Genomic DNA, 54,915 nt, shown 5'->3' with positions numbered 1-54,915 from the left:
CGACGAGCGCCGCCTTCGCACGCCCGTGCAGGCGCGGGATCGCCCACGAGTGCGGGTCGGCCTCGCGCAGCGTGTAGATCGAGCGCTGCATGAAGAACTCGTGCATCTGCTCTTCCGTCGCCTTCTTCGCGACGTAGCGCGACAGGCTGGGACCCGTGTCGGCCTCGGCGAGGGCGAAGAGGGCCCGCCCGACGGCATCGACGGTCGGCTCGGGGAGTTCGGGCATCGGTACAGTCGCCCGCAGTGCCCGCTCGAACGCGTGCTCGAGGATTCCCCGTGTCGCGATCAGCGCAGGATCCCACTCGAGGGCGGGGTCGAGCTCGGGAAGCGACCCGTACGACGAGGCGTAGAGCACGAAGAGCGCGAGCTGGATGTCGTCGTCGCGCACGACGTCATCGGTCGAAGCGAGCGCAGCCTCGGCCCTGGCACCGAGATCGTCGGCGTCTTCGCCGGTCAGTCGGCGGATGACGGCGTCGCTGAGGGGACCTCTCGCGGTGATGCCGTGAACGGCGGACGAAGTGAGTGCTGGCGCAGACATGGAGATGCTCCCAAGAGTCGGATGCTTGCAGTCTCACCCCGGTGATCAGCGCACGGGAAGGGGATTGACGGCGACGCATCGGATGCGGAAGGGCGGATGCCGCAGCATCCGGATCTGTGACGTCGCCGCGCCGCCTAGGCTGGAACCATGAACAAGAACTCGCTCTGGACCATCGTCGGCGTCGTCCTCGCCGTGGTGATCGCCTGGTGGATCGTCAGCGCGCTGTTCTCGATCCTGTGGTTCATCGCCAAGCTCGCGATCGTGCTCGTCGTCGCGGTCGTGGTGTTCCTCGTGCTGCGCGGGCTCTTCACCTCGAAGGCCGACTGACCGCGCCCGACCGAAGGTCGCTGAGGGTCAGGCGACCGGGACGTTCGCCCCGATCCGATACCTCGCGGCGCGGTGCGTGTCCTGCACGCGGTCGCCCTTGCCCTGCAGCTTGTTGCGGAGGGTGCCCGGCGTGTACTCCTCGGGGTAGACGCCGCGTTCGCGCAGCACCGGGATGACGTGCTCGATGACGTCTTGCCAGGTGCCGGGAGTGACCGCGTAGGCGAGGTTGAAGCCATCGATGTCGGTCTCCTCCACCCACGACTGCAGCTCGTCGGCGATCTCGACGCCCGAGCCGACGATGGTCGGGCCGAGGCCGCCGATCGCGTTGTGGCGTCCGAAGTCGCCGACGGTCCACTCGCGTCCGAGGTCGGCCTCCTCCTTCAGGTGCTGCAGCACCGACTGGATGGCGTTCGACTCGACGTTGCCGACGGGCTCGTCCTCGGCGTACTGCGAGAGGTCGACGCCCATCCAGCCCGACATGAACGTCAGCGCGCCCTCGGGGCTCGCATACGAGAGGTACTCGGCGTGCTTCGCCGCGGCATCCTCGCTCGTCGCCCCGGTGATGACCGTGAGCAGCGTGTAGATCTTCGCGTCGTAGCGGTCGCGGCCCGCCTCTTCGAGTGCGTCGCGGATGCGCTTCACGGTGCCGGCGAGCACCTCCTTCGACGGGGCGGCGACGAAGATCGCCTCGGCGTTCTCCGACGCGAAGCGCACGCCGCGGGGGCTCGCTCCGGCCTGGTAGATGACCGGCGTGCGCTGCGGTGACGGCTCGGAGATGTGGATGCCGGGAACGCTGAAGTGCTTGCCCTCGTGGCCGATGGGGTGCACCTTCGACGGGTCGGTGAAGATGCCGCGCTCACGGTCCTCGACGACCGCGTCGTCTTCCCACGACCCCTCCCAGAGCTTGTAGAGCACCTCGACGTATTCATCGGCATGGTCGTAGCGGTCGTCGTGCGCGAGCTGGTCCTCCTGGCCCATGTTGCGCGCGGCGCTGGGCAGGTAACCGGTGACGACGTTCCAGCCGACGCGTCCGTTGGTCAGGTGGTCGAGGGTGCTCAGACGGCGCGCGAACGGGTACGGGTGCTCGAAGGCGGTGCCGGCGGTGATGCCGAATCCGAGGTGCTCGGTGACGGCGGCCATCGCGCTGACGAGCAGGATCGGATCGTTGACCGGAACCTGGGCGCCGTTGCGGATCGCCGCCTCGTTCGTCCCGCCGTAGACGTCGTAGGTGCCGAGGACGTCGGCGATGAAGATGCCGTCGAAGGTCGCGCTCTCGAGCAGCTTCGCGAGGTCGGTCCAGTACGAGATGGTGTTGTACTGGCGCGATCGATCGTCAGGATGCCGCCACAGGCCGGACGACTGGTGGGCGACGCAGTTCATGTCGAAGGCGTTGAAACGGATCTGACGGGTCATGGGGACCAGCAAACCCGTCGATCGACCTCCCGGCCACCCCGGTGACATGCGCCGACACATTCGCCGAGTGGTCGGGGCGGGTCAGTCGCGGTCGCGGTCGACGGTCTTCATGGTGGAGGTGAGGGGGCGGGGATCCGGCATGATCGTGTCGACCTGCGGTTTGGCATTCGCCTGTGCGCGGCACCACACGACGAATCCGACCGCGGTGAAGACGCCGTAGAACACGTACATCAGGCCCGTGGCGTAGAAGCCGGAGCTGAACAGCAGCGGCACGCCCACGATGTCGACGGCTATCCAGATGAGCCAGAACTCGGTCCACCCCTTGGCCATGCCGTAGGTGGCGAGCAGCGAGCCGACGAAGGTCCAGGCATCCGCCCACACGGGCTCCCACGAGCCGAGCGCGCGGAACAGGGGAGTGAGGGCGATCGTGCCGATCACCATCACGAGCACCAGGCCGATGCGGGCGCTGTTGGGCGCCCATCGCGGGGTCACGCGCCCACCGTTCGAGGCGGCCTGGCGCCAGCGCACCCAGCCGTAGATCGCGACGATGATGAACATGATCTGACGCCCGGCCTGGCCGAGCAGATGCGGCAGCTCGTGGTCGGGATTCAGGATCGACCCGAGGAAGACCGTGAGCAGCAGCAGATTGCCGACGATGCCGACCGGCCACGCCCAGATCTTGCGCTGCATGCCGCCGAGGGCGCTCGCCAGGCCGAACCCGTTGCCGACCACTTCGCGGATCAGCAGCACCTGACCGCCGGGGAGCACCCACTGCGAGTTGAAGGCGTCAGCGAGCCAGAGCAGCGGGTTCACGGGCGCTCGTCCGGGAACGGCCGCTCATCGAGCACCAGCTGCAGGAAGGTGAGATCGAGCCAGCGATCGAACTTGGCGCCGACCTGCGGCATCCGTCCGACCTGCATGAAGTCGAGGCGCTTGTGCATGATGATCGACCCCGTGTTGCTGCTCTCGATCGCCGCGACCATGACGTGCTTGCCGAGGCGTCGCGCGCGGTCGATGAGCTCGATCATGAGCGCCTTGCCGATGCCGCGCCCGCGCTGCCCCTCGCGCACATAGACGGAGTGCTCGACCGTATGGCGGTAGCCGCTGTGCGGGCGCCAGTCGCCGAATGTCGCGTAGCCGAGGACGCCGGTGTCGTCGACGGCGACGAGCACGGGGTAGCCGCGCTCGGTGCGCTCGGCGAGCCAGGCGGTGCGGTCGTCGACCGTGACGGCCTCTTCGTTCCAGATGGCGGTCGTGGTCAGCACCGCGTCGTTGTAGATGGCGGTGATCGCCTCGACGTCGGCGGTCTCGGCCTCCCGGATCTGGTGGTCGCTCATCGGGTCTCCTGCATCTGCGCTCGGGTGCGCACGGGACGACGGTAGCAGGATGCCGGGGTGGGGTCGGTCTCCGAGGGCTCGCCGCGGCTTCCCTCCTGTGCCGCGTGCAGGACCGGGGCACGTCTGCAGGGCGAGATCCCTCAGATCCTCCTGCATCCATGCGGCGGCCCTGCAGACGGTCCGGGTCCACGGAGTCTCGGAGGGCTCGCCGCGTCGGTTCAGGTGTGAAGTCGCCAGTGCGTGAGCTTGGCGGGATTGAGGACGATCCACAGCTGATCGATCACGCCGTCTTCGACGTGCAGGTTCATGACCGAGTGCACCCTCCCTCCGTCGCGGAACACCAGGCCGAGACCCTCGCCGAACTGCCTCTCCTCGACGGTGAAGTGCGGGTTCTTGGCTGCGATTCCGAGCAGGAAGCGCGCGACATTGTCGGCGCCGGCGCGTACGGGAAGGGGCTGGCATCGGGGTCGCTGCGCGGCGACGCCGATGCTCTGCAGGGAGCGATCACGTTCGACGAATGGCTGCGCACCGAGGATCACGTGCGCGGCGAGTGAGTCGGATCGCATGTCGGCATACCGACCGAGATTCGAACAGCGGCGTCGGTGTCAGACGTGCACGTCGGCGGGCGATTCCTCACCCTCGTGGAAGCTCGGCTTCTTGCCGATCAGGCGACCGATCCCGAGGATGATCCCCACGATGATCAGACCCGCGATCAGGCCCGCGATGGCCGAGAACAGCGTGTCGCCGATCCAGACGATGACACCGCCAGCCGGCTCGAGGAAGTGCTCGATGCCGTGCAGGATGTCGGCGCCGAAGTGCACGCCGACCTCGCCGAGGTTCACGAGCAGCAGGTGCCCTCCGACCCACAGCATCGCGACGGTGCCGAGGATGCTGATGAAGCGGAAGACCGCCGGCATCGAGCGCACGATGCGCGTGCCCGTGTGGCGAACTCGCTGGGACGGGTTCTTCGCCATCTTCAGACCGATGTCGTCGATCTTCACGAGCAGGGCGACTGCACCGTAGACGACGCCGGTCATGAGCAGCGCAATCACGGCGAGGATCGCGAGGGTCGTCCAGATGTCGAGGCCGGCCTCGAGGTTGGCGAGCGAGATCAGCATGATCTCCGTCGACAGGATCAGGTCGGTGCGCACCGCGCCCCACACCAGCTTGTTCTCGTTGCGGGCGCTCTCATCGGCATGGCCGTGCTGCACGCCGAACCATTCGAGCACCTTCTCGGCCCCCTCGAAGCAGAGGTAGGCGCCACCGAGGATCAGCAGATACGGCAGCACCCACGGCGCGAAGGCGGTGAGCAGCAGCGCGATGGGGATGATGATGACGAACTTGTTCGCGAGAGATCCGAGGGCGATCTTCGCCACGACCGGCAGCTCGCGCGCGGGCGTGATGCCCTGCACGTACTGCGGGGTCACGGCGGCGTCATCGATCACGACGCCGGCGGCCTTGGCCGAAGCCTTCATCGCCGCGCTGAGAATGTCATCGACGACGGCGAGCAGTCCAACCGACATGTGTGTCTCCCTGGTGTGTATGTAGCGGAGCAACTCTATCGACTGCGCACAAACTCACAGCGCGCTCACAGTCCCGCGGGACCAAAACCGGCATCCTCCTGGTTCTCTTCTATGACGCTGCAGCCAGCCGCGTCGGACAAGGAGACAGACCATGTCGAACGAGTACAGCAAGACCCCCGAGGCCGTCAGCGACCTCACGCATCTGCAGTACGAGGTCACGCAGGAGGATGCGACCGAGCCGCCCTTCCGCAACGCGTACTGGAACACTCACGACGACGGCATCTACGTCGACGTCGTCTCGGGCCAGCCGCTCTTCGCGTCGACCGACAAGTTCGACAGCGGCACCGGATGGCCGAGCTTCACCAAGCCCATCGAGGCCGACGCCGTGACCACGCGCACCGACCGCACGCTGTGGATGAAGCGCACCGAGGCGCGTTCCAGCGGCGCGGACAGCCATCTCGGGCACGTCTTCGACGATGGACCCCGAGACGCAGGAGGACTCCGGTACTGCATGAACTCCGCCGCCCTGCGCTTCATCCCGGCTGACAGCCTGGAAGATGAGGGGTACGGTCGCTACCGTCACCTCTTCCCCACCCCGAACTCCGAGGAGAACTCATGACCGACACCGGAACAATCACCCGCACCCCCGGGACCGAGACCGCTGTGCTCGCCGGCGGCTGCTTCTGGGGCATGGAAGACCTCATCCGCCGCCAGCCCGGCGTGCTCGACACCCGTGTCGGCTACACCGGCGGCAGCAACGACCACGCGACCTACCGCAACCACCCGGGTCATGCCGAGGCTGTGGAGATCGTCTTCGATCCCACGAAGACGACGTACCGCGACATCCTCGCCTTCTTCTTCCAGATCCACGACCCGTCGACCAAGGATCGCCAGGGCAACGACATCGGCTCGAGCTACCGCTCGGCGATCTTCCCGCTCAGCCCCGAGCAGGAGGCCGTCGCGCGCGACACCATCGCCGACGTCGACGCCTCGGGTCTGTGGCCGGGCAAGGCCGTGACCACGATCGAGCCCGTCGGCCCGTTCTGGCAGGCCGAAGAGGAGCACCAGGACTACCTGATCAAGTACCCCAACGGCTACACCTGCCACTTCCCGCGTGCGGGATGGGTGCTGCCGAAGCGCGAAGAGAACGCGACGGTCTGACCGTCACCCCGAGAGCCCTTCGTCTCCCCGAGACGGAGGGCTCTTCTCGTGCCCGCGGTCAGTGCTCGGGCAGACGGCTGCCGCTCCGGCAATGAAGGAGATCTCGCGGATCGAAGGAGCGGATGCTGAGAAGCATCCTTCGTTGCCTGAGATGTCCTCCGCTACGAGTGGGCAGGCGTGGCGCCCCGCGGTCAGATCTCCGACAGGAAAGCGAGCGCGGCTTCCTTGAAGGCGCGCGATCCCGGTGCGTTGAAGTGGTTGCGATCGGGGATCTCGAAGAACTGTCCCTGCGGGGCAGCTGACGCCAGGGCGCGAGAGCCCTCAATGATGGCATCCTTCGACCCCGTCGCGAACAGGATCGGGCTCGCCGGCGCGTTCGACGGGTCGGGATCGATCGTCCGAGACGACCGCATCCCCTCGGCCAGCGCCACGAGTGCGCCGAGGTCGTTGCCGGGCACGCGCTCGGTCAGCGCGATGTAGTTCTGCGTCGTCGGATCCGCGACGGGCGTCCCGTCGGCGAGATACGCGCGCACCTGGTCGAGATCGAGCCGCGCGAGAGGGATGCCGTCCGGCACCCCTCCGAGCACGGCGCGGCCGATCCGGTGGGGCAGATCGCGCACGACCTCCCAGCCGACCCGGGCCCCGAGCGAGTATCCGGCGTAGACGGCCTCGTCGACGAGATACATGTCCATGACCGTCTCGACGTCGGTCGCGAGAGTGCGGATGCCGTAGGCGTCGGCCTGGTGCGGCTTCTCGCTGAGCCCATGGCCCCGCTGATCGAGCGCGAGCACCCGATACCCCGCCTTCGTGAGCTCGCGCACCCACCCCGTGAGCACCCAGGTGTCGCGGGCGCTCGACGCGAAGCCGTGCACGATCACCGCCACGGGAGCATCCACATCACCCCAGGTGTAGGTCGCGAGGCGAGTGCCATCGGCGGCGTGCACCTGCTGGGGTTCGGGCATCTGGGTCAGGTCGGAGAGAGGAACAGCCACGGCATCCATTGTGCTCCCCCTGCGATGCCCGAAGACGCCGAGACCCACCGGCCCGAAGGGACGGTGGGTCTCGGTCCTCAGCGGAGGCGGCTCAGAAGCGAGCGCGCAGAGCGTCGCCCAGCGAGGCGTCGACGTTCGTCCAGTACTGGAAGAACCGCTCGCGGATCGCGTCGATCGTGATGCCCTGTCCCTGGCCGGTCAGCGTGTCGAGGAAGCGCGCGCGCTGCTCGTCGTCGAAGACCGTGCGGTAGAGCGTGCCCGCCTGACCGAAGTCGTCGTCGTCGAGGTGCAGGGTCGCGGCGGCGCGGATCAGCTCGCCGTCCGACTCCCAGCTCGCCTCGACACCGGCAGCGGGGTCAGCCGTGGGTCCGCCGGCGGGGCCGTAGGAGTTCGGCGTGTAGACGCGGTGCTCGGCCGGGTTGAACTTGTACTGCATCTGGCCTTCGTGCATGTAGTTGCGCACCTCGGCCGCGTGCGGCTGGTTGACCGGCAGCTGGTTGTAGTTCGCACCGATGCGGTAGCGCTGAGCATCCGAGTATGCGAACACGCGAGCCATGAGCATCTTGTCGGGCGAGATGCCCGTGCCGGGAACCTGGTTGCCGGGCGAGAAGGCGGCCTGCTCGATCTCGGCGAAGAAGTTCTGCGGGTTGCGGTCGAGCGTGAACGTGCCGACCTTGATGCGCGGGTAGTCCTTCTTCGACCAGGTCTTCGTCAGGTCGAACGGGTTGAAGCGGTAGGTCTTGCCCTCTTCGTAGGGCATGACCTGCACGTAGACGTCCCACGAGGGGGCGTCGCCGCGAGCGATCGCGTCGAACAGGTCGCGACGGTAGTAGTCGGCATCCGATCCGGCGAGCTTCTCGGCCTCTTCGGCGCTCATCGCCTCGACGCCCTGCTTCGACAGGAAGTGGTACTGCACCCAGAAGCGCTCGCCGGCGGCGTTGACCCACTGGTAGGTGTGCGATCCGTAGCCGTTCATGTGGCGCCAGCTGCGCGGCAGGCCGCGGTCGCCCATGAGGTAGGTGACCTGGTGGGCGGACTCGGGGGAGAGGGTCCAGAAGTCCCACTGCATGTCGGCGTCGCGCAGACCCGAGTCGCCGAGACGCTTCTGCGAGTGGATGAAGTCGGGGAACTTCATGGCGTCGCGCAGGAAGAAGGTCGGAGTGTTGTTGCCGACGATGTCGAGGTTGCCCTCGGGCGTGTAGAAACGCAGCGCGAAACCGCGCACGTCGCGCCAGGTGTCGGGCGAACCCTGCTCGCCGGCGACCGACGAGAAACGCAGCAGCGTCTCGCTCTGAGCGCCCGGCTGGAAGGCCGCGGCACGGGTGTAGGCCGACACGTCCTCGGTGACGGTGAACGTTCCGAAGGCTCCGCCGCCCTTGGCGTGGGGGTTGCGCTCCGGCACGCGCTCGCGGTTGAACGACGCGAGCTTCTCGACGAGGTAGCGATCGTGCAGAACGGTGGGGCCGTCAGCTCCGACGGTGAGCGAGTGTGCGTCGCTCGCGACGGGTGTGCCCGTCTGGGTGGTGGTCGATGGGTCGGTCATGTTCTTCTCCTTCTGCACGCAGACACGACGATCATCCCGGGTGCCCGGGGTCGGCGTCGGATGCTACTGCGCGGCGTTCTGGCAACTGGGGCACAGGCCCCAGAAGGTCACTTCGGCTGTCTGGACGGTGAATCCCCCCGCCGAAGACGGGGTGAGGCACGGCGCTTCGCCGACGACGCAGTCCACATCGCCGATCGCACCGCACTGGGTGCACACGATGTGGTGATGGTTGTCGTCGATGCGCCGCTCGTAGAGCGCCGCGGAGCCTGCCGGTTCGATCCGGCGGATGAGGCCCGCCGTCGTCAGGTCCGCGAGGATGTTGTGCACCGACTGGATCGACGTCGTCGGAAGCACGTCGGACACGGTGCGGAAGATCCGCTCCGCATCCGTGTGGGCCATGGATTCCAGTGCCTCGAGCACGGCGACGCGGCCCGCGGTCGCACGCAGCCCGGCACCGCGAAGTGCCGAGTCGAGTTCTGTCTCCATGGCCCCGACTCTACCGTTTATTTTGAGTAACTCAAAAGAATGGCGTGTCGGGCGCGGCGGTTGCATCATCCTGGCTCATCCGTAGCGTGGAGGGATGTTCAGGAAACGAGCGGCGACGATCGGACTGGTCCTGATGGCGGGCATCGCGCTCGCCGGATGCACGGGAGAGCCGTCGGGGTCGGCGACCGGATCGACGTCTCCCTCGCCATCTCCGAGCGGCTCCGCGTCGACCGCGACTCCGGATGCCGACTCCGACGAGGCGCAGCTTCCGCTGCCCGTGGACGAGATCCCCGAGTGGGCGCAGACGGCGGTACCCGGGTCGGACTCGCCCGGATACGTCTTCGGCTTCTCCGGATGGATGAGCGAGAACAGCTCGGCCAACGACGTCACCAGCTTCACATCGCTCGAACCGGGGACCTATCAGGCGCAGTTCGCATGCCGAGGCGAGGGGACGATCGTGCTCACCGTCAGTGAACTCGATGAGGGATCGCCGTCGGAGCCGATCGCGTGCACGAACGAGACGATCGCGTTCGACGTCACGAATGCCCGGACCGGGGTGCGGTTCGAGCTCGCTCTCGACGGCGCTCCCACGATCAATGCGATCTCGCTCGTCACCGTGCCGTGAGTTTCCAGCGCTCTCGTTCCGCTGCCGGGGTCAGGACTCCGACGGCGCGAGGGGCAGCTCGAGGCCGTAGTTCCACGTCAGGATCGCCGGCTGCTCGCGATAGAAGCTCAGCACCGACACCGATCCGGCATCCAGCGTGATCTGCGCGCCGAAGCGCGGAGCGAGGCGCAGGTAGACGGCGGTGAGGATGCGGAGGAAGTGGCCGTGCGCGACGAGTGCCACATCGCCCTCGGTCAGCGCCGGCAGCACCCGTGTGAGCACGCGGGACGCGCGGGCGGCGACCTCCTCCACGGTCTCGCCCGGCGTCGCGCCCCGGATCACACCGTGGGTGAAGGCGCTCCAGTCGTAGCCGAGCTCCTCGCGGATGTCCTTCGTCGTGCGACCCTCGTATCCGCCGTAGTCCCACTCGACGAGCAGCGGATCGACCTCGGCGTGAAGCCCCGCGAGCTCGGCCGTGCGCCGAGAGCGCTCGAGGGGTGACGACAGGACGAGCGAGAAGTCGTAGTCGGCGACCAGCCTCCCGGCAGCGCGAGCGAGGTCTTCACCCCGCGCCGTGAGCGGGATGTCGGTGAGGCCGGTGTGGCGGCCGGCCCTCGACCACTCAGTCTCGCCGTGGCGCAGGAGGACGAGCTTTCCCGAGGGATTGTCGGGGGCGGGGCGATCGGGCAGCGGGTCGTACTCGGGAAGCGCAGGCACACCGCAACCGTAGTCCGCACGCGTGCCGACGGCACAGCCCCGCACCCTCACCGCGTGATGGTGAAACCTCCGCCGCGCACGCGAACCCTGCCGCCCTGCACAGCCTGGCCACGCTGCGACCCGTCGGCCTCGTAGGCTCGGCCCGATCCCGCAGCGAGGGGCGAGACCCGCTGATCGCGCCGAGCGCCGTTCGCGTACAGCACCGCGGAACCGGATGCCATGGCATACACGGCCGTGGACACCGCCGGCTGGATGACGAGAGCGTCGAGCCGCAGATCGCCGGTGCTCGTGCACCGGGCGGTCACCGCATCGGCGGGAAGATCGCCACCGAGCAGCTGGGGAACGAGCATCCCGTCGGCCTCCGTGAGGCCGCGATCGCCCGTTCCTCCGGCAGGGGTTCGCGTGCTCCAGAGCCGCCTGCCACCGCGGAACACCTCCCACACCGCCTCTCCGGCATCCGCCTTCTGTCTCCAGACGAGACCGTGCAGGATGCCGCCGGCCTCCGTCACATCGAACTCGACCGACTCGCCCGCGGGAACCCGCACATACGCGGCTCCCGAGAGGTTGCCCTCGCCGATCCACGCGCCGCCCTCTGGCCGCACGACCTCGCAGCCCGCCGAGAGCCGAGCGCCCTCGGCATCGATCACCCGAAGTCCCGAGAACGAGGACAGGCCGGTGATCGATGTCGCGATGCGTGCGATGTCGCGGTTCGCGTCGAGCAGCAGCATCGTGAGCAGCCCGTGGATCGTGGACTCAGCCCCCGAGTTGCGATTCACGCGCCCGTCGGTCTCCACGCCGTCGAACGTCACGCCGGTGGCCGGGTCGTACACCGGGACGCCTGCGGTGTTCGCCGCGAAGAACCAGCTGGCAGTCAGCCCGGCGAGCACGCGCAGACCTTCTCCGCCGACGGACGCCGCCTGCACGGCGCCCGCGACGCGGCCGTGTGCGCCGTACGCGATCTGCGCCTCCGCGGGCAGTGGCGCCCAGGCGTTGTGCGGTCCGCCCGAGGCGAGCACCTGCGGGGTGAACGTCCCCGCGTCCGCCACAGCCGTGGCGGTCCACTCTCGGCGGCGCAGCAGCGCACCCGCGCGAGCCAGTGCCTCCGGTGCGGCAGCGCCCCAGGCATGCCAGAAACCGAGAGATCCGGTCCACGGCAGAACGGCGCCGAACGGCCATCCCTTCGCCGGGTCGGTGGCCATCGCGGCCACCCCTTCTCCGTAGGTCTGCAGAGCCTGACGGCTGCGCGCATCTCCGGCCTCGGTCGCCGCAGCGAGCCCGAGCATGGCCTCGGCCGTCGCATCCGCGCCGCCGGCGATCAGCCAGGCGGGCAGATCCCGTCCGTCGCTGCGCACCCAGTGACCGGCACGCGACAGAGACTCGCGACCGAGCGCGTCGAGAGCGAGATGCAGCCGTGCGAGCAGGAATGCCGCGAACTCGGAATCCTCCCGCCGGAACGCCGCATAGCCCTCGCCGAATGCCCAGACCGAACGAGCGAGCCAGTAGGACTCGGCGGAGTCCGACGGGTCGGGCAGTTCGACGGGGATCGCGCTGGGGTTCAGGGTGCCGTCCTCCTGCTGCCACAGCACCACCCGGCCGGCATTCGGCCCGCTCGTCGTCTGCAGGAACGCCAGCGACCTCAGCACATCGCGTGCCTCGTCGCGGGCCCGCGCGTCGCCGGTCGCCTTCCACGCGCGCAGGAACACGATCGCGGCTCGCGCGGTGTCATCCGCGTTGTAGGCGCCCTGCGTCCAGTACCCGGTCACGGCGTCGCGAGTGCCGCCACCCACCGGACGGAATCCGCCCGCACCGTCGGTGTCGGCATAGGTCCACGGTGCGAGGACGCGGGGTGAGGCGTCGATGCCGAACGTGGTGTGCGTGGTACTCGCCACCACGGGAACCTCGGCGAGCAGGAAGCGCAGGTGTGCGAGGTTCGTGAGCCGCGCGCCTCCACCCGCGCCGATCGGTCGAGATCCGAGCGGCGGTGCGGCGGGCGCCGAGGCGTGCGCTCCGGCAGGGTCGAGCGGAAGCAGCGCGAGTGCAGAGGTCGCGGCTGCGGCGGTCAGGAACGTGCGTCGGGAGATGGACATGCTCTCATTCCTCGTTCGTGTCTCTCAGTGCCCGGCCCCACGGCTGCGCGGGATCGTGGATGGCGACGGCCAGCGTCGTGTCGGACTGCCCGTAGTAGGCGAACCACTTGCCTCGGAACTTCACGAGTCCTTCGACGAACGTGACGTTCGACACCAGGCCGTTCATGTCCTCGAATGTCTGCGGCCTCAGCCATGGCTCCTGCAGGCGGGCGATCACCTTCGTCGGCTCGTCGGGGTCGATCGCGATCTGCCCGCACCGGTAGTCGACGTCGACCGATCCGTCGTCATGCACGACCCTCGTCGCGCCGTTCGTGAGGAACACCAGCAGTCCGTTGTCGGCGAGCACGGGCGAGGTGCCGATCTCGACGAGCGCTTCGTCCCAGGTGCCCGGGGTCGGCGAGTACATCGGATCGGTGTCGGCCGTGCCCGGCGTCCAGTGGATGAGGTCGTCGCTGGTCGCCCAGTAGATCGCCCCCTCGCCGAAGTACATCCACCATTTGCCGTGCATCTTCTGCGGCACGATCACGCCGGCCTTCGACCAGTTGAACCCACGCGGATCCATGGTCTTGAACGTGTCGAAGTCGTCGAACAGCGGGCCGTGCTTGGTCCAGGTGCGCAGGTCGGTCGAGGTGGCGAGGCAGAGCTGGGCGCTGCGTCGGTCCCATCCTGTGTAGGTCAGATAGTAGGTGCCGTCGATCAGCGCGATGCGCGGGTCCTCGCATCCGAAGCGCTCGTAGTCCTCTGAGGGGGAGAGGATCGGCGCGTCCTCGCGGGTGAAGTTCACGCCGTCGCTCGATCGCGCGATGCCGATGTGCGAGACGATGTCGTCGGCGTGCGCCCGATAGAGCAGCACGACCTCGTCGCCGTCGACGATCGCGGCCGGGTTGTAGAGATTGGCCGACTCCCAGCTGTCGCCTTTCGGTCGAAGGATGGGATTGGCCTCGTAGGGGACGAAGGGGCCCAGGGGGAAGGTTGCTCCGGTGAACATGGGGTGCCTTTCTGGCTAGCCTTTGACGGCGGCGCCGAGGTCGGTGGCTCGGAAGAACCGCTGGAAGACGATGAACAGGATGACGACGGGGAACGCCAGCGCCGTGGCGCCGGCGAGGATGGCCCCGTTGGGATTCGCCGTCGACTGCGCGACGTTGGAGATGTAGTTGGCGAGCGATACGGCGAGCGGCTGCAGCGACGCGTCCTTCGTGATGAGGAACGGCCAGAGGAACTCGTTCCAGGGGCCGATGAACGTGACGAGCACCACCGTGACGAGTACCGGCTTGATCAGCGGGATCGCGACGGACGTCAGCAGCCGGATCTCGCCGGCTCCGTCGATGCGCGCCGCCTCGAAGATCTCGACGGGCAGCGCCTTGAAGAACTGCACGAAGATGAACACCGCGGTCGTGTTGATGAGGAACGGCAGGATCATGCCCATGTATGAATCGCCGAGCCCGTAGTTGCGGGTGATCTGCACGTAGAGCGGGATCATCAGCAGCTGGAACGGCACCATCTGCACGAGCAGCATGAGCACCCAGATGACGCCACGGCCGCGGAAGTCGAGCCTCGCGATCGCATATCCGGCGAGCAGCCCGAACACCACGGTGCCCAGCAGCACACCCGCCGTGAAGATCAGCGAGTTGAGCAGGGAGCCCGCGAGATCGATGCGGGAGTCGATCGCGAGGAAGTTGTCGACCGTCCACCCGCTCGTCGGGAAGAGCTCGCTGGGCGAGTTCGTCGGATTCTCCTGGAAGGCCCCGACCAGCATGAAGTAGAACGGGAAGGCGAAGCCGATGGCCGCGACCGTGAGCAGGATGAGGCTCAGGATGCGGGGCAGTGAACGCGTGCGTCTCATGGTCATCGCTCCCTGGTCGCGCGGTTGGCGGCGAGTGACAGCATCCCGACCAGGATCACGAGGATCATGCCGATCGCTGCCGCGGTGTCGGGGTTCTGCTGCTGGATGCCCAGCTGGTAGATCAGCAGCACGGGGGTCGACGAGGCGCCGTCGGGGCCACCGCCGTTGGTCAACAGGTAGGGCTCGGTGAAGAGGTTGGCTCCGGTGATGATCGACAGGATCAGCACGAGCGTGGTGGCGCTACGGACGCCGGGAACCGTGACGTTCCAGAATCGGGAGAATGCTCCCGCGCCGTCGGTCTCGGCCGATTCGTAGAGCTCCTTCGGCACGTTCTGCAGCGCCGCGAGATACAGCAGGATGTAGAAGCCCAGCTGCTTCCACGTGACGTAGAGCGCGATCATCGGCATCGCCAGCCCGCTGTTCACGAGCCACGACGGATCGGGGGCGAGCGGGCCGAGGATCGTGTTGATCAGACCGTTTCCCGAGAAGAGCAGCATCCACACGCCGACGAGCGAGACACTGGCCGTCAGATACGGCACGTAGAACGCCACGCGGTAGGCGGCGACCCAGCGGATGCCGGTGTTCAGCGCCGCGGCCAGCACGAGCGAGAGCACGGCGGTGAGCGGCACGTTGATGACGAGGAAGATCAGGGTGTTGCGGAACGAACCGAGCACTCTCGGGTCGGTGAGCACTGTCACGAAGTTGTCGAAGCCCACGAACGGTCGCTCGACCTCAACGTTGGGGGCGGTGAAGAAGTAGTCGTGGAAGGCGATGTAGACCGCGAATCCCAGCGGGAACGCGAAGATCGCCAGCACGAAGACCAGATACGGCAGCGCGAACAGGCCGCCGATCGGCTGCGCACCCAGCAGTCGGGTGCGCAACCGTGCCCTCGGTGGCCGGCCCGCGGACGGGGCCGGGGCTGCAGTGCCCCCGGCCACGTCCGCGACGGCGTCGTCTCGGAGCGTCATCGCAGACTCATCACTCGGCGACGAGGTCGTCGATCTTCGTCGTGGCGTTCTTCAGGAAGTCGTCGATCGACTCCTTGCCGAAGATCACGGCGGCGGAGTACTCGTCGCGGAACGCCTGCCAGGCCTCCACGGAGTTCGGGATGCTGGGCACATCGGCCGTCGCCTCGGCCTGCTCGGCGAACGCGACGTAGTTCGGGTTCGCATCGAAGTAGTCGGCGTAGGTCTCCGTGAGTTCGGTGCGCATCGGCATCTGACCGGTGGCCTCGAGCAGCTGTCCGTCGCTGTCGACGCTCGTCGAGAACTTCAGGAACTCCCACGCGGTACCCTGGTTCTCGCACGCGGTGAACATGGAGACGCTCTTCGAGTCGGCGAAGGTCGTCGGGTTCTCGCGGCCGTCGCTGGTCGGGACCGGCATGAACCCGACGTCGACGGTCTCGGCGTACGAGGGGATCGCCCACGGACCGGCGAGCTGCATGGCGGTGGTGCCGGCGGACATCGCATCGTCGGTCGACGCCTCGTTCGGCGAGAGCTTCTCGTCATAGAACGTCTTCCAGAACTCGGCGACCTCGCGGCCGGCATCCGAGTCGACCGTCGCCTTGCCGTCTTCGACGAGCATGGTGCCGTCGGTCTCGGCGAGGTAGAGCGGGTAGAAGTCGAACCAGGGCTGGTAGAACTCGCTCGTCGGAGCCGGCCAGATGGCGCTCTGCACACCGGAGGCGACGATCGCCTTGGACCCCTCGAGGAACGCGTCGTACGTGTTCATCTGCGGGTCCTCGGGATCGATGCCCGCGGCCTGGAACAGCGCCTTGTTGTACATGACCATGACGGGGTTCGACTTCCAGGGCAGCTGGTAGAAGCTGCCGTCGGTCGAATACGAGTCGACCTCTCCTCCGCGCTCGGTGATGTAGTCGCTGCCGCCCTCCATGGTGCTGAGGTCGACGAGTCCGCCCTGCTTGACCCAGCCCGAGACGGCGGCCGGGGCCACGTTGTAGACGAGGCAGGGTGCGGTGCCGGCGGTGATCGCGGCGGTGATGGCCTCTTCCGACGACGAGCCCGCGGGGATCTCCTGGGCGTTGACCTTCTCGTCGGGGTGCTCGGCGTTCCAGGCGTCGACGACGGCGGTGCCCCAGGCGACCTCCTGCTCGTTGTTCGACAGCCAGATGTCGATGGAGCCGGTGCCGTCGGCCGAGGCGTCGCCGCCCCCGCCTCCTGACGAGCATCCGGTGGCGACCAGTGCGACGGCTCCCAAGAGCGCTGCTGCGCGGATCTTCTTCTTCATGTTGTCCTCCTTGACGCGATGGTTCGGGTGATCGTCTAGCGGGTGGTGCTCTCCCGGAAGTGCACGACGTTGCAGTCGACGACCTCGGTGCGCGGTTCGGCGCCGAGGATGTCGGCCTGCAGCAGGCGGGCTGCCGCGCGGCCACGTGCGGCAGGACCCGACGAGACGCTCGTGAGCGCAGGGGAGAGGTGGGCCGAGAGGTGGTCGTCATCGAAGCCGGCGATCGCGAGATCGCGGGGGATGCTGAGTCCGCTCGAGCGGGCGTACGACAACCCGGCGATCGCCATCGTGTCGTTGGAGTAGAGGATCGCGGTCGGTCGCTCGGGAAGCGCGAGCAGCTCGGTGGTGCGCTCACGACCGCTGGATGCCGTGAAGTCGCCCTCGCGCAGCAGTGCGTCTCCGCCCACGGCGTCGATGTAGGCATCCGCCCGCACCCGCGAGTGCACGTAGTCGAGAGGGCCGGCCACGTGCGCGATGCGCTCATGCCCCTCGGCGCGCAGGTGGGCGATGATCTCGCGCACCGGGGCATCGTCATCGGTGCGTACGCACGAGAAGCGGGTCGGCTGCTCGTAGGCGCCGACCAGCACGGCCGGCAGGCCGAGTTCTTCGAGCAGCGGCACGCGCCAGTCGTCGTTCCTAAGATCGAGGAGCAGGGCGCCGTCGGCCCGCCCGTGGCTGAGCGAGCGATAGGCGCGTTCCTCTGCCGCCCGATCGGGAACCACCTGCAGGATCAGGGCGGTCTCGGTCTCGGCCAGCACGGACTCGACGCCGGCGATGAACGCGGGGAAGAACGAGTCGTTCGCGATGACCTCGGGGTCGCGGGCCAGCACGACGGCGAGGGCGTTGGCCTTCTGGGTGGCCAGCGCGCGGGCGCTCTGGCTCGGCACCCAGTTCAGCTTCTCCGCGGCGGCGAGCACTTTCGCCCTGGTGTCGTCGGAGATGGGGCGCTTGCCGCTCATCGCGTGAGAGACGGTGGCCTTGGTGACTCCCGCCTCGCGGGCGACGTCGGCGATCGTCGTGCGGCTCATGCCACCTCCTCGTGGAACATCGGGCTGATCGTCCGCATCTTCGCCAGGCGTCGGTTTAACCGGTTTGACAGGTGCGGGTGCAGCGAGTGTAAACCGGTTTGACGACGCCCGTCAAGAGGGCCGGACGGATGCCGACAGGGCGCGACCAGGGTCAGACGAAGGTGACGGTCTGCTGCAGTCGGGTGCGGACGTCAAACAGCTCGTTGCCGCCGATCGCTCGTGCGCCGGGCACTCCCTGGCGCAGCACCATCGCCAGGGCGCTGCGCCGCACGACCACGACGGGCACCCCGCGACTGCTGCCCAGAGGCGTGACGGCCTGTGCCAGGTCGTCGTCGGGGAGCACCATGATCAGACCGCCGAACTTCACCTTGGCGGCCTTCGCGACGGTGCGCATGCGGCCGAGCGCCGCGGTGACGGGCGCGCGTGTGCCGAGGCTCGGGCCGGTGATCTCGCCGCGGCGGAATCCGACGACGCCGCCGAAGTCCTCCGACATCACGCCGTAGAGACCCGACGGACTGAGCACGACGTGGTCGAGCTTGTCGTCGGGGTCGGCGCCGGTCGCGACGTCGTGCCAGACCGTGAATCCCATTCCGAGGGCGCTCACCGTGCGGGCGGTCGCCTCTTCTGCCAGCGCATCGGCGAGCAGCCGTCGCAGGTCTCGCGGCGCTGATCGCACGAGCGCCGGGTCATAGGGATCGGGAACCTCGACGCCACGGCCGGCCCACTCGCGGATGAGTGAGAGGTAGCGCTCTCGACGCCATCCGCCGGGGTGGCCGTACGACCGCGCCCGGGGACGCGTGTCGGTGCGGGTCGCCGACTGCGGCCGCCAGCCGTTCCACTCCGGTTCGGCGGGGATGCCGGGGTGGGCGCCGGAGCGACGGTCATAGGCGGCGCGGCCCTCGGGCGTGCCGACGAGTTCCCACGCGCGCTGCACCTGGATGAACACGGCCGCGTCCCCTCCGGTGTCGGGGTGGGTCTGGCGCAGTCGCAGACGATAGGCGCGCCGCAGCTCGCCGTCGTCGACGGTGGGGTCCACCCCGAGGATCTCGTAGGCGGAAGCCGAGAGCGGGCTGTCGAACATCGCTCTCCTTCCGAGATCGCGTCATCCAGAATATCCGGGCGCTGTTGTGGATCAGCCGGGGACGTCGACGATGCGCTCCACGCCGGTCACCGGCACGACGGAACCGGCGGACGCCGCCGCGATGTCCTCGACGAGACGGTCGACCTCGTCCGCTGGCGCCCACACCTCGAACGTCGCCAGCGCTGCATAGCGGGCGTCGCCGAGCGTCGCTCCGTGGTGCAGCACCCAGTCGCGCAGGAGGTTGTCGTAGCGCCCGGCATCCGCGTGCGAGACGTCGAACATCACCTGCGTGAGCGACTGCCGGTGCACCGGCGACGCGAGGTCGAGGGCCTCCGAGACCGCTGAGGAGTATGCCCGCACGAGGCCGCCGGCGCCGAGCTTGACCCCGCCGAAGTACCGCGTCACCACGGCCACCACGTCGGTCAGCTCTCGCCTGCGCAGCACCTCGAGCATCGGCACTCCCGCGGTGCCCGACGGCTCGCCGTCGTCCGACGAACGTGCCTGGTCTCCGAGGAGTCCGGTGACCATCGCGCTGCAGTTGTGCCGGGCATCCCACCACCGCTTCCGCAGCCGTGCGATCACGGCATCCGCCTCGTCGACTGAGGTGACCGGCTCGACGGTCGCGATGAATCGCGACTTCTTGATGACGAGCTCATGCTCCACAGGCGCGGCGATCGTCGCCGGGTAGCTGCGGGGCGGAGTCATCCGCCTCAGACTACCCAGCGCCGGCGCCGGCTCAACGGTCGACGAACGACATCTGCTGCGGGTTGTACCGATCTCCCTGCACCCCGACCCGCTCGGCGAGCTGGTCGAGATCGGCGACTTCGTCGGCCGAGAGCGCCACGGCCGACGCTCCCGCGTTCTCGGCGATCCGCGACGTGCGCCGTGTGCCGGGGATGGGGACGATGAACGGCTCGCGGGCGAGCAGCCAGGCCAGCGCGATCTGGCCGGACGATGCGTCCTTCGCCTCGGCGAGTGCCGTGACGTGACTCACGAGGGCCTGGTTCGCCGCCCGGTTCTCCTCGCTGAAGCGGGGGATCGTGCCGCGGATGTCTCCGTCTGCGAATGAGGTGGTCTGGTCGACGGTGCCGGTGAGGAACCCCTTGCCCAGAGGGCTGAAGGGCACGAAGCCGATGCCGAGCTCACCGAGGGTCGGCAGAACCTCACGCTCGGGATCGCGCGTCCACAGCGAGTACTCGCTCTGCAGCGCGGTGACCGGCTGCACGGCATGCGCGCGTCGGATGGTGGATGCCGAGGCCTCGGAGAGCCCGAAATGGCGCACCTTGCCTTCGGCGATCAGCTCCGACACCGTGCCCGCGACGTCTTCGATCGGCACGTCCGGGTCGACGCGGTGCTGGTAGAAGAGGTCGATCACGTCGGTGCGCAGGCGCCGCAGCGATGCCTCCGCGACGCGGCGGATCTGCTCGGGGCGGCTGTCGAGCCCGACGCTCTTGCCGTCTTCGATGCGCCACCCGAACTTCGTCGCGATCACGACCTGGTCGCGGATCGACTCGAGCGCCTCGCCGACGAGCTCTTCGTTGACATAGGGCCCGTACACCTCCGCGGTGTCGAAGAACGTGACGCCGAGGTCGAGAGCCGACCGCAGCACGCCGATCATCTCGTCGCGGCTGCCGGGGTTGGGTCCGTAGCTCTGCGACATACCCATGCAGCCGAGTCCGACTGCCGAGACCTCGAGGCCCTGTCCGAGTGTGCGAGTGTGCATGCCGTGTCCTTTCGTCAGGCCCGACGCTACGCGCACGCTCGCTGCTGAGGGAGGGCCTGTCGGAACCTCCCACAGGCAGCCGCCGTTCATGATTCAGCACGAACAGTTACGGACACCGCAGAACCGGCCGTTTCGTCAGGAATCGGCCGGCTCATGCTGAATTGTGAACGCCGAGCCGTCGCGACTACTCCGCCGAGTCGTCACGCAGGTAGGCGATGTGCGCGGCGTGCCGGGTCAGGTGGTTCTGCGACTTCCGCACGAACAGCCACGCGACGAGCAGCAGCACGAACCAGATCGGAGTCACGAGCAGCGCGGTCAGCGTGTCGGGCTGTGTCGTCAACGCCCACAGGATGAACACGAAGAACGCGAGCACGACGTAGACCATGAAGATGCCGCCCGGCATCCGGAACCTCGATGCGGCGACCTTCTCGGGCCGCCGGCGCCGGTAGACGAGGTAGCTGCACAGGAAGATCGTCCAGACGAACATGAAGCACACCGCCGAGACCGTGGTGACCATGTCGAACGCGGTGCCGATGTCCTTGCCGGCGTAGAGCAGCACGACACCCGACAGCAGCAGGATGCACGACAGGAACAGCGCGTTCTGCGGCACGCGGCGCTTCGACAGGCGCCCGAACAGCCGGGGCGCATCGCCGTCCTGTGCGAGCCCGAACACCATGCGCGAGGTCGAGTAGATGCCCGAGTTGGCGCTCGACATGGCCGAGGTCAGCACGACGAGGTTCACGACGGTCGCGGCGATGCCGAGGCCCGCGAGAGCGAACATCGCGATGAAGGGGCTCTCGCCCGCGACGTACTCGGTCCAGGGCGTGACGGCCATCAGGATGACGAGGGCGCCGACGTAGAAGAGCAGGATGCGGATCGGGATCGCGTTGATCGCCTTCGGCAGATTCTTCTCGGGGTCCTTCGTCTCGGCCGCGGCGGTGCCGACGAGCTCGACGCCGACGAACGCGAAGACAGCGATCTGGAACCCGGCGACGAAGCCCATGAACCCGTGCGGGAACATGCCGCCGTGATCCCACAGATTCGCGAAGCTCGCCGTGCCCGCATCGTGCTGGAAGCCGGTGAAGATCATCACGAGACCCGTGATGATGAGCGCCACGATCGCCACGATCTTGATGAGAGCGAACCAGAACTCCATCTCGCCGAAGGCGGCGACGGTGGGCAGGTTCAGCGCGAGCAGGATGACGATCACCAGCACGCCGGGGATCCACAACGGGATGCCGGGGAACAGCGCATCCGTGTAGCCGGCGATCGCGATCACGTCGGCGACTCCGGTGACGACCCAGCAGAACCAGTACGTCCATCCGGTGAAGAACCCCGCCCACGGGCCGAGCAGGTCGCTGGCGAAGTCGCTGAACGACTTGTACTTGAGGTTCGAGAGCAGCAGCTCGCCCATCGCCCGCATGACGAAGAACAGCATGAAGCCGATGATCATGTAGACGAAGATGACCGAGGGGCCCGCGACCGAGATGGTCTTGCCGCTGCCCATGAACAGGCCGGTGCCGATCGCGCCGCCGATCGCGAGCAGCTGGATGTGCCGGTTGCTCAGTGCCCGCTTCAGGTGCTGCTCGTCGCCGTCGGCCGATCCGTCCACCCCGACGGATCCGCCTGTCTTCTCTGTCGTCATCGCTCGAACCTCCGGTGTTCCGTGCCGCGTCCCGCTGCGGCATCCTTCCGACCGTACTTGGCGATCGGGGATGGCATCCAACCGAATCGATTCGATATCCTGGTACGACCCCCGATCATCCCCCAGTTCTGCGAGCCTCTTCTCTCATGGCCACCTCTCTGACCACGGGCCGTCCGTGGCGTGTCATCCTGTCGTTCTCCATTCCCCTGCTGCTCGGAAACGTCGTGCAGCAGATGTACCAGTTCGCCGACGCCGTCGTCGTCGGCCGGCACCTCGGCGTCGAATCCCTCGCCGCCGTCGGTGCCACCGGCAGCCTGCTGTTCCTGCTCATCGGCTTCGCCTGGGGTCTGACGAGCGGTTTCGCGATCCCCATCGCGCAGGCGTTCGGAGCGGGTGACGGCGCCGCCGTGCGCCGCTCGGTCGCGACCGGCGTGATCCTGACCGGAATCACGAGCGTGGTGCTCACGATCGTCGCGCCCCTGATCGCCCGACCCGTGCTCGAGCTGCTGCAGACGCCGGCCGAGCTCATGCCCGAGGCGACGGTCTTCACCCAGATCAGCTTCATCGGCGCGAGCGCGACGATGTTCTTCAACTACCTCTCGGCGATCATCCGGGCGATCGGCGACTCGCGCACGCCGCTCATCTTCCTGACCGTCTCGTGCGCGCTCAACGTCGGCCTCGTAATCCTGATGGTCGGTCCGCTCGAGTGGGGAGTCGGCGGCGCAGCCCTCGCGACCGTCGTGGCCCAGGCCGTCTCCGTCGCACTGTGCCTCGAGTTCGTGCGCCGTCGCCTGCCGATGCTGCACCTGCGTCGCGCCGACTGGCGAGTCACCCGCGACGACTTCAGGGAGCACCTGCGCCTCGGTCTGCCGATGGGATTCCAGGCATCGATCATCGCGATCGGCACGCTCACCGTGCAGGTGGCGCTCAACACGCTCGGCTCGGATGCCGTCGCGGCCTACACGACGGCATCCCGCGTCGACGGCCTCGCGGTCGCCTTCCTCTCGTCGCTGGGCCTCGCGTCGTCGATGTACACGGCGCAGAACCTGGGCGGGCGCCGCCCCGACCGCATCCGTCGAGGGGTCGTCGAGGGCACCTGGATGGCGATCGCCGCCGGCATCGCACTCGGCGTCATCATCATCGCGTTCGGCACGCCGATGGTGCGCCTGTTCGTCGGTGAGGGGTCCGACGAGGTCGTGCGACTCGCGCACCTCATGCTGATCATCAACGGATGCGGGTACTGGGCCCTCGGTGTGCTGTTCGTGCTCCGCGGGGCGCTGCAGGGCCTCGGCCACACCCTCATCCCCACCGTCACGGGCGTGATCGAGCTGGTGATGCGCGTGGGAGCGGCCGTCGTGCTCGGCGCGCTCATCGGATTCGAGGGCGTCGCGCTCAGCAACCCTCTCGCCTGGCTCGGCGCGATCGTGCTGCTGGTGCCCGCGTACGTGCGCGCTCACCGGTCGCTCGCCCGCATGCCGGTCGACCCGATCGAGTCCACCGAGACGTCGGCGATGGCGATCATCGGCCCGACCGACGGCTCGATGGTCGTCGACGCGGTCGTCACCCAGCCGGTGCGAGTGGTCAAGAGGACACGGTTCGCACGGTTGAAGCGCCGCTGAACAACGCGTCACGGTTGAGGAACATCATCCTTCAGATGGATGCCCAGAATGCCGACACTTCGTAATGTTGGTGATGCGGAGGTTCCGCGGACCGGGGGGTCGTGATGACATCGTCAAGGGTGGCAAGCGAACTGGCATCGATACTGGTGCCGATCGGAGTGGTGGGGGCCGTGCTCGCGGCGCTGTGCGCGATCGTGGCGGGAGTCGCGATCATGCGCGGAGCGGCGGGTCTCGCCGGCGGAGCGGTAGGACTGTGGATCCCGAGCGCGATGCTCAGCACCACGGCATCGTTCGCGAATCAGTGGACGCCGCTGCTCGTGTCCGGCATCGTGCTCGTCGCGATGCTGGTGATCGGAGCCGTCGCACGCGGGATCGTCAACGCGGGCGAGCCTGCCCGTGAGGTCGCCCGCGCCGCGCGGATCCAGGCTGTCGTCGACGCGCCCGAGCCGACGGTCCCGGCGCGCTCCACGAAAGCGCCGAGCACCGGCAGTCAGCCTGCGCTCGCAGGCTGAGCCGCACTCAGCGGTAGTCGCGATCCCGGTGCTGCGCGGCCTCGTCTCCTGAGGCCACGCGCTCGGCCTCTCGGGCGCGCAGTTCGACCCGGCGGATCTTGCCGGAGATCGTCTTGGGCAGCTCGGGCACGAACTCGATGATCCGCACCCAGAGGTGCGAGGACAGCCGGTCGTGGGCGTAGGCGAAGATCGATCGCGCGGCCTCGGCGTCGGATCCGGCCGCGTCGGGGCGCAGGCACACGTAAGCCTTCGGGACTGCGAGCCGCGTCGGATCGGGGCTCGGGATCACCGCCGCCTCGATCACGAGGTCGTGCTCCAGCAGCACCGACTCGAGCTCGAACGGCGAGATCTTGTAGTCGGACGCCTTGAACACGTCGTCCGCCCGGCCGATGTAGGTCAGATAGCCGTCGGCATCCCGCTGGGCGATGTCGCCCGTGTGGTGGTATCCGCCGACGCGCGACTCGGCCGTCTTCTCGGGGTCGTCGTAGTACCCGGCCATGAGCCCCACCGGAGGATGCGCCAGGTCGAGCGCGATCTCGCCCTCGTGCTCGGCGAGCTCACCGGTCGCGGGGTCGAGCAGCACGACGGGGTATCCGGGCAGGGGTCGTCCCATCGATCCGATCTTGACGACCTGACCGGGGGAGTTGCCCACGCAGGCCGTCATCTCGGTCTGGCCGAAGCCGTCGCGGATCGTGCCTCTCCACGCCTCCTGCACCCGGTCGATGACCTCGGGGTTCAGCGGTTCGCCGGCTCCGACGAGCTCGCGCGGCGGGTGGGTCAAGCGCCCGAGGTCGGCCTGGATCAGCATCCGCCACACGGTGGGCGGCGCGCAGAACGTCGAGACATGATGCGCGTCCATGACCTGCATGAGGGTGTTCGCGTCGAAGCGGTCGTAGTTGTAGACGAACACGGTCGCCTCGGCGAGAAAGGGCGAGTAGAAGCTCGACCACGCATGCTTCGCCCAACCCGGCGACGAGATGTTCAGGTGCACGTCGTCGGGGCGCACACCGAGCCACCACATGGTCGACAGATGCCCGATCGGGTACGACACGTGGGTGTGCTGCACGAGCTTCGGACGGTTGGTCGTGCCGCTCGTGAAGTAGAGCAGAGCCGTGTCATCGGCGGGGGTCGCGGCGTCGGGCTCGAACGTCGTCGGAGCGTCGGCGGAATCGTCGAAGCGCGTCCACCCGGCCGGAATGCCCTCGCCCACCCCGATGCGCAGGACGTCGCCGTCGATGTCGGCGATGCGCTCGGCCAGGCCGCCGAGCGTCACGATGGCGCGGGCGTGTCCGTGGTCGACGCGGTAGGCCAGGTCGGATGCCGAGAGCAGCGTCGAGGTGGGGATGGACACCGCGCCGACCTTGGTGATGGCGAGCATCACCTCCCAGAGTTCGATGGTGTTGCCGAGCATCACGATGACGTGGTCGCCGCGCCCGATGCCGAGTCCTGTGAGCCAGGCGGCGACCTGGTCGGAGCGGTTCGACAGCTCTCCGTAGGTCCACGACTCGAGGCTGAGGTCGGCTGACACGATCTGCACCGCCGGGCGGTCGGGCGACTCGCCGGCGATCACGTCGAACCATTCGAGCGCGAAGTTGAACTCAGCGGGCGCAGGCCAGGCGAACCCCTCGCGTGCCGCGGCGTAGTCCGTCGCGTTCGCGAACAGGAAGTCGCGCATCTCTCTGATCGCGGTCGTGGCTGCGGTGGCGCTGCGGCTCATTCTGGGCTCCTTTGCTCGGCAGACGTGTTCCATCCTCGCACCGAGCGCAGACGCCGGCCTCTGACCCCCGCACCTGCGGAAGGAGATTCCTCGCTCAGAAGGACCGAATCCACTGCTTGGTCCTTCGGTGCGAGAGATCTCCTCCTGAACGGAGGCCCGAACACGGGCGGACGAGCGGACGGGAGCCGCGGCTAGGGCAGGCGGATCGTCCCCGTGGCGATGCGCTCGGTCGGCATCCGATCGCGGTTGAACGTGATCTCGTCGTATCCGTGCGGCGTCGGCATCCCGTCGTCGTCCAGGCTCACGAACACGATCTTCTCGATCGTGAGGATGCGCTTGCGCGTGATCATGTTGCGGGCGACGGCGCGCATGGTCAGAGACGTGGTGCCGAAGTGCGTGGCCTGCAGGCCGATCTCGATCAGGTCGCCCTGCACGGCTGAGGCCTCGAAGTTGATCTCGGAGATGTGCTTCGTCACGGCCCGATAATTGCCCAGCTGTACGATCGCGTAGATCGCGGCCTCTTCGTCGATCCACTTCAGCAGGCTGCCGCCGAACAGCGATCCGTTCGCGTTGAGGTCTTCCGGCTTCACCCATTTGCGGGTGCGGAAGTTGATGCCGTCTTCGGACCACTGCCACTCGGGTGTCTTCTGCTTCGCCATGCTTCGAGGGTAGGAGTCGCGTGAGTCGGGGGTGTTACGCGAGGATGCCGAACCGATCTGCACGGGTGGATCTGCTGGGGCCGATCTCCTCTGGGCCTATCTGCTCTGGGCCGATCTGCCGCGAGCGGATACTCGCCCGCACTCCGACACGGCGGCGGATGCTGGGGCCATGAGCGAAGACAACCCCATCCCGCAGTTCGGCCCCGAGGCCCGCCGGGCACTGTTCCACGAACGAGTGCTCGTGCTCGACGGCGCCCTCGACGACGACAACGGCACGCTGCTCATGACGCAGCTGCTCACCCTCTCGGCGGAGGATCCGACGACCGACATCGCCCTGTGGATCCATTCGCCCGGTGGTTCCGTGCCGGCGATGCTCGCGATCCGCGACCTCATGACCCTCGTGCCGAACGACGTGTCGACCCTCGCACTCGGGCTCGCGTGCAGCGCCGGGCAGTTCCTCCTCTCAGCCGGGGCGAGGGGCAAGCGCAGGGCGCTCCCGCACGCGCGCATCCTCATGCATCAGGGCTCGGCCGGGATCGGCGGCTCGGCGGGCGAGCTCGAGACGCAGGCCGACGACCTGAGGCACATGCGCGACACCGTGCTCGGGCTGATCGCGGCCGACACCGGACAGCCCGTGGAGCGCATCTTCGAGGACTCGCTGCACGACCGCTGGTACACGGCGGAGCAGGCGAAGGACTATGGCTTCATCGACGAGATCGTCGCCTCGCTCGCGGATCTCATGCCGCGTCGTCGGGCCCGGGTCGGACTGGGGGCGGGCGCATGAGTGGCTACACGATCCCCAACGTCATCGCGCAACATCCGCGCGGTGAACGCGTCATGGACGTCTACTCGCACCTGCTCGCCGAGCGGGTCATCTATCTCGGCACCGGCATCGACGCCGGAGTCGCCAACGCGTTGATCGCGCAGCTGCTGCACCTCGATGCCGACAGCCAGGATTCCGGCATCCAGTTCTACATCAACAGCGAAGGTGGCGACCCGGGGGCGGCGCTCGCGATCTACGACACCATGCAGCACGTGCGTCCGGCGATCGCGACGACGTGTGTGGGTCAGGCGATCGGGCCGGCGGCGCTGCTGGTCGCGGCAGGGGCTCCGGGGCAGCGGGCAGCTCTCGCGCACGCCCGCATCGTGCTGCATCAGCCGGCGGGCCAGTCGCGGGGAGCGATCCCCGACCTCATCCTCGCGGCGGACGAGGTCGTGCGGGTGCGTTCCGACATGGAGTCGATCCTCGCCAGGCACAGCGGACGCTCGCTGAGCGAGCTGCGCGCCGACACCGACCGGGATCGCGTCTTCACGGCATCCGCCGCCCGGGACTACGGTCTGGTCGACACCGTGCTGGGGGAGCGGGCGGACTGAGGGGCCACGGCGTTCGTCTGCAGGATCGGGGCACGGATGCAGGATGATTCTGCCGTTCTGGTCCTGCATCCGTGCCGAAGTCCTGCAGACGGACGGACCTGCAGACGGACGGACCTGCAGACGGACGGACCTGCAGACGGACGGACCTGCAGACGGGCGGGCAGACGAGACGAGCCGTCAGGCGGCGAGGGCGAAGGCCCCGCGGGTGGCGGACACCGCAGCGGATGCCGGAGCCATCGTCGCCTGGCGCAGCTCGTCGGCCACGGCGCTCGTCAGTTCGATCAGCGAGGTGTCGAGGGCCCCGGCGATCGCCGCGATCATCTCGCTCGACGGCTCCTTGAGTCCCCGTTCGACCTCGGAGAGGTATTGCGGCGAGACTCCGGCGTTCCCTGCCGTCTCGGTCAGGGTCTCGTCCCGGTCGTGTCGTCGACGGCGCAGCTGATCGCCGACCATCTGGCGCCAGAGGGGTTCGGGCTCACTGGGTCGAGGGCGGGCAGAGCGAGGTGCGCGAGGGAACGGGACGAGGTCGGCCATGCCTCACGATAATCCGCCGTCAGCGCACGATTCGAGCGGTTCTGCTCACAGCAGAAATCAGGCCTCGGTGCGCTCTGAAGGCGCATCGATGGTCCCATCGGCAGCGTCGGTCGCCGCCCAGCTGGCCAGCATCCGCAACTTGTCGGCCGATGCCGTTCCCGGCTCGGCCGTGTACGTCGACATCTGCAGGCCCGGGTCGGCAGGCAGCTCGAACGCCTCGTAGGTGAGTTCCATCTCGCCGACGACGGGGTGGTTGATCCTCTTGACGCCGCTGCGGTGGAAGCGCACGTTGTGCGCCGCCCACAGGGTGCGGAACCGCTCACTGCGCGTCGACAGCTCGCCGACGAGATCGGTGAGCTTGCGGTCGAACGGATTGCGCCCGGCTTCGCCGCGCATCGCGGCCACGAGCTCCTGGGTGTTGCGTTCCCATTCGGGGTAGAACGTCTGTGCGGCCGGGTCGAGGAAGGCGAAGCGGGCGCTGTTGGGCACCGGGGTCGTGAACAGCGGCGCATAGAGCGCGCGGCCGAGCGCGTTCGCCGCGAGGTAGTCGAAGTAGTTGTTGCGCACGATCGCCGGCGCCTCGGTCATCGCGTCGAGCAGGCGCAGGATGCTGGGGCGCAGCGTCTCGACCTTCTTGCGCGGCTTGCGGGCGACGGGTGAGGCGTTCGCGGTGCGGGCGAGATCGAACAGATGCGCGGTCTCGGCCTCGTCGAGCTGAAGAGCACGGGCGAGCGCATCGAGCACGCTGTCGGAGACGCCGGACAGATCGCCCCGTTCGAGCCGGGTGTAATAGTCGACGCTGACGCCGGCGAGCAGCGACACCTCTTCACGGCGCAGCCCCGGCACACGCCGGTTGCCGCCGAATGCGGGGAGGCCGGCCTGGTCGGGGGTGATGCGGTCGCGCCTCGACGAGAGGAATTCGCGCACCTCGCTGCGGGTGTCCATGTATGCGACGGTACGCCCCCTGTCGCGAGGGAGGGAGGTACTGGTGGACTCTCCCTCGCGTGGGAGCGGACGCGCACACTGGAGGTATGACGATGAACATCACGCTCAACACCGGCATCGAGATGCCCGCCCTCGGCTTCGGAGTGTTCCAGGCCGCTCCGGACGAGACGGTCGATGCCGTCAGCACCGCTCTCGAGACCGGCTACCGCCTGATCGACACCGCCGCTGCGTACGGCAACGAGCGCGAGGTGGGCGAGGCGATCCGCCGCACCGGTATCGCGCGCGACGAGGTCTTCATCGAGACCAAGGTCTGGATCAGCGATTTCGGCTACGACGAGACCCTGCACGCGTTCGAGAAGTCGACGGGCAAGCTCGGGGTCGATCAGCTCGACCTGCTGATCCTGCACCAGGCCCTGCCGACCCGCTTCGACCTCACCCTGGGTGCCTATAAGGCGCTCGAGACCCTGCTCGCCGACGGTCGGGTGCGCGCCATCGGCGTCAGCAACTTCATGGTGGAGCACCTCGACAAGCTGGCGGCGGAGACGAGCATCGTCCCCGCGCTCAACCAGATCGAGGTGCACCCCTACTTCCAGCAGCGCGAGGTGCAGCAGGCGGATGCCGCGGCCGGCATCGTCACCCAGGCGTGGTCGCCCATCGGCGGCATCACGGCCTACCGCCCCAACGGCGCATCCGTCTTCGACGACGAGACGCTCACGGCCATCGCCGCAGAGCACGGCAAGTCGCCGGCACAGGTGATGCTGCGCTGGCACCTGCAGCAGGGTCGCTCCGCGCTGCCGAAGTCGGTGCGTCCCGCCCGCATCGCCGAGAACTTCGACGTCTTCGACTTCGAGCTCACCGCCGACCAGCTCGACGCGATCGATGCGCTCGACACCGGTGTGCGCCGTGGCCCTGAGCCCGAGGACGTCACGCTCGAGACCTTCGGCCGCGAGATCCCCGAGGCGTGACCTAGAGAGCGGCGGCGACGCCGGGGAGCAGCTTGGCCGAGATCGTGCCGAGCTGCTCCCTCTCCTCTGCGGTCAGAGGGTCGAGGATCAGTTCGCGGATCTGCGCCACATGAACGGGCGCCGCCGCCCGCAGCAGGTCACGACCGGCATCCGTCAGCGCAGCGGTCAGCGTGCGCTTGTCGCTGCTGCACGAGGTGCGCGTCACCCAGCCGCGGTCTTCGAGCGAGTCGATCGCGTGGCTGAGTCGCGAGCGGCTGAGCCCGGCGATCTGCGCGAGCTCGGTCATCGGGATCGCACGATCACCCTGACCTGCGAGGGTCACCAGGATCGCGTAGTGCGAGTGCTTGAGCCCGGTCTCGGCCTTGAGCGTGCGATCGAGCACCTGCGGCAGCAGCTGCACGAACCGGATGGTCGGCAGCCACGTCTGCATCTCCGCATCGTCGAGCCTCCGCTCGCTCGCCAGCTGCGCGTTCATCAGGCGGCTGACAGGTCGAGCGTGTGCGAGGTGTGGTCGCGCTTGGCCTCGAGGTAGCGGTGGTTCGCGTCCGACAGGTGCACGCCGGTGGCCACCTGCTCGGTGACGCGGATGCCGAGGGCGTCGAGCTGTGCCGCCTTGTCGGGATTGTTGCTCAGCAGACGGATGCTGTCGACGCCCACCGCCTGCAGCATCTGCGCGGCGATCGTGTAGTCGCGTTCGTCTTCTCCGCGGCCGAGTGCGACGTTCGCCTCGTACGTGTCGAGGCCGGCATCCTGCAGCGCGTACGCGTCGAGCTTGGCGTAGAGGCCGATGCCCCGACCCTCCTGGCGCAGGTAGAGCAGGAACCCGCCGTCTTCGGCGATGCGCTCGACGGCTTCGCGCAGCTGCGGGCCGCAGTCGCAGCGCTCAGAACCGAACACGTCACCGGTCAGGCATTCGCTGTGCGGACGCACGAGGGGTGCGTCGCCGCCGTCGGCCGCGCGCTCCAGGGCGGCCCGCCAGTCGCCGAGCCCGAGCAGCAGGTGCTCGCGGCCGTCGATCAGTCCGTCGAACGTGACGACATCCGCCGTGGTCGAGAACCCGTCGGCGAAGCGCATCGGCACGCGCACCCGCGTCCGCTCTGTGGCGACCGGAACGACGGTTGAAGTTTCAATCATGTCGGGTGCAACGCGCCGACGCCCGCGATATTCCCGCTGGCGCACTACTCCGCGGAACGACGACGCACGGGCTTGAGCTCGCTGGCGAGGATGCCGAGCACCACGAGCGCTCCGCCGATCAGCGCGGCGACGGGCAGGCGTTCACCGGCGATGCGCCCGATCACGGCCGCCCAGACCGGTTCGCCCGCATAGATGATCGTCGCGCGGGTCGGGGACACGGACTTCTGGGCCCAGTTCATCGTGAGCTGGATGACGCAGCTCGCCACTCCGAGTCCGACTGCGCAGCCGACCCAGATCCACGAGAACTCGGGCAGGCCCTCGCCGACGATCGGCATGGTGAGGATGCCGAGCACTCCGGCGGTGAGGAGCTGGATGATCGTGATCCTGCCGAGGTCGATCCGGCCGGCGAACACGCTGATCAGGATGATCTCGGCCGCGATGGGCAGGGTGCTGATGAGCGTCAGGATCTCGCCCGCCCCGAGGGTCAGGGCGAACGCATCGGGTCCCGCGATGAGCAGCAGTCCGAGGAACGCGAGCGCGGCGCCCACGAACGCCATGGCCGGTGGGCGCTTGCGGAAGACGGCCCACTGCGCGAGCGGCACGAGAGGGATGTACATCGCGGTGATGAACGCCGAGGTGCTCGAATCGATGGTCTGCAGCCCGACGGTCTGCAATCCGTATCCGAGATAGATCATCACGCCGATCGCGACCCCGGCGCCGATGTCGCGCCAGCGGATGCCGCGCAGCGCCCGTCGGAAGATGACGATGCTGATCGCGCCGGCGACCAGGAACCGGATGCCGACGAAGAACCACGGCCCCGAGTGCTGCATCGCCCAGTGAACCAGGAGGAATGTGCTGCCCCAGACCGCCGTCACGGCGATGAGGGCGACCTCCTGTCGGCGCAGGCTCATGAAGCGGAATCGAGTGGACATGCTGTCCTTTCTCGACGCGGCCGGGACGAGCCTAGCGCCGCGCCGACCGCCGTCTCGAATCGCCGATCGGCCCGATATGTCGACGGAATACGGCCGGGTGCGCGATTCGGACGGCGTCTCGCTAGCCTCGGATCATGAGCAACTTCGTGAGCGCCACCGAACTGCACGATCTGCTGACGTCCGAGACCCCCGTGCGTGTGATCGACGTGCGCTGGCGACTCGACCGGCCCGACGGCCGAGAGGACTACCTCGCGGGCCACATCCCGGGGGCGGTCTTCGTGCCGCTCGCGACCGAGCTCGCCACCCACGGCGAACCCTCGGACGGCCGGCACCCCCTGCCCTCCACGGCGACGCTCCAGGATGCCGCCCGGCGGTGGGGTGTGAACCGGGGTGACGTCGTCGTCGCCTATGACGACGCCAAGGGAGTAAGTGCGTCACGAGCATGGTGGCTGCTGCGTCAGGGCGGTGTCGACGTGCGCGTCCTCGACGGCGGCATCCGCGCGTGGACGGCCGCCGGCCTTCCGGTCGCCGACGATGACGTGCAGGCCGAGCCCGGCGACGTCGTCCTCGACGAGATCGGCGGCGATGCGATCTCGATCGACGAGGCCGCCTCGTTCGTCGACACCGGTGTGCTGCTCGACGCGCGCGCGCCGGATCGCTATCGGGGAGAGCACGAGCCTTTCGATCCGATCCCCGGGCACATTCCGGGCGCGCTCAACGTCCCGATGGCCGCCCATCTGGATGCCGAGGGCCGGATCCTCGACACGCACACCCTTCAGGCGACCTTCGCCGCCCTCGGGGTGACCGAGGGGACGCCCGTCGCGGCCTACTGCGGCTCGGGCATCACGGCGGCGCACACCGCGCTGGTGCTGGATGAGATCGGCATCGAGGCGAAGGTCTTCCCCGGCTCGTGGAGCCAGTGGTCGAACACTCCGGGACGCCCGGTCGCGGTCGGCGATCAGCCCGGGTGAGTCGGTCGGCTCCGAGCTCGCAGGCGGGCGCGGTCAGCGCCCGTCGGCGTAGCTCCAGGCGACGCCGAGCAGTCCGGGTCCGAATGCGCGTCGCACCTGGTGCACCGAATTGCGGCCCTCGAGCGACAGCTCGGTGAGCTTCGAGCCGTCCGGCGTCTCGACGCGCTCTTCGATCCGGTCGGGCAGCGCGTCGGGGTGGAATCGCGTCCACACCAGCAGCTCCCTGGTCTGCCGGGCGACGGCGTGGCCCGTCTCGCGCTGCGGGGGATAGTCCGGCGGGTAGGCGACCGACCACTCGACCATCGCGGTGCTCGGAGCAGTCAGAGGAACGTCGAGTTCGAACAGGACGCCGTGCACCTCGCCGTTCGGATGCGAGTACCGGGCCGCGATGCGTCCTCCCGCCACCGCCTCGATGAACGGGGCGGGAGTGCTGATGCCCGGTGTCATCTCGAGGAACGGGATCGACGCGACGGTGCCGACGGTAGACTGCACGATGCTGCGCGTGATCGAGTACGAGACGTTGCCCGCGGCATCCACGTCCGTCACCGAGTGGGTCGTGAGTTCGCGCGACGTGTCGGGGTACTCCGCGCCGAGAGCGGCGAACGCCTCTTTGACGGCATCCTCGAGCTCCTGCTCGTCGAGCGGGAAGAGGTTGGGTCCGAGCGGACCGGTGCGGTTCGTGGTGCCGAGCAGGGCGGTGAGAGAGCCGGGCTCGAGGTGCAGCAGCTGCTCGATGTCGCCGAGCGCGGCCATCGACTGGGCACCCTCGGGGCGCCGAGCTCCGGACCGCCAGTAGCTGAGCGTCGCCATGGACACGCTGTTGCCGCGGGCGCGCAGCTGCTCGTGCAGCCGCGCCAGAGTCAATCCACGCGCATTGATCGCGTCGCGGAAGGACGCTGCGAATACATCGGCATATCGGCGCAGACCACTTTCCATGCTCATCACAGCACCCCCTCCGGTATGTGAAGAATCGAGCCCTAGAGTGAGCATACGACCACACCAGCATCGCGTAGGGGACGAGGTGCTATTTCTGGGGTCTATCGGCTGAGCAGTCGTGAGCAGGGTGCCCGACCTCGCGACCACTCGGCCTGACGCAGTGTCGCCCCCGTCGCTGCGTTCTGTCGCGGGGCCTGATGATCGATCTGGGGAGATCCATCGGGCCCCGCGAACACCTCTCCGGTGTCGGCGCCCACTCAGCGCCCCCGCGTAGACTGGGGGGAACACCCCCGGAGGACCCTCGATCTTCATGTCTGCCACCGCCCGCGCGTTCACCGTGCGTCACCTCCAGTTGCTGCGCGCGCTCTTCGCCGCCGCCGCTGCAGTGATGATCACCTTCTCGCCCGATCACTCGGCGGCCGTCGGTCTCTCCGTCTTCAGCGGCTTCGTGCTCACCACCGGCCTCGTGATGATCGTCGCCGCGTGGCTCGTCTACCCGGCCGGTCAGCGCTGGCCGTCCGTCGTGTTCGCCCTGCTGAGCTTCGTCGCCGGGATGACCGCCGGTGTGCCCGCATGGCGTACCGAAGACCTCTTCTTCGTCGTCGTGATCGCCTGGGCGGTCTCGACCGGCATCCTCGAGCTCGTCGTCGGACTCCGTGCGCGCAAAGCCGGCGATGCGACCGCACGGGACTCGATCACCCTCGGCGCCTTCGGCCTGCTGCTGGCCGTGCTCCTGATCGCGATCCCGGCGGGCTTCGTGCAGCCGTACGCCATCGAGGGAGCCGGTGCGTTCGAGCTCACCGGCATCATCCTCGGCGTCGGGATGTTCGGCGGATACGCGGCCATCGTCGCGGTCTTCCTCGGCATCGCCGGTCTGACCCCGAAGCGAGCGGATGCTGTCGCCGCCGGGACAACGATCGAGAACGACCCCGCCCCCGCCGGGCACGGAGGAGAGCGATGAGCGACGAGAAGCCCACCCGACGCGACATTCTGCGCCCGCTGCACCTGCTGGGCATCGCTCTCGGCTGCGGTGTCTTCGCCGCGGTGGTGACGCTCGTGTCGACCGGCGCCTTCACCGCCCGGGTGAACAACGCCATCGCGAACGGCACCTACGACGGCCTCACGCCGATCGCGCTCGGCCTGGTGGTCGGCGGCGGCGCATTCATCGTCACGCTGCTGTTCCTCGCGATGCTGATCCTCGTGGTCGACCCGGCCGAGGTCACCAAGAAGGTCGACCGCCCCGTGCTGTTCGACCCCGAGACTCCCGACGAGCCGGGCGCCGACAAGCCGGGCCGCACCTCCTCCTCCTGACCGGATCGCGAGGTTCTGCATCGCGACCGGAATAGTCCCGGGCTGCGACGGCTTGTCCCTGTAGTGACTGCCTCGATCGACCGCGCCTCCATCGGACTCAGGTCGGAACGAGGCCCGGTGCTCGGGGCCCTCATGCTCGCCACGGGGCTGATCGCGATCGACGCGACGATCCTCGCGACCGCGGTGCCCAGCATCGTGCGCGATCTGGGCAGCTACCAGCAGTTCCCCTGGCTCTTCTCGGTCTATATGCTCGCACAGGCGGTCAGCGTGCCGATCTACTCGCGCTTCGCCGATACCGTCGGCCGCAAGCCGATCATCCTGCTCGGCATCGCGCTGTTCCTGCTCGGGTCGGTCCTCTCCGGCTTCGCCTGGAGCATGACCGCCCTGATCGTGTTCCGCATCATCCAGGGCCTCGGCGCCGGTGCCGTCGCGCCGATGTCGATGACGATCGTCGGCGACATCTACACGGTCGCCGAGCGCGCCAAGGTGCAGGGGTACATCGCCTCGGTGTGGGCGATCTCCTCTGTCGTCGGGCCGGCGCTCGGCGGCATCTTCGCCCAGCTCGACGCCTGGCGGTGGATCTTCTGGGTCAACATCCCGCTGTGTCTGATCGCGGGATGGATGCTGCTGCGGCGGTATCACGAAGAGAAGCAGACGCAGCGTCATCGCATCGACTACGCCGGTGCCGTGCTGCTCACGGTCGGACTCACGGGCCTGATCCTCGGGATGCTGGAGGGCGGCAACGCCTGGGCGTGGCTGTCGATCCCCAGTGCCGTCTGTTTCGGACTCGGCGCCGCGGCGCTCGTGGCCTTCGGCCTCGTCGAGCGTCGCGCAGCCGAGCCGATCGTGGACCTGCGCCTGGCGGCGCGGCCGCTGATCCTCACGACCACGATCGTCTCCCTGGGCATCGGCGCCCTGATGACCGGCGTGACGAGCTTCGCACCCGCATATCTGGAAGGGTCCATCGGCATCGCACCGCTGCTGTCGGGGTTGGCCGTCGCGGCGCTCACACTCGGCTGGCCGCTCGCCGCAGCGAACGCGGGCCGGCTGTACATGCGGATCGGTTTCCGACGCACAGCGCTCACCGGCATGTCGATCACCGCGGTCGCGGCGATCGCTCTGGCGGTGGTCTCTCCCTGGCCCAATCCGTTCTCGATCGCCGCCGTGGCATTCGTCCTGGGCTTCGGCCTCGGCTGGAGCGCCGCCCCGACGCTGATCGCGGCTCAGGCCTCGGTCGGCTGGGGCGAGCGGGGTGCCGTGACCGGCATGAACGCCTTCGCCCGCTCGGCGGGCAGCGCGCTCGGGGTGGCCGTGTTCGGCGCGATCTCGAACTCGGTGATCGCGCAGGGCGCGGGGCCCGAGGACCCGGCGACCATCATCTCGGCATCCGTCTGGGTGTTCATCGCTGCCGCCGTCGTGGCCGTGCTCACCCTGATCGCCGCGGCGTTCATGCCGCGGGATCCGGCGGGCGCGCACTCCGGAGAGCCCCGCCCCTAGCCCGCACGGCGTTGGTGACCCGGCGCCGGGTCAGATTCGTGCGGGGTCGCTTCGCTGCGGGGTCGCTTCGCTGCGGGGTCGCTTGGCTGCGGGGTCACTTGGCTGCGGGGTCACTTTCGCATCCGATTCGGCCGATTGCGGTGCGTTTCTGGCCCCGCATCGTGCGCGCGGTGCGTTTCTGGCCCCGCACCGAACGAGCGGATGCCTCAGCGGCACCCGCTCGTTCGCGCTACTTCGCGAGCTGCTCGGCGATGCCGGTGTACGAGGCGGGGGTGAGGGCGAGCAGACGCTGCTTCGCGGCATCCCCGATCTCGAGTCCCTCGACGAACTCCGCCAGGTCCGCGGCGCCCACGCGGTGACCGCGGGTGAGCTCCTTCAGCAGCGCGTAGGGGTCGCTGATCGACGAGCGGGCGGCGACGACCTCCGCGCGGATGACGGTCTGGATTGCTTCGGCGAGGACTTCCCAGTTCACGTCGAGGTCGGCGAGCAGCACGTCGCGCGAGAGCGAGATGGCGTTCAGACCGCGACGCAGGTTGTCGATCGCGAGCAGCGAGTGGCCGAACGCGACGCCGATGTTGCGCTGCGTCGTCGAGTCGGTGAGGTCGCGCTGCAGTCGGCTGGTGACGAGGGTCTGTCCGAGGGATGCCAGCAGGGCGCCGGAGATCTCGAGGTTGGCCTCGGCGTTCTCGAACCGGATCGGGTTGATCTTGTGCGGCATCGTCGACGATCCGGTCGCGCCCGCGACGGGGATCTGCGCGAAGTAGCCGAGCGAGATGTACGTCCAGATGTCGGTGGCGAGATTGTGCAGGATCCCGCCGGCGTGACGCACGCGATCGTAGAGCTCGACCTGCCAGTCGTGCGACTCGATCTGCGTGGTCAGCAGGTTGAAGCCCAGACCCAGGCCCTCGATGTACTCGCGCGAGATGGTGGGCCAGTCGGCGTCGGGGTCGGCGGCGATGTGCGCCGACCAGGTGCCGGTCGCGCCCGAGAACTTGGCGAGGTAGTCGGATGCTGCGATCTGCGCGCGCACGCGCTCGAGACGCCACGCGAAGACGGCGAGCTCCTTGCCCATGGTCGACGGAGTGGCCGGCTGACCGTGGGTGCGGGAGAGCATCGCGGCGTCGGCGTGCTCGGCGGCCAGCTCGCGGAGCTTCGCGATCACGACGTCGAGACCCGGCAGCCAGACCTCCTCGACCGCGCGCTTGACGGTCAGGGCGTAGGACGCGGAGTTGATGTCCTCGCTTGTGCAGGCGAAGTGGGTGAGCTCGGCGATCGCGTCGAGGCCGAGGGCCGACAGGCGGTCGCGCACGAGGTACTCGATCGCCTTCACGTCGTGCTGCGTGACGGCTTCCTTCTCGGCGAGCCAGTCGATCTCGGCCTGGCCGAAGTCGCGGTAGAGGGCGCGCAGGCGCTCCTTGTCGGCATCCGACAGGGGGCTCGTCTCGAAGAGCGAGCGGTCGGTGAGCGCGATCAGCCACTCCACCTCTACCTCGACACGGGCGCGGTTGAGGCCGGCCTCCGAGAGGAAGTCGGCGAGGCCGGTGACGGCGCCGCGGTAGCGACCGTCGAGGGGGCTCAGCGGCTGGGGCGGGAGCGAAGGCTGGAAAGTCAGGGGAGTCCTCCTGATCGGGCCCCGGGAGTGCGGGGCGTGCGGGGCTGGCGGAGAGCCGGCTCGAGCTGGCGGAACAGCCCGCGAGTCGCGGTCTCAATCATACCGAGCACCGAATCGAACATCTCGGCGCCGGCGTAGTAGGGGTCGGGGACATCCTGGCTGTGCGCGTCGGGGTCGAAGGCGAGCAGCAGGGTGACCTTGCCCTCCTCGTCCTCGTTGGCGGCCCACTCGCGCAGGATGCGCTCATGAGTGCGGTCGAGGGCGACGACGAGGTCGTTCTCCGAGAAGGAGGAGAAGGTGAACTGCTTCGCGCGGTGGAGTGAGCCGTCGTAGCCGCGGCGGCTGAGGGAATCGAGAGTGCGGTGGTCGGCCCGTTCGCCGAGGTGCCAATCTCCTGTTCCCGCGCTGCGGGAGACGATCCGCGAGCCGAGACCCTGACGTTCCGCGAGATCGCGGAACACCACCTCCGCCATCGGAGAACGGCAGATGTTCCCCGTGCACACGAAGATCACGCGGAAGGGATCCGGGGATGTCACCGTCCTATTCTGCCGGTCGCAGCCCGATCGCGCGATGCCGGAGATCCCGGGCCGGGCGGGCGCACCCGTTCTGCACCGGTGCCGCGACCGAGCCAACTGCTCACGAGGCCCGAGATCCGAGGGGCGTCCGCACATCGCAGCGGCAGTGGATCGCGGATGCTGGGCGCATGTACTCCTTCGCACTCGCACAGACCGGCGCCGCAGACACCGCCTGGGCCCAGTCCCGCGCCGTGGTAGCGCTTCGCAGCGCCGTCGAGGCGCTCGACGACGTGCGCGCATCGCTCGCCGTCCTCACCGCCGACACCGACTGGCACTCCGACGGGGTGCGCGCGATGCAGCACTCGCTCGACGATCTCCGACGGAGGACACGCGTCGAGGCATCCGAGATGCGCAGCCGTGAGTCAGAGGCCGAACGGATCGACGTCTCATGACAGGGCTGACGATCGACCACGGGGGAGCGATCGCCGTCGACCCCGACGTGCTGCGCGATGTCGCTCACCGCATCGATGCCGTCGCCTCCCGTTATGACGATGCGCGTTCGGCCATCATGCGAGCGCATCGGATCATCGTCGACACTCCCGGCTTCAGCGAGCACGTCGACACGGTGGGGCTGTGGGCGTCGGGCGAGCACGTAGCTCGACTCCGCTCCGAGTGCCAGGAGACCGCCGAGTCCACCCTTCTCATGGCCGATGCCTACGAATACGTCGAACTGCGAGCGGAGGCCGAGATGCTCGCGCAGACCGATCCGAGCACGGCGCAGCGGCTGACACGACGAGCCGATCGTCTTGCTGCGTCGGACGAACGCATCTCGAAGATGGCCGACGACCTCGTCGCTGAGTGGCGCGCCAGACGCTTCGAAGGCCTCACGGGCAACCTCGTGACGCCCGCCCTGTACGACCACGTCTTCGGGACCGCCGCGCTCGTCGGGGCGTTCTCGGGGTTCGGCAAGGTGCTCCCCGGCGAGAGGCTGCAGGGCACGGCCGACCCCGTCACGGTCTCGCCGGTGAAGACGTCCTCGCCCCAGGGGGCGCCCTCGGGCCTGGCGGGAGCCTTGAGGCGCATGCCGGGCGCCGTCGGAGCGCAGGTCGCCGTCGAGAAGTACTCCTTCGCCGACGGCACCACGAAGTTCGTCGCCTACCTGGAAGGAACGCAGAGCGTCGCGTGGGGAGGTGCGCAGCCGTGGGACTCCAAGTCCAACGCCGAGCTCTACACCGGGAAGAGATCCGCGTCGTATCAGGCGACGATCGAGGCGCTCGAGGGGGGGGGCGCAGCCGGGCGATGAGGTCGATGTCGTCGCCCATTCGCAATCGGCCATGGTCGCCGCTCACCTCGCGATGGAGAGTCCGTTCGACGTGCAGATGCAGATCACGGCGGGAAGCCCGGTCGAGCCGACCCTGGATGACGACCAGACCATCATCCAGCTGCGTCATTCCGACGACGCGGTCTCCGGGCTGGCCGGCGGAGGATCGCCCGAGGGGACCGGGTCGGATGACAGCATCACCCTGCTCACTGAAGGAACCCCGCAGGACACCCTCGGGGACCTGACGGTCGACGCGCACCACCTCGACACGTACATCGACACCGCGGAGATGGCCGATGAGCTCAGCGACCTGCGAATCGATGCGATGCACGAGTTCTGGCGCGAGCTCGACACCGCCGAGGTGGTCGAGCGCACCGAGTATCAGGCCGAGCGTGTCGGATGACGGCCGCGCGAGGTGCGCAGGCAGGCGTCAGTCCCGACGCTGCTTCTTGCTCTGCGGACGCAGGATGAAGCCGAAGACACCGTTGATCAGCGAGATGATGAGCGCGGCGAGCACGCCCCACCAGAAGCTGCCGACCGTGAGACCCCAGCCGAACCCGCTCGTGATCCACGCCGTGAGCCACAGCAGGAAGCCGTTGATCACGAAGCCGATCAGTCCGAGGGTGATGATGTACAGCGGGAACGCGACGATCTTCACCACCGTGCCGATGACGGTGTTCACGAGCGCGAAGATCGCGGCCACCGCGAGCAGGGTCAGCACGAGCTGCAGGGTCTCGCCCGGCGCGAACGCCCTGATCTGCACCTGCAGGGCGGGGATCAGCGTCACGACCCAGAGGGCGAACGCGTTGACGACGACTCGGATGATGAAGCGCATAGTCCGTCCAGTCTTCCATGTGGGGCGCGGGAGCGCCGCGGAATCTAGACTCATGACTGTGACCGACCCGATCCTTCCGCGCATCCGTCCCGCCATCGCCGCCCTGGCGCCGTACCGACAGGGCAAGCAGGCGGGCCCCGACGCATTCAAGCTCTCGAGCAACGAGAACCCGTTCGAGCCGCTTCCGTCGGTCGCCGCGGCGCTGCAGCACACGACGCCCATCAACCGATACCCGGATGCCACCGCCGGCCGCCTTCGCGTACGACTCGGTGCACGGTACGCCGTCGAGCCCGACCAGGTGCACGTGGCTGCGGGCAGCGTCTCGATCCTCCACCAGCTGATCCTCGCGACCGCCTCCGTGGGTGACGAGGTCGTCTACGCCTGGCGCTCGTTCGAGGCCTATCCGAGCCTGCCGCTCGTCGCGGGCGCGACCGGGGTGCAGGTGCCGCTGACGCCCGACTCCCGTCACGATCTCGACGCGATGGCTGAGGCGGTCACCGAGCGCACGCGTGCCGTCATCCTCTGCACCCCGAACAACCCGACCGGTCCGATCATCACGAGCGACGAGTTCGCGACGTTCGTCGAGCGCGTCCCCGCCGATGTGCTGATCGTCCTCGACGAGGCCTACGCCGAGTTCGTGACGGTGCCCGGGGCGGTCGACGGTCTCGCCGAGCGGGTGTTCGAGCGGCATCCGAACGTCGTCGTGCTGCGCACCTTCTCGAAGGCCTACGGACTCGCGGGCCTGCGCATCGGATACGCGATCGGCAACGAGAAGGTCCTCGATGCCGCGCGCACCACCGGCATCCCGCTCTCTGTCACGTCGGCAGCCGAGAACGCCGCGATCGCGAGCCTCGACGCCGAGTCCGAGCTGCTCGAGCGCGTCGCGGTGATCGTCGAGCGCCGCACGCGCCTGCTCGAGGGGCTGCGTCGGCAGGGCTGGGACGTGCCCGACTCGCAGGCCAACTTCATCTGGCTGCCCACCGGCGAGCGCACCGACGAGGTCGCCGCCGCATTCGTCGCCGCCGACCTCATCGTGCGCCCGTTCCCGGGTGACGGCATCCGCATCTCCGTGGGCGAGGAGGCGTCCGTGGCGCGCGTGCTCGAGGTCGCATCGTCACTGCGCTGATCCGCGCCGTTCCGCCGTTTCTCCGGGTTCCCGGCAGATGCGAGGACGTCCTAGGTATGCGTGACCGGGCATGCGCGCGCGGGTAGCGTGGGGGTCGTGACCTCGTCAGAGACTGAACTCGTCCGCGTCCTGGATCAGGATGGCCGCTTCACGCCGAGTCCGGCTGCTGAGCAGTATCTGTCGTTGATCGAGGCGATCAGCGACGCCGAGCTCGAGCAGTTCTACCGGGACATGGTGGTCATCCGCGCGATCGACACCCAGGCGACCAACCTGCAGCGACAGGGACAGCTGGCGCTGTGGCCGCCGAGCCGTGGGCAGGAGGCCGCCCAGGTCGGGTCGGCCCGCGCCGCCCGCGCCCAGGACACACTCTTCCCGTCGTACCGCGAGCACGCCGTGACGCGCATCCGCGGCGTCGACCCCGTCGACATCATCAAGCTGATGCGCGGTGTCTCGCACGGCGGCTGGGATCCGACCGACCCCAAGAACGGCAACACCCGCCTCTACACCCTGGTTCTCGGCTCGCAGGTGCTGCATGCAGCCGGCTACGCGATGGCGTTGAACTTCGACGGTCGATCCGGCACCGGCGACGTCGACAAGGACGAAGCCGTCATCGTCTACTACGGCGACGGGGCGTCGAGCCAGGGCGACGTGCACGAGGCGATGGTCTTCGCCGCGAGCTACCAGGCTCCCACCGTCTTCTTCCTGCAGAACAACCACTGGGCGATCTCGGTGCCGGTCGCGACGCAGTCGCGGGTGCCGCTGGTCGAGCGCAGCGCCGGCTACGGCATCCCCAGCGTCCGCGTCGACGGCAACGACGTCCTCGCCAGCTACGCCGTGTCGCGCGTCGCTCTCGACGAAGCCCGCAGCGGCCAGGGTCCCCGGGCGATCGAGGCGGTCACGTACCGTCTCGGCGCGCACACCACCAGCGACGACCCCACGAAGTACCGCGGCTCCGACGAAGAGCAGTCGTGGGCGCTGCGAGACCCGATCGACCGCATGCGCGCCTTCCTCGAGAACAGGGGAGCGGCGGGGCAGTTCTTCGCCGACGTGGATGCCGAGGCGGCCGACGCCGCCGAGGACCTGCGTTCACGCAGCGTCGAGCTCGGATCGCCGACCGCAGACAAGATCTTCGATCACGTGTACAGCGACCCGCATCCGCTCGTGGCGGAGCAGAAGGCCTGGCACACGCGCTACGAGGCATCGTTCGAAGGAGACGGCAAGTGATGGACTGCCTTCAGGATTCTCGGCCAGGAGCGACTTTTGCGGCCCGCGCTGCGCGCAGTGGCCGCCGAACGTGCGTATGGCCGCAGAAGTTCACGACGTCGAGGACGGTGCACGCATGACCCTCGAGACGATGCCCCTCAGCAAGGCGCTGAACTCGGGCCTGCGCCGGGCGCTCGAAGACGACTCCAAGGTCCTGCTCATGGGCGAGGACATCGGCAAGCTCGGCGGTGTCTTCCGGGTCACCGAGCACCTGCAGCGCGACTTCGGCGACCGCCGCGTGCTCGACACCCCCCTCGCCGAGTCGGGGATCGTCGGCACCGCGATCGGGCTCGCGATGGCCGGGTTCCGTCCGGTGATCGAGATCCAGTTCGACGGTTTCGTGTTCCCCGCGTTCGACCAGATCACGACCCAGCTCGCCAAGCTCACGAACCGCCACGAGGGCAGGATCAGCCTGCCCATCGTGATCCGCATTCCCTACGGCGGGCACATCGGAGCGGTCGAGCACCACCAGGAGAGCCCTGAGGCCTACTTCGCGCACACCCCCGGCCTGCGGGTGGTGTCGCCGTCGACGCCGAACGATGCGTACTGGATGATCCAGGAGGCCATCGCGTCGAACGACCCGGTGATCTTCATGGAGCCGAAGAGCCGCTACTGGCAGAAGGGCGAGGTCGAGCTCGACGCGTCCGCCGCCCCGCTGCACTCGTCTCGCGTCGTGCGCACGGGATCCGACGTCACGCTCGTCGGACACGGAGCCATGGTCACGACCCTGCTGCAGGCGGCCGCGCTCGCCGAGGCCGAGGGCACCAGCTGCGAGGTCGTCGACGTGCGGTCGCTGTCTCCGGTCGACTACGAGCCCATCCTGAGCTCGGTGCGCAAGACCGGACGCATGGTCTACGCCCAGGAGGCCCAGGGCTTCGTCAGCATCGGCAGCGAGATCGCCGCGACCGTCATGGAGCGCGCCTTCTACGCGCTCGAAGCTCCCGTGCTCCGCGTCTCGGGATACGACACTCCGTTCCCGCCCGCGAAGCTCGAGGGAACCTACCTCCCTGACGCCGACCGCATCCTCGAGGCCGTCGACCGTTCGCTCGCCTACTGATCTCACCCTGATCTCACCGTTCCGAAAGGACCGCACATGAGCACGCAGAACTTCAACCTCCCCGATGTGGGCGAGGGCCTGACCGAGGCCGAGATCGTGGCATGGAAGGTCGCGCCGGGTGACTCCGTCGCCATCAACGACGTCATCTGCGAGATCGAGACCGCCAAGTCGCTCGTCGAGCTGCCGTCGCCGCACGCCGGAGTCGTCGGCGAGCTGCTCGCCGCCGAGGGCGCGACCGTCGAGGTCGGCTCGCCGATCATCACCTTCGTGACCGATGCGCGCGACGACGCCGGACCCGGCAAGATCGCCACCGCCGAGGCCCCCGCGCCGGAAGAAGGTGGCGGGTCGGTTCTCGTCGGCTACGGCACGGGCGGCGGTGCGACGTCGCGGCGCAAGCGTCCGGCGGAGCGCCCGGTGCGCTCGTCGGTCGGCGTGATCGCGAAGCCGCCGATCCGCAAGCTCGCCCGCGATCTGGGCGTCGACCTCACCACGGTCACGCCCACCGGAGCCGACGGCGAGGTGACCCGCGACGACGTGATGACCCACGCCTCGCAGGCCAGCGTCTTCCGCAACATCGAGACGCCCGAGTGGGGCGCCGTGCGCGAAGAGACCGTGCCCGCACCGCAGAGCACGCCGGCGGGCCTCGCCCGTGGAGTGTCGGCAGCGCCGGCATCCGCCCCGGTGTCCGACGACCGCACCGAGTCGATCCCCGTGAAGGGCGTGCGCAAGGCGACCTCGTCGGCGATGGTGCAGAGCGCGTACTCCGCTCCGCACGTCACCGTGTGGAAGGAGATCGACGCGAGCCGCACGATGGAGCTCGTCAAGAGGCTCAAGGCATCGCCCGACTATGCCGACATCCGCGTCTCGCCGTTGCTGATCATGGCCCGCGCCGTCATCTGGGCCGCCCGTCGCACCCCGATGGTGAACGCCGCGTGGATCGAGACCGAGGGCGGCGCGGAGATCGCGGTGCGTCACTACGTGAACCTCGGAATCGCCGCGGCGACGCCTCGCGGTCTGCTCGTGCCGAACATCAAGGACGCGCAGGACCTCAGCATGAAGGACCTCGCCCGCGCTCTGAACAGGCTGACGCTCACGGCTCGCGAGGGCAAGACGAGCCCCGCCGACCAGCAGGGCGGCACGATCACGATCACGAACATCGGTGTGTTCGGGATGGATGCCGGTACCCCGATCATCAACCCCGGCGAGGCGGGCATCGTGGCCATGGGCACGATCAGCCAGAAGCCGTGGGTCGTCGACGGCGAGGTGCGCCCCCGCTGGGTGACCACGGTCGCAGGCTCGTTCGACCACCGCGTGATCGACGGCGACGGTATGAGCCGCTTCATCGCCGACGTGGCATCCGTGCTCGAGGAGCCCGCACTGCTCGTGGAGTGAGGCGGACAGCGGGGATACAGTGGCGGAGAACCGTGATGACCGCCCCGACAGAACGGACTCCCCGCGGATGAGGATCGAACCGACTGCCATCGCCCTCGGAACCTCCGGCCTCGGCCGGCATTCGGAGCCGGGATCCGCCGAGGAGAGAGCGGCCGTCGATGTCGCCATCGACCTGCTCACGAGCAGGCACGGGTTCGTGGACACGTCGAACAACTACTCGGCCGGTCGATCCGAAGCCGTCATCGGCATCGCGCTGCGCGAGCTGGGGATGGACGGTTCGCGAGTCATCTCGAAGGTGGATCAGGACCCTGAGACGGGCGTGTTCGACCGAGACCGCGTCCTCCGCTCGTTCGAGGAGACGACCGCGCGGCTCGGGGTCGACCGGCTTCCGCTGTTGCACCTGCACGACCCGTACTCGGTGTCGTTCGAGGACACGATCTCGATCGGCGGCGCGGTGCAGGGGCTCATCGAACTGCGGAGCGCCGGCGTGGTGGACGCGATCGGTGTGGCGGCGGCTCCGGTCCCGCTGATGGCGAAGTACGTCGAGACGGGGGTGTTCGACGCCGTGCTGATCCACAACCGATTCACGCTCGTGGATCACTCGGCTGAGAGTGTGTTCGCCGACGCCAAGGCACGCGGCATGGCCGTGTTCAATGCTGCGCCCTTCGGTTCGGGACTGCTCGTCAAGGGGCCGCATTCCGGTGCGCAGTACGCCTATCGACCGGCCGGCGAGGAGCTGCTGAGGTGGACCGAGCGTCTGCAGCGCGTCTGCGCCGACCATGGAACGTCGATGGCTGCCGCAGCGCTGCACTACTCGCTGCGGTCCCCGCTGGTCGACTCCACAGTCGTCGGGGTGTCGAGACCGCATCGTCGTGAGCAGCTCGACGAGCTGGAGCAGGCGGAGGTCCCGGAGGCGCTGTGGGGCGCCATCGAGAGCCTGGGGTCGGCGCCTTCCCCGGTGGACGACAGCGACTACGCCTGACGCAGCTCCGCGAGCGCAGTGATCTGCGCGGTGCCGGGGTCCCAGTGCCGCACACTGCGCGCGTGAGCGTGGATGTCGCCGCCGATGAGATCCAGCGCGTCCGCCAGATCGGTGACCCGCAACCGTCGGGCGAGGGCGACGTGCGGCATCCACTCGCCCGGCGCGGTATGCGGGGCATCGTCACCCGGCCCGACGGCGGAGAGGATCGTCTCGCGGAGGTGGATCAACTCCGCACGGGGAACGATGCTCCGCGCCAGCACACGGCGATCTCCGGAGCCGAAGAGCAGGGGAGCGCCCAGCGTGATCGGGAACGACGGGATGCCGGCGAAGACATCTGGTCCGGGCGGTGACAGGTCGACGCGTGCGACCAGCGTGATGTGAGGGCGGTTGCTCGCCGACGTGTGCCCCGCGAGGCTCGACAGGCCGCGCGCCGCGAGAGCATTCCATTCGGCCCGGACCACGGCCTCGGCCTCTGCGTCGAGGAGAAGTTCGATCGATGACGGGGAGCGCTGCGGCTCTGGTTCTCGCACGACGTCAGCTCACCGCGCTGAGCCGCCGCTCCGCGAGCAGCGGCACGGCCACCTCGCGCGCCGCTCTGCGCGCGGTCGCGACGGCGCCGATCGAGACGACCTCGGCGCCCAGCGTCGAGGCGAGGATCTCGGGTGCCGGCAGGTGCAGCTGGGCCGGCAGCACCTCGCGCGCAGCCGTGAGAACGGGGGCGATGCTCTCGGCCACCGCCCCGCACACGATCACGCGGGAGGGGTCGTACATGCTGCCGAGCACGCCGACCACACGGGCGAGCGTCGCGCCGACGCGGGAGGTGGCCAGGAGCGCATCGGCATCGCCAGCTGCCGCCGCCGTCAGCACGGCGCGGGGGTCGATACGGTCCTCGCGTGCGAGCCGCCCGATCGGGGATTCGAAGGAGATCTCGCCGCTCTCGACCGCCGCCCGCACCTGATCCTGCAGGGCGTAGCGCAGACCGAAGGCCGAGCCGACGCCGATGATGTGGTCGAACACGACACCCTCGCCGACTCCGCCGTGAGCGCCGTGCAGCACGTGGCCGTCGACCACGACGCCGCCGCCGAAGCGTTCGCTCGCGAGCAGGGCGACGTAGTCACGGCATCCGATGGCTGCGCCGGCCGAGCCCTCGGCGATCGCGGCGAGCTGCGCGTCGTTCTTGATCTCCACGACGGGGGCCCAGTCGGCGAGCGCCTCGGCGAGACCGGGGTTCGTGCGCTCCCAGAAGCCCTCGGGATGCGGCGGAGAGATGCCCGCCCGGTTGACGGGCGCGGCGACGCCGACGCAGATCGCGAGCACCGCCTCGCGCGAGACCTCGGCCTCGGCGAGCGCGTGCTGCATCTGGTCGAGGATCGTGGCGCGGCGTGCCGCCGCGGTCTGCGTCGGGTCGAGGTCGGTGCGGTGGTGCACGAGAGTGTGGTCGGTGGGGTCGGCGACGGTCACCGCGAGGTGGGTGTCTCCGGCATCCACCCCGATGACGACGCCCAGGTCGGATGCCAGCACGAAACGTCGCGCCGGGCGTCCTGCGCGGTAGCTTCCGGCGGCGCGGGCGTTGGGCAGCTCGCGCAGCACCCCGGCATCGACGAGGGTGTCGATCCCGTCGATCGCTGTCGAACGGGTCAGCGAGGTGCTCGCCATCGCCTCGGTCGCGGTGAACTCCCCGGCCGCCCAGGCGAAGTCGAGGATGGCGCCGACGCTGGCTCGTCCGGTGCCGAGACCTGCGGAGACTTCTGTCACGGGCCTTGACCTCACTCTCGTCCAGATGAGAGAGTACCGTTCATCGAAGTAAATTCGCTCACTAGATTTAGTCTGCGGATCTACAGGACGAAAGGACGACGGTGTCTGTGAAACCCCCACGCCCGGCGCGGCTGGTGGCCGGTGCGGCCGCGCTCGCCCTGGTCGGAGCGGCTCTGACCGGCTGCTCGACGGCCGGCGGAACCGAGACCATCCGCTTCACGTTCAGCAAACGCGAGGCGATCGAGTTCATGACAGAGCTCGTCGCCGAGTACAACTCCTCGCAGGACAAGGTGCGCGTCGAGATCGATACCTCGGGTGTCGACGTCGTGTCGGCGAGCTTCGTGCGCGGCAACCCGCCGGACATCATGCTGGCCAACTACAACTACGAGATCGCCCGGTTCGTGCAGCGCTGCGCGCTTACGGATCTCTCCGACACCGAGGCCGCCTCGACCATCCGCGACGACCTGCAGCCGCTCATGGAGCAGTACGGCTCGTGCGAGGGGCGCACGAGTGCGCTGCCGTACTCGGTGATGGGCGCGTCGGTCATCTACAACAAGCAGATCTTCGACGAGCAGGGCCTCGAGGTCCCGCAGACGTGGGACGAGCTGCTCGCCGTGTGCGATCAGCTGAAGCAGGCGGGGATCGACCCCTTCTACGCCACTTTCAAGGACGACTGGACCGTCGCGCAGGGCTGGTACGACTACACCGCCGGCGGCTCGGTCGACGTGATCGACTTCTTCGACACCCTCGCGGAGGAGGGCACCGAGGTCGGTCCCGACTCCGAGGTGTCGTTCGAGAAGGACTTCGCCGAGCCCATGGACCGCATGATGACCCTCGCGACCGAGTACACCAACGCGGATGCCGCGAGCCGCGGCTACGGCGACGGCAATCTCGCATTCGGCAAGGGCGAGGCGGCGATGTACCTGCAGGGGCCGTGGGCGTTTAGCGAGATCGAGAAGACGGCTCCCGACCTCGACCTCGGCACCTTCCCACTGCCGATGACCGACGATCCCGCCGACCTCGGCGTGCGCGTCAACATGGACCTCGCCGCGATGATCCCCGAGGGGTCGCAGCACCAGGAGGCAGCAGGTGACTTCCTCGAGTACCTGTTCCAGCCCGAGAACATCGAGGCCTACAACGCGTCGCAGCTCGGGTTCACCCCGACGAAGGACGCACCGGCCCCGGACGACCCTCGGATCGAGGGAATGATCGAGTACTACGACAACGGCCAGATCTATCAGGGACCCTCGGTGCTCGTGCCCCGAACCCTGCCGGTCTTCAACTACGCGCAGGCGATGGTGCTGGGCGCGTCCCCGACCTCCACGTTGCGCACCATGGATGCCGACTGGGCGAGGATCGCGTTCCGCGCTCCCATCCCGTCGACCCAGGACAACGCCTCCGGTGAGGACTCAGCATCCGGCGAGACAGAGGAGTCCACGCCATGACGAACACCGCTCTGCCCAACCCGGCAGCCCCCAACCCCTCGTCGTCGAGGCCGACGGCGGGCACGATCACGAAGCCCAACACCCCCACGACCGACACCACGGCGATCATCACGGGAGGCACCCGCAAGCTCGGTCGCCGCACCCGCAAGGTCGAGCCGATCTACTACCTGTTCCTGCTGCCGACGCTGGTCATCTTCACGCTCGCGATCACCGTGCCCGGCATCATGGGCATCTTCTTCAGCTTCACCGACTCGATCGGCATCGGCGAGTGGAGCTTCAACGGGCTGACCAACTACATCGCGATGTTCAGCGACCCGGCCATCCTGCAGAGCTACCTGTTCACATTCGGTTTCTCGATCGCCACGGTGATCGTCGTCAACGTGATCGCGTTCCTGCTGGCGGTCGGGCTGACCTCCCGCATCCGGTTCAAGACGGGGCTGCGCACGATCTTCGTGATCCCCATGGTGATCTCGGGCATCATCATCGCCTACGTCTTCAACTTCCTGTTCTCGAACTCGATCCCTGCTGCGGGCGCCGCCACCGGCATCCCGTGGCTCTCGACCAGTCTGCTCGCGAATCCCGATCTCGCGTGGGTGGCTATCGTCATCGTCACCGCGTGGCAGGCGGTTCCGGGCACACTGCTCATCTACATCGCCGGCCTGCTCTCGGTGCCGGGCGAGGTCTACGAGGCAGCCAGCATCGACGGAGCGAACAAGAGGCAGCAGCTCTTCCGCATCACGCTTCCGCTCGTCGCGGGGTACGTGGTGATCAACGTCATCCTGGGCTTCAAGGGCTTCCTCAACGCCTACGACATCATCGTCGGCCTCACCAACGGCGGTCCCGGCACCGCCACCCGCAGCGTCGCGATGACGATCATCGCGGGCTTCAACGGCGGCGACTACGCCTACCAGATGGCCAACGCGACGATCTTCTTCATCGTCGCCGTGCTCATCTCCCTGCTGCAGCTCTCGCTGACCCGCGGAAGGAACGCACTCTGATGTCGACGCAGACACTCACCACCATCCCCACCTCGGGCAAGAAGCCGCGCGTCCGCATGGAGCGCGTCAACTGGTCGGGCACGATCATCCTGATCCTGTGTGCCGTCACCGTGCTGCTGCCGCTGTACGTCACGATCTCGATGGCGTTCAAGACCACGGGTCAGGCGGTCGACGGCAACGCGTTCTCGCTGCCGGCGCCCTTCAGCATCGACGGGTTCGTCGAGGCCTGGAATCTCACGAAGTTCCCGGTCGGCGCGGGGATCTCGCTGCTGGTCACGGCCGGCACCGTGATCGCGACGATCGTGCTCGCGGCCTTCGCGTCGTACGCGATCGTCCGCAACTGGGACCACCGCCTGTTCCGCTGGTCGTTCTTCTATCTGCTCGCCGCGATGTTCATCCCGTTCCCCGTGGTGGCGCTGCCGCAGATCCAGCTGACCGGCTGGGTGGGACTCGACAACCCGTTCGGCGTGATCATCCTCGCGACGATGTTCCAGCTGAGCTTCAGCGTCCTGCTGTTCACCGCGTTCCTGCGGTCGATCCCGATCGAGCTCGAAGAGAGCGCCCGCATCGACGGCGCCACCACCTGGCAGACGTTCTGGCAGCTGATCTTCCCGCTGCTGGCGCCGATGAGCGCGACGGTCGGCATCTTCGCCTTCCTCTACGCCTGGAACGACTTCATGATGCCGTCGCTGATCATCTCCGATCCCGCGCTGCAGACGCTGCCGGTGCGGCAGAACCTCTTCCAGACCCAGTTCAGCAACAACTACAACGTGTCGTTCGCCTCGTACCTCATGGCGATGGCCCCGGCGATCCTGGCCTACCTGTTCACGCAGCGCTTCGTCATGGAGGGCGTCACACAGGGCGCCGTCAAGGGCTGACACGTCGCACACCCCAGACCGCAACACGAAGGAGCAACACCCCTCATGACCGATGCGCTTCTCACCGAGACCCGCGACGACACGACGGCCGCATGGTGGCGCCAGGCCGCCGTCTACCAGATCTACCCCCGCAGCTTCGCCGATGCGAACGGCGACGGCCTCGGTGACATCCCTGGCATCGTCTCGCGGGCCGACTACCTGCGCGACCTCGGCATCGACGCCGTGTGGCTCAGCCCGTTCTATCCGTCGGCCCTGGCAGACGGGGGCTACGACGTGGCCGACTACCGCGACGTCGATCCGCGCCTGGGCACGCTCGACGACTTCGACGACATGGTCGCGGCGCTGCACGAGCGCGGCATCCGCGTCGTGGTCGACATCGTGCCGAACCATTCGTCCGACCTGCACGAGTGGTTCCAGGAGGCGCTCGCCGCAGGCCGCGGCTCGGCGGCCCGCGAGCGGTACATCTTCCGCGAGGGATCCGGTCCCGACGGCGCGGAGCCGCCGACCGACTGGACCGCCGCGTTCGGCGGATCGGCGTGGGAGCGGGTCGATGACGGCCAGTGGTACCTGCACAGCTTCGCCCCCGAACAGCCCGACTTCAACTGGGACCACCCGGAGGTGCGCGAGGACTTCCTGACGACGCTGCGCTTCTGGTCGGACCGCGGGGTCGACGGCTTCCGCATCGATGTCGCCCACATGCTGACGAAGGATCTGACCGAGCCGCTGCCCAGCACCGCCGATCTCGAGCTGCTCCCGCACGACGGCAACCATCCGCTGCACGACCGCGACGACGTGCACGAGATCTACGCCGAGTGGCGCCGGGTCTTCAACGAGTACGACCCGCCCCGCACCGCCGTGGCCGAAGCCTGGGTCAGCACTCCCGAGCGCCGCGCACGGTATGCCTCGGCCGAGGGGCTCGGGCAGGCATTCAACTTCGACCTGCTGGTCGCCGACTTCGACGCGACGCAGTTCCGCACGATCATCACCGACAACCTCGCGCAGTCCGAGGCCACCGGGTCGTCGACGACGTGGGTGCTGTCGAACCATGACGTCACCCGCCACGCGACGCGCTACGGTCTCGCGCCGCTCGAGGGGCGCACCGGAGTGAAGCAAGGGGTCGAGTGGGTCGCGGCCGGCGGGCCGGAGGATCAGCTCGATCGCGAGGCGGGTCTTCGCCGAGCGCACGCCGCGACGCTGCTGCTGCTCGGGCTCCCCGGCAGCACCTACCTGTATCAGGGCGAGGAGCTCGGCCTCCACGAGGTCGCCGACGTCGCGCCCGAGCAGCGTCAGGACCCGGCGTTCTTCCGTGGTGCCGTCTTCGACGGACTGGGACGGGACGGATGCCGCGTGCCGCTGCCCTGGACCGCATCCGGACCGTCGTTCGGCTTCGGATCCGCCGAGGCGCACCTGCCGCAGCCCGCGTGGTTCGCCGAGTCCGCGGTCGATGTCGAGGCCGCCGATCCGTCGTCGACGCTCTCGCTCTACCGGGAGGCGCTGCGGCTGCGGCACGAGCTGCAGACCGAGGAGAGCCTGGAATGGATCGAGACCGGCCGGCCCGACGTGCTGCGCTTTGCCCGCCCGAACGGCTGGCAGATCGTGACGAACTTCGGCACCGAGCCGTTCGACCTCGGAGCGGATGCCGCCGATGTCGTCCTCGGCACGGTGGTCGACGCGGCGGTCCCGGCGGACTCGACCGTGTGGATCGCGCCGGGTCTCCTCGGCTGACCGGATCCGATCGCAGGACGAAAGCACGGATGCAGGGCGAGAACACGGTTTCTCGTCCTGCATCCGTGCGTCGGCCCTGCAATCGATCGCGAAGTCTGCCACCGCACCCCACCGATTTGATAATGGTTCTCATTAGCGTTTAGAGTGGGGGACATGAAGAAGCCGTTCGTCGCCCTCGCCCTCGCATCCGTCGCCGCACTCTCGCTGGCCGGATGCTCGACCACCCCCGCTGCGGGAGAGGGCGGCGACGGCGGAGCGGTGACGGTCGTCGCGAGCACCAATGTCTACGGTTCGCTCGCCGAGCAGATCGGCGGTGACCGCGTCGACGTGACCTCGATCATCACCTCGGCCACGCAGGACCCGCACTCGTACGAGGCCTCGGCCCGTGACCGCCTGACGGTGCAGAAGGCCGACCTCGTGATCGAGAACGGCGGCGGCTACGACGGCTTCATCGACACCCTGCTGCAGGATGCCCAGGACCCGCACATCGTCACCGCCGTCGAGTTCTCGCACGATTTCCCGGGCAACGAGGGTCACTCCGATGAGGAGGGCGCGACCGAGGAAGAGCACGATCACGACCACGCCGAGGGTGAAGAGGGGCATGAGGGCC

The 54,915-nt window shown here is 68.4% G+C and carries 59 protein-coding genes (2 of these 59 running past the window's edge); 26 read left to right on the top strand and 33 right to left on the bottom strand.

All coding sequences use genetic code 11. The annotated features are described in order from the left end of the window. Positions 1-538, bottom strand: the 5' portion of a protein-coding gene (locus tag AKG07_RS12270) for an iron-containing redox enzyme family protein (protein ID WP_053098183.1). 503 nt of this gene lie to the left of the window's left edge; only the first 538 of its 1,041 coding nucleotides appear in the window; it begins with the start codon at positions 536-538; the stop codon falls past the left edge of the window. Between the two features lie 147 nt (positions 539-685). Between AKG07_RS12270 and AKG07_RS12265 the strand changes: the two genes are divergently transcribed. Continuing rightward, entirely contained in the window at positions 686-865 is a 180-nt protein-coding gene (locus AKG07_RS12265; protein WP_053098182.1) for a hypothetical protein, read from the top strand. Between the two features lie 27 nt (positions 866-892). On the opposite strand, the gene AKG07_RS12260 is transcribed toward AKG07_RS12265, so the two are convergent. The 5 genes from AKG07_RS12260 to AKG07_RS12240 form a co-directional block, all read right to left on the bottom strand. Continuing rightward, positions 893-2,278, bottom strand: coding sequence for an LLM class flavin-dependent oxidoreductase (locus tag AKG07_RS12260; RefSeq protein ID WP_053098181.1), 1,386 nt, complete (start codon positions 2,276-2,278; stop codon positions 893-895). An 81-nt stretch (positions 2,279-2,359) separates the two neighbouring features. After that, complete coding sequence (gene pnuC / locus AKG07_RS12255; RefSeq protein WP_171821961.1) at positions 2,360-3,091, bottom strand: nicotinamide riboside transporter PnuC; 732 nt, start codon at positions 3,089-3,091, stop codon at positions 2,360-2,362. Next, positions 3,088-3,615: a GNAT family N-acetyltransferase gene (locus AKG07_RS12250; protein ID WP_053098180.1), complete on the bottom strand. Its 528-nt coding sequence runs from the start codon at positions 3,613-3,615 to the stop codon at positions 3,088-3,090. Before AKG07_RS12250 ends, pnuC begins: the two co-directional genes overlap by 4 nt. Before the next feature lie 218 nt (positions 3,616-3,833). Next, the gene (locus AKG07_RS12245) at positions 3,834-4,181 is read right to left on the bottom strand and encodes a hypothetical protein (RefSeq protein ID WP_053098179.1); all 348 of its coding nucleotides are present in this window, start codon (positions 4,179-4,181) and stop codon (positions 3,834-3,836) included. 39 nt (positions 4,182-4,220) lie between these two features. Then, entirely contained in the window at positions 4,221-5,138 is a 918-nt protein-coding gene (locus tag AKG07_RS12240) for a DUF808 domain-containing protein (RefSeq protein WP_053098178.1), read from the bottom strand. A gap of 151 nt (positions 5,139-5,289) precedes the next feature. On the opposite strand from AKG07_RS12240, the gene msrB reads away from it, so the two are divergent. After that, on the top strand, positions 5,290-5,757 hold the full coding sequence (gene msrB, locus AKG07_RS12235) for a peptide-methionine (R)-S-oxide reductase MsrB (protein ID WP_053098177.1): 468 nt from the start codon (positions 5,290-5,292) through the stop codon (positions 5,755-5,757). Continuing rightward, on the top strand, positions 5,754-6,299 hold the full coding sequence (gene msrA / locus AKG07_RS12230; RefSeq protein WP_053098176.1) for a peptide-methionine (S)-S-oxide reductase MsrA: 546 nt from the start codon (positions 5,754-5,756) through the stop codon (positions 6,297-6,299). The genes msrB and msrA overlap by 4 nt, the downstream gene beginning before the upstream one ends. A gap of 191 nt (positions 6,300-6,490) precedes the next feature. Here the strand turns inward: msrA and AKG07_RS12225 are convergent, their stop codons facing one another. The 3 genes from AKG07_RS12225 to AKG07_RS12215 form a co-directional block, all read right to left on the bottom strand. Then, the gene (locus AKG07_RS12225) at positions 6,491-7,300 is read right to left on the bottom strand and encodes an alpha/beta fold hydrolase (protein ID WP_053098175.1); all 810 of its coding nucleotides are present in this window, start codon (positions 7,298-7,300) and stop codon (positions 6,491-6,493) included. 82 nt (positions 7,301-7,382) lie between these two features. Further along, the gene (locus AKG07_RS12220) at positions 7,383-8,834 is read right to left on the bottom strand and encodes a catalase (RefSeq protein WP_053098174.1); all 1,452 of its coding nucleotides are present in this window, start codon (positions 8,832-8,834) and stop codon (positions 7,383-7,385) included. A gap of 63 nt (positions 8,835-8,897) precedes the next feature. Beyond that, positions 8,898-9,320 carry a Fur family transcriptional regulator gene (locus AKG07_RS12215; RefSeq protein ID WP_053098173.1) on the bottom strand — a complete coding sequence of 141 codons (423 nt, stop codon included), beginning with the start codon at positions 9,318-9,320 and terminating at the stop codon, positions 8,898-8,900. Between the two features lie 94 nt (positions 9,321-9,414). On the opposite strand from AKG07_RS12215, the gene AKG07_RS12210 reads away from it, so the two are divergent. Continuing rightward, positions 9,415-9,945, top strand: a complete 531-nt coding sequence (locus AKG07_RS12210) for a hypothetical protein (protein WP_053098172.1) — start codon at positions 9,415-9,417, stop codon at positions 9,943-9,945. Between the two features lie 30 nt (positions 9,946-9,975). Here AKG07_RS12210 and AKG07_RS12205 read toward each other — a convergent pair whose 3' ends face one another. The 11 genes from AKG07_RS12205 to cycA all read right to left on the bottom strand — a co-directional run bounded on the left by AKG07_RS12205 (position 9,976) and on the right by cycA (position 22,295). Then, positions 9,976-10,641 (bottom strand): histidine phosphatase family protein, encoded by a 666-nt coding sequence (locus AKG07_RS12205; protein ID WP_082298058.1) that lies wholly within the window; start codon positions 10,639-10,641, stop codon positions 9,976-9,978. A gap of 47 nt (positions 10,642-10,688) precedes the next feature. Continuing rightward, positions 10,689-12,728 (bottom strand): hypothetical protein, encoded by a 2,040-nt coding sequence (locus AKG07_RS12200; RefSeq protein ID WP_053098171.1) that lies wholly within the window; start codon positions 12,726-12,728, stop codon positions 10,689-10,691. Between the two features lie 4 nt (positions 12,729-12,732). Beyond that, positions 12,733-13,716, bottom strand: coding sequence for a glycoside hydrolase family 130 protein (locus AKG07_RS12195; protein ID WP_053098170.1), 984 nt, complete (start codon positions 13,714-13,716; stop codon positions 12,733-12,735). A gap of 15 nt (positions 13,717-13,731) precedes the next feature. Then, positions 13,732-14,571, bottom strand: a complete 840-nt coding sequence (locus AKG07_RS12190; RefSeq protein WP_053098169.1) for a carbohydrate ABC transporter permease — start codon at positions 14,569-14,571, stop codon at positions 13,732-13,734. Positions 14,572-14,573: 2 nt separating this feature from the next. Continuing rightward, entirely contained in the window at positions 14,574-15,539 is a 966-nt protein-coding gene (locus AKG07_RS12185; protein WP_082297923.1) for a carbohydrate ABC transporter permease, read from the bottom strand. Between the two features lie 10 nt (positions 15,540-15,549). Further along, positions 15,550-16,818, bottom strand: a complete 1,269-nt coding sequence (locus tag AKG07_RS12180) for an extracellular solute-binding protein (RefSeq protein WP_053098167.1) — start codon at positions 16,816-16,818, stop codon at positions 15,550-15,552. Between the two features lie 35 nt (positions 16,819-16,853). Beyond that, positions 16,854-17,846, bottom strand: a complete 993-nt coding sequence (locus tag AKG07_RS12175) for a LacI family DNA-binding transcriptional regulator (RefSeq protein ID WP_053098166.1) — start codon at positions 17,844-17,846, stop codon at positions 16,854-16,856. 151 nt (positions 17,847-17,997) lie between these two features. Continuing rightward, positions 17,998-18,927 carry a J domain-containing protein gene (locus AKG07_RS12170; RefSeq protein ID WP_053098165.1) on the bottom strand — a complete coding sequence of 310 codons (930 nt, stop codon included), beginning with the start codon at positions 18,925-18,927 and terminating at the stop codon, positions 17,998-18,000. Positions 18,928-18,978: 51 nt separating this feature from the next. Beyond that, positions 18,979-19,632: an IMPACT family protein gene (locus AKG07_RS12165; protein WP_053098164.1), complete on the bottom strand. Its 654-nt coding sequence runs from the start codon at positions 19,630-19,632 to the stop codon at positions 18,979-18,981. Positions 19,633-19,663: 31 nt separating this feature from the next. Beyond that, positions 19,664-20,650 carry an aldo/keto reductase gene (locus tag AKG07_RS12160; RefSeq protein ID WP_053098163.1) on the bottom strand — a complete coding sequence of 329 codons (987 nt, stop codon included), beginning with the start codon at positions 20,648-20,650 and terminating at the stop codon, positions 19,664-19,666. Positions 20,651-20,834: 184 nt separating this feature from the next. After that, a complete protein-coding gene (gene cycA, locus AKG07_RS12155) occupies positions 20,835-22,295 on the bottom strand; it encodes a D-serine/D-alanine/glycine transporter (RefSeq protein ID WP_053098162.1) in 1,461 nt (486 codons plus the stop codon). 146 nt (positions 22,296-22,441) lie between these two features. On the opposite strand from cycA, the gene AKG07_RS12150 reads away from it, so the two are divergent. Together AKG07_RS12150 and AKG07_RS12145 are read left to right on the top strand one after the other, a co-directional pair. Beyond that, a complete protein-coding gene (locus AKG07_RS12150; RefSeq protein WP_053098161.1) occupies positions 22,442-23,914 on the top strand; it encodes an MATE family efflux transporter in 1,473 nt (490 codons plus the stop codon). A 119-nt stretch (positions 23,915-24,033) separates the two neighbouring features. Further along, a complete protein-coding gene (locus tag AKG07_RS12145) occupies positions 24,034-24,426 on the top strand; it encodes a hypothetical protein (RefSeq protein WP_150115131.1) in 393 nt (130 codons plus the stop codon). 7 nt (positions 24,427-24,433) lie between these two features. On the opposite strand, the gene AKG07_RS12140 is transcribed toward AKG07_RS12145, so the two are convergent. Then, positions 24,434-26,143: an AMP-binding protein gene (locus AKG07_RS12140; protein WP_053098159.1), complete on the bottom strand. Its 1,710-nt coding sequence runs from the start codon at positions 26,141-26,143 to the stop codon at positions 24,434-24,436. Between the two features lie 191 nt (positions 26,144-26,334). Next, entirely contained in the window at positions 26,335-26,802 is a 468-nt protein-coding gene (locus AKG07_RS12135) for an acyl-CoA thioesterase (RefSeq protein ID WP_082297922.1), read from the bottom strand. Between the two features lie 169 nt (positions 26,803-26,971). Between AKG07_RS12135 and AKG07_RS12130 the strand changes: the two genes are divergently transcribed. Together AKG07_RS12130 and AKG07_RS12125 are read left to right on the top strand one after the other, a co-directional pair. Then, positions 26,972-27,586, top strand: a complete 615-nt coding sequence (locus AKG07_RS12130) for a ClpP family protease (RefSeq protein WP_053098158.1) — start codon at positions 26,972-26,974, stop codon at positions 27,584-27,586. Next, on the top strand, positions 27,583-28,176 hold the full coding sequence (locus AKG07_RS12125; RefSeq protein ID WP_053098157.1) for a ClpP family protease: 594 nt from the start codon (positions 27,583-27,585) through the stop codon (positions 28,174-28,176). Before AKG07_RS12130 ends, AKG07_RS12125 begins: the two co-directional genes overlap by 4 nt. A 177-nt stretch (positions 28,177-28,353) precedes the next feature. Here the strand turns inward: AKG07_RS12125 and AKG07_RS12120 are convergent, their stop codons facing one another. Together AKG07_RS12120 and AKG07_RS12115 are read right to left on the bottom strand one after the other, a co-directional pair. Then, the gene (locus AKG07_RS12120; protein WP_053098156.1) at positions 28,354-28,710 is read right to left on the bottom strand and encodes a helix-turn-helix domain-containing protein; all 357 of its coding nucleotides are present in this window, start codon (positions 28,708-28,710) and stop codon (positions 28,354-28,356) included. Positions 28,711-28,767: 57 nt separating this feature from the next. Then, the gene (locus tag AKG07_RS12115) at positions 28,768-29,655 is read right to left on the bottom strand and encodes a helix-turn-helix transcriptional regulator (RefSeq protein WP_053098155.1); all 888 of its coding nucleotides are present in this window, start codon (positions 29,653-29,655) and stop codon (positions 28,768-28,770) included. Positions 29,656-29,747: 92 nt separating this feature from the next. Between AKG07_RS12115 and AKG07_RS12110 the strand changes: the two genes are divergently transcribed. Continuing rightward, on the top strand, positions 29,748-30,620 hold the full coding sequence (locus AKG07_RS12110) for an aldo/keto reductase (RefSeq protein ID WP_198032420.1): 873 nt from the start codon (positions 29,748-29,750) through the stop codon (positions 30,618-30,620). A gap of 1 nt (position 30,621) precedes the next feature. On the opposite strand, the gene AKG07_RS12105 is transcribed toward AKG07_RS12110, so the two are convergent. The 3 genes from AKG07_RS12105 to AKG07_RS12095 are packed head-to-tail and all read right to left on the bottom strand — an operon-like array spanning position 30,622 to position 32,686. Then, positions 30,622-31,095 (bottom strand): MarR family winged helix-turn-helix transcriptional regulator, encoded by a 474-nt coding sequence (locus tag AKG07_RS12105; protein ID WP_053098153.1) that lies wholly within the window; start codon positions 31,093-31,095, stop codon positions 30,622-30,624. Continuing rightward, complete coding sequence (locus AKG07_RS12100) at positions 31,095-31,754, bottom strand: GTP cyclohydrolase II (RefSeq protein ID WP_053098152.1); 660 nt, start codon at positions 31,752-31,754, stop codon at positions 31,095-31,097. Before AKG07_RS12100 ends, AKG07_RS12105 begins: the two co-directional genes overlap by 1 nt. 44 nt (positions 31,755-31,798) lie before the next feature. Further along, the gene (locus AKG07_RS12095; protein WP_053098151.1) at positions 31,799-32,686 is read right to left on the bottom strand and encodes a DMT family transporter; all 888 of its coding nucleotides are present in this window, start codon (positions 32,684-32,686) and stop codon (positions 31,799-31,801) included. Between the two features lie 134 nt (positions 32,687-32,820). On the opposite strand from AKG07_RS12095, the gene AKG07_RS12090 reads away from it, so the two are divergent. Further along, positions 32,821-33,657 carry a sulfurtransferase gene (locus tag AKG07_RS12090; protein WP_053098150.1) on the top strand — a complete coding sequence of 279 codons (837 nt, stop codon included), beginning with the start codon at positions 32,821-32,823 and terminating at the stop codon, positions 33,655-33,657. Between the two features lie 33 nt (positions 33,658-33,690). Here the strand turns inward: AKG07_RS12090 and AKG07_RS12085 are convergent, their stop codons facing one another. Continuing rightward, a complete protein-coding gene (locus AKG07_RS12085) occupies positions 33,691-34,599 on the bottom strand; it encodes a hypothetical protein (protein ID WP_053098149.1) in 909 nt (302 codons plus the stop codon). 304 nt (positions 34,600-34,903) lie between these two features. Between AKG07_RS12085 and AKG07_RS12080 the strand changes: the two genes are divergently transcribed. The 3 genes from AKG07_RS12080 (at position 34,904) to AKG07_RS12070 (ending at position 37,401) form a co-directional block, all read left to right on the top strand. Further along, positions 34,904-35,554 carry a hypothetical protein gene (locus tag AKG07_RS12080; protein ID WP_053098148.1) on the top strand — a complete coding sequence of 217 codons (651 nt, stop codon included), beginning with the start codon at positions 34,904-34,906 and terminating at the stop codon, positions 35,552-35,554. Then, on the top strand, positions 35,551-35,904 hold the full coding sequence (locus AKG07_RS12075) for a hypothetical protein (RefSeq protein WP_053098147.1): 354 nt from the start codon (positions 35,551-35,553) through the stop codon (positions 35,902-35,904). Before AKG07_RS12080 ends, AKG07_RS12075 begins: the two co-directional genes overlap by 4 nt. A 63-nt stretch (positions 35,905-35,967) precedes the next feature. Beyond that, a complete protein-coding gene (locus tag AKG07_RS12070) occupies positions 35,968-37,401 on the top strand; it encodes an MFS transporter (protein ID WP_053098146.1) in 1,434 nt (477 codons plus the stop codon). Positions 37,402-37,630: 229 nt separating this feature from the next. On the opposite strand, the gene purB is transcribed toward AKG07_RS12070, so the two are convergent. Together purB and AKG07_RS12060 are read right to left on the bottom strand one after the other, a co-directional pair. Further along, complete coding sequence (purB, locus tag AKG07_RS12065; RefSeq protein WP_053098145.1) at positions 37,631-39,013, bottom strand: adenylosuccinate lyase; 1,383 nt, start codon at positions 39,011-39,013, stop codon at positions 37,631-37,633. After that, a complete protein-coding gene (locus tag AKG07_RS12060; RefSeq protein ID WP_230100954.1) occupies positions 39,010-39,486 on the bottom strand; it encodes a low molecular weight protein-tyrosine-phosphatase in 477 nt (158 codons plus the stop codon). The genes purB and AKG07_RS12060 overlap by 4 nt, the downstream gene beginning before the upstream one ends. A gap of 230 nt (positions 39,487-39,716) precedes the next feature. On the opposite strand from AKG07_RS12060, the gene AKG07_RS12055 reads away from it, so the two are divergent. From AKG07_RS12055 to AKG07_RS12045, 3 genes are read left to right on the top strand one after another with little or no spacing between them, the layout of a single operon-like run. Continuing rightward, entirely contained in the window at positions 39,717-39,980 is a 264-nt protein-coding gene (locus AKG07_RS12055) for a hypothetical protein (protein WP_053098143.1), read from the top strand. Then, complete coding sequence (locus tag AKG07_RS12050; RefSeq protein WP_053098142.1) at positions 39,977-40,831, top strand: hypothetical protein; 855 nt, start codon at positions 39,977-39,979, stop codon at positions 40,829-40,831. The genes AKG07_RS12055 and AKG07_RS12050 overlap by 4 nt, the downstream gene beginning before the upstream one ends. A gap of 31 nt (positions 40,832-40,862) precedes the next feature. Beyond that, positions 40,863-41,252 carry a hypothetical protein gene (locus AKG07_RS12045; RefSeq protein WP_053098141.1) on the top strand — a complete coding sequence of 130 codons (390 nt, stop codon included), beginning with the start codon at positions 40,863-40,865 and terminating at the stop codon, positions 41,250-41,252. A gap of 27 nt (positions 41,253-41,279) precedes the next feature. Here the strand turns inward: AKG07_RS12045 and AKG07_RS12040 are convergent, their stop codons facing one another. Beyond that, complete coding sequence (locus AKG07_RS12040) at positions 41,280-41,684, bottom strand: phage holin family protein (RefSeq protein ID WP_053098140.1); 405 nt, start codon at positions 41,682-41,684, stop codon at positions 41,280-41,282. A 52-nt stretch (positions 41,685-41,736) separates the two neighbouring features. Between AKG07_RS12040 and AKG07_RS12035 the strand changes: the two genes are divergently transcribed. The 5 genes from AKG07_RS12035 to AKG07_RS12015 all read left to right on the top strand — a co-directional run bounded on the left by AKG07_RS12035 (position 41,737) and on the right by AKG07_RS12015 (position 47,504). Then, a complete protein-coding gene (locus AKG07_RS12035; protein WP_171821958.1) occupies positions 41,737-42,810 on the top strand; it encodes a histidinol-phosphate transaminase in 1,074 nt (357 codons plus the stop codon). 96 nt (positions 42,811-42,906) lie between these two features. After that, positions 42,907-44,034, top strand: coding sequence for a pyruvate dehydrogenase (acetyl-transferring) E1 component subunit alpha (gene pdhA, locus AKG07_RS12030; RefSeq protein ID WP_053099303.1), 1,128 nt, complete (start codon positions 42,907-42,909; stop codon positions 44,032-44,034). A 115-nt stretch (positions 44,035-44,149) separates the two neighbouring features. After that, positions 44,150-45,130, top strand: a complete 981-nt coding sequence (locus tag AKG07_RS12025; protein WP_053099302.1) for an alpha-ketoacid dehydrogenase subunit beta — start codon at positions 44,150-44,152, stop codon at positions 45,128-45,130. Positions 45,131-45,166: 36 nt separating this feature from the next. Continuing rightward, the gene (locus tag AKG07_RS12020) at positions 45,167-46,522 is read left to right on the top strand and encodes a dihydrolipoamide acetyltransferase family protein (protein ID WP_053098139.1); all 1,356 of its coding nucleotides are present in this window, start codon (positions 45,167-45,169) and stop codon (positions 46,520-46,522) included. A 67-nt stretch (positions 46,523-46,589) separates the two neighbouring features. Further along, the gene (locus tag AKG07_RS12015; protein WP_053098138.1) at positions 46,590-47,504 is read left to right on the top strand and encodes an aldo/keto reductase; all 915 of its coding nucleotides are present in this window, start codon (positions 46,590-46,592) and stop codon (positions 47,502-47,504) included. Here the strand turns inward: AKG07_RS12015 and AKG07_RS12010 are convergent. Together AKG07_RS12010 and AKG07_RS12005 are read right to left on the bottom strand one after the other, a co-directional pair. Beyond that, positions 47,495-48,034: a 2'-5' RNA ligase family protein gene (locus AKG07_RS12010; RefSeq protein ID WP_053098137.1), complete on the bottom strand. Its 540-nt coding sequence runs from the start codon at positions 48,032-48,034 to the stop codon at positions 47,495-47,497. The two genes, AKG07_RS12015 and AKG07_RS12010, sit on opposite strands and share 10 nt — an antisense overlap. Before the next feature lie 4 nt (positions 48,035-48,038). Next, a complete protein-coding gene (locus tag AKG07_RS12005) occupies positions 48,039-49,259 on the bottom strand; it encodes an ROK family protein (protein WP_053098136.1) in 1,221 nt (406 codons plus the stop codon). Between the two features lie 101 nt (positions 49,260-49,360). On the opposite strand from AKG07_RS12005, the gene AKG07_RS12000 reads away from it, so the two are divergent. The 5 genes from AKG07_RS12000 to AKG07_RS11980 form a co-directional block, all read left to right on the top strand. Next, a complete protein-coding gene (locus AKG07_RS12000; RefSeq protein WP_053098135.1) occupies positions 49,361-50,704 on the top strand; it encodes an ABC transporter substrate-binding protein in 1,344 nt (447 codons plus the stop codon). Then, positions 50,701-51,702 (top strand): carbohydrate ABC transporter permease, encoded by a 1,002-nt coding sequence (locus AKG07_RS11995; RefSeq protein WP_230100920.1) that lies wholly within the window; start codon positions 50,701-50,703, stop codon positions 51,700-51,702. Before AKG07_RS12000 ends, AKG07_RS11995 begins: the two co-directional genes overlap by 4 nt. Next, a complete protein-coding gene (locus AKG07_RS11990) occupies positions 51,702-52,580 on the top strand; it encodes a carbohydrate ABC transporter permease (protein WP_053098134.1) in 879 nt (292 codons plus the stop codon). The genes AKG07_RS11995 and AKG07_RS11990 overlap by 1 nt, the downstream gene beginning before the upstream one ends. Before the next feature lie 45 nt (positions 52,581-52,625). After that, positions 52,626-54,305 (top strand): glycoside hydrolase family 13 protein, encoded by a 1,680-nt coding sequence (locus tag AKG07_RS11985; RefSeq protein ID WP_053098133.1) that lies wholly within the window; start codon positions 52,626-52,628, stop codon positions 54,303-54,305. 153 nt (positions 54,306-54,458) lie between these two features. Continuing rightward, positions 54,459-54,915: the 5' portion of a metal ABC transporter solute-binding protein, Zn/Mn family gene (locus AKG07_RS11980; protein ID WP_053098132.1), read on the top strand. 539 nt of this gene lie beyond the right edge of the window; 457 of the gene's 996 nt are visible here — the first part of the coding sequence; its start codon is at positions 54,459-54,461; the stop codon falls past the right edge of the window.

The sequence above is a fragment of the Microbacterium sp. CGR1 genome, assembly GCF_001266755.1.
Taxonomy (GTDB): Bacteria; Actinomycetota; Actinomycetes; order Actinomycetales; family Microbacteriaceae; genus Microbacterium.
Note: the sequence above shows the minus strand (reverse complement) of the source record. Positions and strands in the feature narration are given on the sequence as shown.

Bases quoted from the DNA above. Each gene is read 5' to 3' on its own strand.
- AKG07_RS12105 (WP_053098153.1), bottom strand. From the start codon at position 31,095: ATGAACGCGCAGCTGGCGAGCGAGCGGAGGCTCGACGATGCGGAGATG.
- AKG07_RS12100 (WP_053098152.1), bottom strand. From the start codon at position 31,754: ATGATTGAAACTTCAACCGTCGTTCCGGTCGCCACAGAGCGGACGCGG.
- AKG07_RS12175 (WP_053098166.1), bottom strand. From the start codon at position 17,846: ATGAGCCGCACGACGATCGCCGACGTCGCCCGCGAGGCGGGAGTCACC.
- AKG07_RS12140 (WP_053098159.1), bottom strand. From the start codon at position 26,143: ATGAGCCGCAGCGCCACCGCAGCCACGACCGCGATCAGAGAGATGCGC.
- AKG07_RS12085 (WP_053098149.1), bottom strand. From the start codon at position 34,599: ATGAGCATGGAAAGTGGTCTGCGCCGATATGCCGATGTATTCGCAGCG.
- AKG07_RS12090 (WP_053098150.1), top strand. From the start codon at position 32,821: ATGAGCAACTTCGTGAGCGCCACCGAACTGCACGATCTGCTGACGTCC.
- cycA (WP_053098162.1), bottom strand. From the start codon at position 22,295: ATGACGACAGAGAAGACAGGCGGATCCGTCGGGGTGGACGGATCGGCC.
- AKG07_RS12150 (WP_053098161.1), top strand. From the start codon at position 22,442: ATGGCCACCTCTCTGACCACGGGCCGTCCGTGGCGTGTCATCCTGTCG.
- AKG07_RS12190 (WP_053098169.1), bottom strand. From the start codon at position 14,571: ATGAGACGCACGCGTTCACTGCCCCGCATCCTGAGCCTCATCCTGCTC.
- AKG07_RS12060 (WP_230100954.1), bottom strand. From the start codon at position 39,486: ATGGCGGAGGTGGTGTTCCGCGATCTCGCGGAACGTCAGGGTCTCGGC.
- AKG07_RS12180 (WP_053098167.1), bottom strand. From the start codon at position 16,818: ATGAAGAAGAAGATCCGCGCAGCAGCGCTCTTGGGAGCCGTCGCACTG.
- AKG07_RS12195 (WP_053098170.1), bottom strand. From the start codon at position 13,716: ATGTTCACCGGAGCAACCTTCCCCCTGGGCCCCTTCGTCCCCTACGAG.
- AKG07_RS12135 (WP_082297922.1), bottom strand. From the start codon at position 26,802: ATGGCGAAGCAGAAGACACCCGAGTGGCAGTGGTCCGAAGACGGCATC.
- msrB (WP_053098177.1), top strand. From the start codon at position 5,290: ATGTCGAACGAGTACAGCAAGACCCCCGAGGCCGTCAGCGACCTCACG.
- AKG07_RS11995 (WP_230100920.1), top strand. From the start codon at position 50,701: ATGACGAACACCGCTCTGCCCAACCCGGCAGCCCCCAACCCCTCGTCG.
- AKG07_RS12125 (WP_053098157.1), top strand. From the start codon at position 27,583: ATGAGTGGCTACACGATCCCCAACGTCATCGCGCAACATCCGCGCGGT.
- AKG07_RS11990 (WP_053098134.1), top strand. From the start codon at position 51,702: ATGTCGACGCAGACACTCACCACCATCCCCACCTCGGGCAAGAAGCCG.
- AKG07_RS12050 (WP_053098142.1), top strand. From the start codon at position 39,977: ATGACAGGGCTGACGATCGACCACGGGGGAGCGATCGCCGTCGACCCC.
- AKG07_RS12170 (WP_053098165.1), bottom strand. From the start codon at position 18,927: ATGTTCGACAGCCCGCTCTCGGCTTCCGCCTACGAGATCCTCGGGGTG.
- AKG07_RS12130 (WP_053098158.1), top strand. From the start codon at position 26,972: ATGAGCGAAGACAACCCCATCCCGCAGTTCGGCCCCGAGGCCCGCCGG.
- AKG07_RS12075 (WP_053098147.1), top strand. From the start codon at position 35,551: ATGAGCGACGAGAAGCCCACCCGACGCGACATTCTGCGCCCGCTGCAC.
- AKG07_RS12040 (WP_053098140.1), bottom strand. From the start codon at position 41,684: ATGCGCTTCATCATCCGAGTCGTCGTCAACGCGTTCGCCCTCTGGGTC.
- AKG07_RS12240 (WP_053098178.1), bottom strand. From the start codon at position 5,138: ATGTCGGTTGGACTGCTCGCCGTCGTCGATGACATTCTCAGCGCGGCG.
- AKG07_RS12020 (WP_053098139.1), top strand. From the start codon at position 45,167: ATGAGCACGCAGAACTTCAACCTCCCCGATGTGGGCGAGGGCCTGACC.
- AKG07_RS12080 (WP_053098148.1), top strand. From the start codon at position 34,904: ATGTCTGCCACCGCCCGCGCGTTCACCGTGCGTCACCTCCAGTTGCTG.
- AKG07_RS12220 (WP_053098174.1), bottom strand. From the start codon at position 8,834: ATGACCGACCCATCGACCACCACCCAGACGGGCACACCCGTCGCGAGC.
- AKG07_RS12260 (WP_053098181.1), bottom strand. From the start codon at position 2,278: ATGACCCGTCAGATCCGTTTCAACGCCTTCGACATGAACTGCGTCGCC.
- AKG07_RS12215 (WP_053098173.1), bottom strand. From the start codon at position 9,320: ATGGAGACAGAACTCGACTCGGCACTTCGCGGTGCCGGGCTGCGTGCG.
- AKG07_RS12225 (WP_053098175.1), bottom strand. From the start codon at position 7,300: ATGGATGCCGTGGCTGTTCCTCTCTCCGACCTGACCCAGATGCCCGAA.
- AKG07_RS12160 (WP_053098163.1), bottom strand. From the start codon at position 20,650: ATGCACACTCGCACACTCGGACAGGGCCTCGAGGTCTCGGCAGTCGGA.
- AKG07_RS12165 (WP_053098164.1), bottom strand. From the start codon at position 19,632: ATGACTCCGCCCCGCAGCTACCCGGCGACGATCGCCGCGCCTGTGGAG.
- AKG07_RS12045 (WP_053098141.1), top strand. From the start codon at position 40,863: ATGGTCGCCGCTCACCTCGCGATGGAGAGTCCGTTCGACGTGCAGATG.
- AKG07_RS12015 (WP_053098138.1), top strand. From the start codon at position 46,590: ATGAGGATCGAACCGACTGCCATCGCCCTCGGAACCTCCGGCCTCGGC.
- msrA (WP_053098176.1), top strand. From the start codon at position 5,754: ATGACCGACACCGGAACAATCACCCGCACCCCCGGGACCGAGACCGCT.
- AKG07_RS12210 (WP_053098172.1), top strand. From the start codon at position 9,415: ATGTTCAGGAAACGAGCGGCGACGATCGGACTGGTCCTGATGGCGGGC.
- AKG07_RS12185 (WP_082297923.1), bottom strand. From the start codon at position 15,539: ATGACGCTCCGAGACGACGCCGTCGCGGACGTGGCCGGGGGCACTGCA.
- AKG07_RS12250 (WP_053098180.1), bottom strand. From the start codon at position 3,615: ATGAGCGACCACCAGATCCGGGAGGCCGAGACCGCCGACGTCGAGGCG.
- AKG07_RS12120 (WP_053098156.1), bottom strand. From the start codon at position 28,710: ATGGCCGACCTCGTCCCGTTCCCTCGCGCACCTCGCTCTGCCCGCCCT.
- AKG07_RS12115 (WP_053098155.1), bottom strand. From the start codon at position 29,655: ATGGACACCCGCAGCGAGGTGCGCGAATTCCTCTCGTCGAGGCGCGAC.
- AKG07_RS12245 (WP_053098179.1), bottom strand. From the start codon at position 4,181: ATGCGATCCGACTCACTCGCCGCGCACGTGATCCTCGGTGCGCAGCCA.
- AKG07_RS12035 (WP_171821958.1), top strand. From the start codon at position 41,737: ATGACTGTGACCGACCCGATCCTTCCGCGCATCCGTCCCGCCATCGCC.
- AKG07_RS11985 (WP_053098133.1), top strand. From the start codon at position 52,626: ATGACCGATGCGCTTCTCACCGAGACCCGCGACGACACGACGGCCGCA.
- AKG07_RS12055 (WP_053098143.1), top strand. From the start codon at position 39,717: ATGTACTCCTTCGCACTCGCACAGACCGGCGCCGCAGACACCGCCTGG.
- AKG07_RS12200 (WP_053098171.1), bottom strand. From the start codon at position 12,728: ATGTCCATCTCCCGACGCACGTTCCTGACCGCCGCAGCCGCGACCTCT.
- AKG07_RS12265 (WP_053098182.1), top strand. From the start codon at position 686: ATGAACAAGAACTCGCTCTGGACCATCGTCGGCGTCGTCCTCGCCGTG.
- AKG07_RS12110 (WP_198032420.1), top strand. From the start codon at position 29,748: ATGAACATCACGCTCAACACCGGCATCGAGATGCCCGCCCTCGGCTTC.
- AKG07_RS12025 (WP_053099302.1), top strand. From the start codon at position 44,150: ATGACCCTCGAGACGATGCCCCTCAGCAAGGCGCTGAACTCGGGCCTG.
- AKG07_RS12095 (WP_053098151.1), bottom strand. From the start codon at position 32,686: ATGTCCACTCGATTCCGCTTCATGAGCCTGCGCCGACAGGAGGTCGCC.